Origin of the sequence: Alkalilimnicola ehrlichii (assembly GCF_003399765.1) — a bacterium.
Taxonomy (GTDB): domain Bacteria; phylum Pseudomonadota; class Gammaproteobacteria; order Nitrococcales; family AK92; genus AK92.
Window position 1 is genome coordinate 57,672 of the sequence record NZ_NFZV01000002.1, and the last position, 57,671, is coordinate 115,342.

Below are 57,671 nucleotides of genomic sequence, written 5' to 3' on the forward strand. Positions count from 1 at the left end.
CAGCATCGCCTTGGATTTATGCTGCATGAGCGTTTGCGTGGCCAACACGTGCTCGACCTCGGAGGTCCCGATGCCGAACGCCAAAGCGCCCAGCGCGCCATGAGTCGATGTGTGCGAATCGCCACAGACGACCGTCATCCCCGGCAGGGTCGCGCCTTGCTCGGGGCCAATGACATGAACGATCCCCTGTCTTGGGTCGTTCATATCGAATTCGGTAATGCCGTAAGCCCGGCAGTTACTATCCAGTGTTTCCACCTGTAGCCGGGAAACCGGGTCGCTAATACCCTGGCTACGGTCGGTGGTCGGTACATTGTGATCGGCGACAGCAAGGCTGGCACTAACACGCCACGGCTGCCGTCCGGCTAGCCGCAGCCCCTCGAAAGCCTGCGGCGAGGTCACCTCGTGCACCAGGTGACGGTCGATATACAGCAACGTAGAGCCGTCGTCGTTATGACGCACGACGTGCGCATCCCACAATTTGTCGTAAAGAGTCTTACCGGCCATACAACACTCGATAGTCTGTGGTTTGATCCAAGCGTCGTCGCAACCTAGCGCCCAACGACGTCCTTAGCCCAGATACTCGGATCGGCCATTATAACGGATTCAGAGAATTCTAGCGTGCCCCTGTAACATGAAGGGCGAGAAACACGCCCAAACCGAGTTCGCTCAGTCACCGACCCGACGCCCGGGAATCTGGGTATAGGCGATAATGGCGGTCACAGCGGCTAGCACGGCCGCGGCATAAAACGTCGTCTCGCCACCGACGACATCCCACAAATAACCGCTAATCAACGCCCCGACAGCAACCCCGGCGCCAAACGTGAGACTGCTATACAGCGCCTGCCCGCGCCCCTGATTGGGCCCGACAAAATAACGGTTTACCAGCTGAATACCCACCGCGTGATATACGCCATAGGTGGCCGCATGCAGCAATTGGGCGCCGAACAATACCGGCAACAGATCGGCAAACTCGCCGATCAACCACCAGCGCAAAGCTGCCAATAGCAACGTTGCCGTCATCAGCAAGCGGGCGCCGAACCGCGGCAACAAACGATGCATGAGTAAGAAAACGCCGATCTCCGCCACCACGCCGACAGCCCAGAGCGCGCCGACTAAAACGCTGGAATAGCCTTGATCCTGTAGATAAATACTATAGAAGGCGTAATACGGACCGTGACTGGCTTGCAGCAGAAAGCAAACAATGAGAAACCCCAACACATGGGGCTGCAAAGCAACTTTCAGAAAACCCGGCTCTGCCCGGCTCACCCTCTCCTGCCGGCGTTCGGGCGTGAGAAAGCTAGAAACCGTCAAGGCAAAGAAAAACAATAAAATGGTCAGCGGCAAGACCGCCTCGCCAAAGTAATCGATCAGCTCGCCAACTCCGATGACGGCGACAATAAACCCAACCGACCCCCATAAGCGGATGCGACTGTAATCCTGTTCGCGCCCCTGCAGGTGATTCATGGTGTTGGCTTCATACTGAGCCAGGCAGGCGTTCCAGAAGAAACTGAACAAGGCCATCACGCCAGCCAACCACCAATACCCGGAGCCAAGAAAAACGCCGAGAAAGGTCAACAAGGCAACGGCGCTGGCGAGCCGAACGATAAACATTCGCCGTCCGCTGCGATCCGCCAACCAGCCCCATAGGTTGGGCGCCACTATGCGCGTGGCATGCAGGATAGCCATGAGTTCGCCGATTTCCGCGGCGCTAAACCCCTGCCCACGGAGATACGGCCCCCAGTAGGGGACCAGCGCCCCTAGGATGGCAAAGTAGAAGAAGTAAAAGTTAGATAGCCGCCAGTACGGTAAACCCGCCGTCATCCTCACTCATCCGGCGTGGCGGGTATAATCGGCGTACCGGAATCGACATCTTGATTTTGCGCCCGATGACGCAAAGCGTGATCCATTAGGGTCAAAGCCAACATAGCTTCGGCTATCGGCGTTGCCCGAATTCCGACACAGGGATCGTGACGGCCGGTCGTCACTACCTCTACCGGCTGCCCGTGCACATCGACCGACCGCCCCGGCACGCGAATGCTGGAAGTTGGCTTGAGCGCGATATGCGCGACAATCGCCTGCCCGGTGGAAATACCGCCCAGCACACCGCCTGCGTGATTACTCAAAAACCGGCCGGAGCGATCTCATCGCGATGCTCGCTACCCTTTTGCGCCACGCTGGCAAATCCGGCACCTATTTCCACCCCTTTGACGGCGTTAATACTCATTAGGCCATGAGCGAGTTCGGCGTCGAGGCGATCGAAAATCGGCTCCCCCCAGCCCGGCGGAACCCCCTCGGCGATAACCGTCACTTTAGCGCCGACCGAATCGCCGTCTCGACGCAGTCCATCCACATACGCTTCCAGTTCGGGCAGACGCTCGGGGTCGGCACAGAAAAAAGGGTTCTCGCCAACCGCTTCCCAATCGTGCAGTGCTAACTCATAAGGGCCGAGCTGGGACAAATAGCCGCGAATACGCACGCCGTAGCGCTCGCTTAAGTACTTCTTAGCAATTGCGCCCGCCGCCACGCGCATAGCCGTTTCCCGCGCCGACGAACGCCCGCCGCCACGGTAGTCGCGCACCCCGTACTTCTGTCGGTAAGTGTAGTCGGCATGGCCAGGCCGAAACTGCTCGGCGATTTTCGAGTAATCCTTCGAGCGCTGATCGGTATTCTCAATCAACAAGCCGATCGGCGTACCGGTGGTGCGCCCTTCAAAGACGCCGGAGAGAATCCTCACCTGGTCGGGTTCGCGCCGCTGCGTCGTGAACCTCGATGTGCCAGGCTTGCGGCGATCCAGATCCGCTTGCAGATCCGCCTCGCTCAACGCCAGCCCCGGCGGACAACCGTCGACGATACACCCCAGAGCCGGACCATGGCTTTCGCCAAAGGTAGTCACCGTGAACAGCTTGCCGAAGGTATTACCAGACATCGCTTTTTCCGAATCCTTGTTAGCGTTAGGGAGTAAACGCGGCGCCTATGTGCTCTGTTTAAGGGCGCAGATAGGCGCGGCAGTCGCGGATTTGCTCGGCGGTCAGCAAGAATACGCCGTCCCCGCCGCGTTCGAAATCGAGCCATAAGAACGGCACGTGGGGATAAGCTGCCTCCAGGGCGGGGGCGCTATTACCGACTTCCACGATTAACACGCCGTTCTCGGTTAAGCGCTCCTCGGCCTGCGCAAGAATCCGCCGCACGATATCCAAGCCATCGCTACCGCCGGCCAGTCCAAGCTGCGGCTCACGCTGAAACTCCAACGGTAACCGCGACATATCCTGCAAATCGACGTACGGCGGATTACTGACGATGATATCGAAGCGCTGTTCGGCAGGTATGCTTTCGAACAAATCGGATTGACACAATTGCAACTGCTCGCCGACGTGATGGCGATCCACATTCACCTTGGCCACTTCCAGTGCCGACGGGGACACATCCACAGCCGTCACCTGCGCATCGGGGAAAGCATAGGCGCAAGCGATCGCAATGCACCCGCTGCCGGTTCCAAGGTCCACCACTTGCCGTACCGCATCCGGATCGACCCAGGGTTCGAACCGCGCCTCGATCAACTCCGCAATCGGCGAACGCGGCACCAAGACGCGCTCGTCGACGTAGAACGGCAACCCCATGAACCATGCTTCATGCGTTAAATACGGCAACGGCAAACGTTCCCGAATACGCCGATTAACACGCGCCACCACAGCCTCGCGCTCGCTGCGCGTCAGCTTGGCACCGAAATACAAGGACGGCAGATCCATCGGCATGTGCAAGGTATACAGCACCAACGCGGCGGCCTCGTCCAGAGCAGTCTCGGTACCATGACCAAAAACCAAACCGGCTTCTTGAAATCGGCTTGCCGCCCAACGGACATAATCGAGCACGGTTTCTAATTCGGCGGGAGCTTCGCTGAGGGTTTCCATACGGTCTGTCCAAACGTTAAAACGCTCGTGATGATACCGAATTCGGCGCAGTTCGTCTCACCGATTTTGCGCAAGCTATCGAACTTGGGATACGCGCTCATCGCGTTGCAGCCTAGCCGAAAAGATAACTCGGCGCCTGCGCGAGGCATTTGCGACATCTCACTGATGCAAGCTTAAAAAGCTTGTGAAATAATGCTGCCCATGAACACCACGAACACAACCCCCAAATACCTCATCCCCTTATTATTAGCAGTGGCGCTGGCCGCGCTGCTCGTCGGCGTCTGGGCTGCTTCCGGCTTTCTCGATGCGAGCCGCGATAGCAAACCGGACGACTTGGTAAGCGCGACGTATTTGGCAGGCGGCAAACCCGTCGTTGAGTTCGCGCTGATCGACCACCACGGCGAGCGGTTCGACAATGCTCGTCTGCAAGGCCAATGGACATTCCTCTTCTTCGGCTTCACCTATTGCCCGGATATCTGCCCTATGACACTGGCGGTACTCGACGAAGTCGAAGAGGAGCTGCGCCAAAACGGCACCGACATTAACCTGAAAACCGTTTTTGTCTCGGTCGATCCGGCCCGCGACACCCCGGAGCGTCTGGCGGATTACGTGCCGTTTTCAATCCCAACTTTCTCGGCGTAACCGGAGAAGACCCGGAACTGGAGAAACTCACCCGCGATCTGGGCATTCTCTACATACGGCACGACGAAGGCGGCGAGGAGCATTACATGGTCGACCACAGCTCGTCTTTACTGTTGTTCGACCCGCAAGGCGAGCTGGTGGCTCTATTCCGCGCGCCGCACCACGCGGAACCGATCGTCCGGGATCTGGTCGAAATTCACGGTTTTCACCGCTAACGGAATTCTAAATCAGCGTCAGGGCATAAGCCGAACCTATGAGCACATCCAAATCGCGCGAAACCGCCAGTTTTAGCGACTGGGCGAAAAGCCTACCCTTATATCCGCTCCCGCATCACGCGATTTCGCGCCTGACGCTGGCGGTTACCCGCTGCCGCTGGTCTTGGCTGAAAAACGCATTAATCAACGCTTTTGTCCGCGCTTTCAAAGTGGATATGAGCGAAGCGGCAGCGCCGGAAGCAACGGCATACGAACACTTCAACGCCTTTTTCACGCGGGAGCTAAAACCCGGTGCGCGGCCGCTGCCCGATTCGCCCACGGCGATCATCAGCCCGGCCGACGGTGCGATCAGCGCCATCGGACCTATCGAGCACGACCAACTCTTGCAGGCCAAAGGTCACACCTACTCGGTAGCCGATTTACTCGGCGGCGATACCGAATTGGCGCAACGCTTCCACGGCGGCCGCTTCGTCACGGTTTATCTTTCGCCCAGGGATTATCATCGCATTCACATGCCTTGCGCGGGCAAGCTGCAACGGATGATTCACGTTCCCGGTCGCTTGTTCAGCGTCGGCGCTCATACGGTACGTACTGTGCCCCGCTTGTTTGCACGTAACGAGCGCGTCGTTAATCTGTTTGAGGGCGAGCACGGCCCTATGGCTATCGTCCTGGTAGGCGCCATCAACGTCGGCAGTATCGAAACTGTCTGGTCGGGGGTGGTCACCCCGCCGGCCGGCAAACGCGTCCGCAGCTGGGAGTACGACCAACAAAACGCAACGCAATTGGCTCGCGGCGACGAACTTGGCCGCTTCAACATGGGCTCTACCGCGATCGTTTTATTCGGCCCCGGCCAAATGGAATGGGATAACACGCTCGAAAACGAGCAAAAAGTCCGCATGGGACAAGCGCTGGGCGAGCTTACCGTGGAGCAAAAGCAAAGCGCGTAATTAAGAAAATCGACCGCGCGCAAAGGAAGAAAGGCGCTAAGCACGCTCGATAGGAAACGCCAAAACCTCGTCGATAGCGTTAGCGCCGCACACCAACATAATCAGGCGATCCAACCCGACAGCCACACCCGCACACGCTGGCAAGCCCGCCGCCAACGCCGCCAGTAGCCGCCGATCCGTAGTCGGTGCCGGCAAACCCTGCGCCGTCCGCGCCGCCTGCTCGGCGGCAAAGCGCATCTGCTGCTCTGTCGGGTCCGTCAGTTCATGAAAGCCGTTGGCAATTTCCATACCGCCTATGAATAGCTCGAAACGCTCGGCGACAGGAGGGCTGCCCTCGCGTATTCGGGCCAAGGCGGCCTGAGACGCAGGGAAATCGGTAATAAACGTGAAACGCTCGGCCGCCAGGGCCGGCGTAACGATGCACGACAACAATAAATCCAACCAGTTATCGTGCCCGCTCAAACCCTTCGGATAAGGCACATCCCAGCGCTCGGCACACGCTCTCAAATCCGCCTCGTCGGCAGTAAACGGATCGACCTCGGCGTAGCGTAAAAAGGCATCGCGGTACGTCAAGCGCTGCTCGGGGTGCGGCCCGAGCAGCAGCGTCGCCAGCTCAGCCACTTCGTCCATCAATTGGTAATGGTCGAAACCGACGCGATACCATTCCAGAATGGTGAATTCGGGGTTATGCCGCCGCCCTCTTTCGTCGGCTCTGAACGCTCGGCACAACTGGTAGATAGAGCCGCTACCCGCCGCCAGCAGGCGCTTCATGGCAAACTCGGGCGACGTCTGCAACCATAAGCGCCCGTCCGCCGGCGCTCCCGGCCCGTTATACCGGCAATCGAAACTAGCTAGCTGAGGGTCGCTATTCGCCGCTGCGGACAGCAAGGGCGTTTCCACTTCCCAAACGCGCGCGCGCGAAAAACGCCCTTACGGCGGCAAGCACCTCGGCTCGCCGCCGCAGATTACTCAACGGCGCGCTGGGAAACCAATCGGCACTCAACGTCGGGTCAGTCCTTCACGCGCGAAACGTATTCGCCGCTACGGGTATCGACCTTCAACACTTCGCCCACTTCGATAAACAACGGCACGCGCACCACCGCACCCGTCTCCAGCGTTGCCGGTTTGCCGCCGCCGCCACTGGTGTCCCCGCGTACGCCGGGGTCGGTATCGGTCACGGTCAGTTGAACGAAATTCGGCGGCTCTACCGTGAGCGGCTCGTTATTCCATAGCGTAACGGTGCATACATCCTGCTCTTTGATCCACTTCACCGCATCGCCCACCGCAGCCTGTCCTGCGCTATGCTGCTCAAAACTGGCCGGGTCCATGAAGTGCCACAGATCGCCGTCGTTGTAGAGATACTGCAACTCTACCTCTACGACGTCGGCCGCCTCCACGCTATCGCCGGACTTGAACGTACGTTCAATGACGCGCCCCGTTTTGAGGTTGCGCACTTTAACGCGGTTGAATGCCTGACCTTTGCCGGGCTTAACGAACTCGTTCTCAACGATCGCATACGGATCGCCGTCGAGCATAATTTTTAGCCCGCCCTTGAACTCGTTAGTACTATAAGTCGCCATCGGATCCTCATTTATCGAGCAATATAACGGAATTCGGGCATCCTAACGGAAAACCGAGTCGGTTAGAATATCCAACCTCGGCAGCAAGGAGCCTGAATAATCATGAGTCTAATAGCGGCCGCCACTCCGCCTCGTTGGCAACAAGAACTCGCTCGCGCCATTCGCGATCCGGCCGAACTGCTGAATATCCTACGTCTGGAAGACGATTTGCTACCTGCCGCGAAGGCGGCCGCGAAGCTATTTCCCCTACGGGTTCCAAGGGGTTACGTCGCCGCATGCGGCCGGGCGAGCCTAACGATCCTTTGCTACGGCAAGTACTCCCGCTGGGGGTCGAATGCAACCCCGCCGCGGACTTTCTGACCGATCCGGTCGGCGATCTGCAAGCGATGACAGCCGACGGCGTGCTGCACAAATATCATGGCCGGGTTTTACTGGTCCTTACCGGCGCCTGCGCCATTCACTGCCGCTATTGCTTTCGCCGCCACTTTCCTTACGCGGAGGCTCACGCCGGGCGGCAGCGCTGGCAGGATGCCTTGAATTACCTGTACGAGCACCCGGAAGTGGACGAAGTCATCTTAAGCGGCGGCGACCCGCTGTCGCTTAACGACCGTCGATTAAGCGATCTAGCGCAAAAGCTCGCGGCCATCCCCCACCTCAAACGGCTTCGTATTCACAGTCGGCTACCGATCGTTCTGCCGGAGCGGCTCACCGACGATTTACTGGCCTGGTTCGCAGGCAACCGATTACAACCTATTATGGTGGTCCACGCCAACCATGCGCAGGAAATCGACCAACGCGTCGCCGAAGGGCTGCTTAAGCTCAAACAAGCCGGGGTAACCCTCCTCAACCAAACCGTTCTGCTACGCGGGATCAACGATTCGGCCGCGCATTTATCCGAACTCAGTCATCGCCTGTTCGAAACCGGCACCCTCCCGTACTACCTTCACCTACTCGATAAAGTTCAAGGTGCCGCCCATTTCGATATCCCCGAGGCGGAAGCAAAACGCCTCCTCGCCGAACTAAGCACTTGTCTGCCCGGCTATCTGACACCAAAACTGGTAAAAGAAGAAGCTGGCAAGCCTAACAAAACCCTGTTGCCCCCTCGTATGCCGTTAGCGGACGAAACCCGTAGCGGATAAACGTTAGCTGGGGGAGTTCTGCAATTCCCGCGGGATTCGCTATAGTCAAAAGACAACAGAGAGAAACTAACGACGCACAGGCCGCGCAGCGGCCTCCCCTGCCGGGATGGCCGTTCCGCCTCATGCTGTTACACCATAAATACAAATACAAGGACGAACGGGATGATTGCTTCAGCCATGGATACGGACCGGCGACCCCAGCAACCTGCAAACCCCGCACCGGAGTTACCTCCGCAATGGCAGCGCAGACGACTGCGCCGTTGGCTCGCCGAGCTGCCCGTTGCCGACCTACACCGAACGGCCCACTTACTCCACGCAGCGCTCATTCAGCTGCGTCAAAGCAAGCTACCGCCAGCCAAACGCTTTGCCTGCATCGAGCTATTACGGCCGCACGTCAAATACACCGTAGAGGGCTTGCAACCACATATCGTCTCCGCCGAATTCCCGCTACCGCGTAACGCCACGGCCACCGTTACCCTCGTACAGGCTCTACTTCGAGAAACAGCCCGCTGTTACCATACATTCAGCCTTGAGAAGCTGCAGGGCGAGAAGACCCTCAACCTACGCACCCTAGCCATTGCGATTGCCCGCAGTCTTCACTACTCCGGGCTGCTACTCATGGAGTCTTACGCAACGTTTCAGGATCCACCCCCCGGCTTGTGGCGACGCATTCATACACTTTATCAATTGGCCGACAGCGAGCAGCTGACGGAGAGGAACGTCGAGGAACCGGAGAGCCCAAACGGTAAAACCACCGTTTCTCGGTGCTATAAACATATCTTACTCTTCGCCGCCGCCCACCCCTACGGTTTGGCGCCCGAAGGCACCCGCCAGTTGTACCGATCGCTAGCACGTTGGGCGAATTACTTGCAGCTCGCACCGGAACCGGGCACCCCGCTACTGCGGGCCAAGCTCTGGGTCGATACCGGTTCCGACATCCCGCCCACTCCGGTGACCGGGCAACCCTCCGCAGCCGGCCGTGTCTACCTTCTATCAACCGATGCACTCAAGCCCGAACTGGAAAAATACCTACAACCGCGTCGCCCCCGGTGGCGATTCTGGCAACCTGAAGAACGCCCCGCGGACGCTTGTTTGCTTGAGAAAGTAAGCTTCGCGGTCATGGCTCGCCCTACCCGACAACCGGCTGACGGACAACTGCACGCCGTCACCGGACTACTACAAGCCAATCGACATTTATCTTTTGTCAACGGTTTGGACGATCGGCTTACCGGCGCTTCGATGCGGTTTCAAACGCCGCCGCCCAAGGCGGCCGTCAAACACCGCCGCTCATCGCCATCGTCGCCGTCAAGGCACACCGACGCTATCAGCGAGAAAAACTCACCTCCGCTCGTAAGCCGCTGGCGAATCGTCAACACCTGCGAACGCGGTTATTGCCTGCACGCCGACCTCAAACAGCCGATCAAAGTACAAATCGGCGACATCATCGCGCTTAAGCAGCGCATAGACGGGGCGCCGAAGTGGGAGTTGGCGACGATCAAATGGGCGCGGTTCTCGGATCGCCACGGTTTAAGAATCGGCGTTCATGTGCTCGGGGCCGATCCGGTTCCTGCCATCACTTGGCCGCTATCCCGTAATCGCACGGCCCAGCCACCTAATCGCTCGCTTATCTTATTAAATCCCTACGATGTCCACGGCACGCCAACACTGGTAACGCCCCGCCTAGGTTATACCCCCCAACGTCAGGTACTCTTAAAGAGCCTTGAGGGCCAAACAGAGGTAACATTACTCGACGAGGTTGAGTCGGACGGCTTGTTTTCGCAGTATGCGTTTCGGGCTCCGGCTTCGACCGCGTCCAAGGAAACCGCCGTCACCACAGGCAAGGCACGGCCGGATCGCGCCAAGAGCGACGACGGCTAAAACGAACGCGATGGTAAAGGAACCCTTCGCTTTCCGTGCCTTACGACGTTGTGGCGGCAAAATGCCGTAGAAATAAAGATCCACCTCGGGCTAAAAAACAAGATGCACTGGTGGGGAGTGCTCTGATTCTGACAGGCCGAGCGCTGGCTTGAAATGAGGAAGATATGGGTCATCAAGAGGACGATATTCTCCGCCTTCTCATCGCAGAAGAATCGCTCAACGATGCAGAAATGCTCATCAGCGTGCTACGCAACGCGGGGCACGCAGTTCGCGCCACCCGGATCGAAGACGAAGAGGATTTACGCCAAGAACTTGATCGCAAAGGCTTCGAGCTGTTTTTGTATGCCGTTGAGTTCGAGGGCCTGCCATTAGAGTCCGCTCAACACATTGTGCATCAGTCCGGTAAGGACATCCCCATTCTTGCGGTTAGCGACCGGGACGACAACGCTACCCGACTTGAAGCGCTCAAACTCGGCGCTGCCGACTTGATTAGCAAGCATGATCTCGACCATCTGCAACTTGTCGTCGCCCGAGAGTTAAAACACCTCAAGGACCGTCGCCGCCTGCGGCGGCTCGAAGCCTCCTTAAGAGAAACCGAGCGTCGCTGTTATACGCTGCTCGACAGCTCTCGCGACCCTATCGCTTACGTCCACGAAGGGATGCACATTTATGCTAACCCTGCCTACTTGGAGAAGTTCGCTTACGCTGAGTTAGACGATATCGAAGGGATGCCGCTGCTGGACATGGTGACCCCGACCTATCAAGCCGAGCTGAAAACATTCCTGCGTCAGTATCAAAAAGGGAAAGCCGACAATAACGAACTTGAGCTTAGCATGCAGGGCCCGGACCAGGACCCCGTTGCGGTACGCATGGCTTTCTCCCCCGCCAGCATCGACGGCGAACCCTGTACGCAGATCCTTCTTCGCGATACCGGTACGGTCGACCGCCAGCTCGCCGAGCAGCTCGATACGCTAAGTAAACAAGACGTACTCACAGGCTTATACAACCGCACCTATTTCCTTGAGCAACTGGAGAAGACGATCGCGCAAACCCTCGACGGCGAGGGCAGTCACGGTCTGCTCTATATCCACCTCGACAACTTGGACCGGTTGCGCCAATCGGCCGGCATTACCGCCGTCGACGCCGCAATCGGCCAATTCGGTCAACTGGTAGCGACGGAAGTCGGTCAGGAAGGGGTCAGCGCCCGCTTCGCCGACGAGGTATTTACCGTGCTTGTTGCCGACAAAGGCGTGCACGAGACGATTGCGCTTGCCGAGGCTATCCGACAACGTATCGAAGAGCACGTTGCGGAAACCAACGGACGCACCGTGACAACCACGTGCAGCATCGGCATCAGCATGCTCGGCGACTCCGGCTATAGCGCCCATCACACGGTGAACGAGGCGCAACAAGCCGCCGAAGCTGCCCGCGCCGGCGGCGGCAACAAGGTTGAACTCTACGCAACCGGCGCTGAAGACGGCGACGGTTCGGATTTGCGTCAGCACCTCCGTGCCGCTATCGACGACGGCGACTTTTTCCTCGTTTATCAGCCGGTAGCCAGCTTGAAAGGCGACCACCGAGAACGTTACGAGGTAAGAGTACGGCTACGCGGCGACAACGGTAACACCATAGAGCCGGCCAACTTCATGCCGCAGGCCGAAGAGCTCAAGCTAACGGCCGATATCGATCGCTGGGTTGCCGAACATGCTATTCAAACCTTGGCAAAACGCCTGGCGGCAGACCACGACACCTTGCTGCTCGTGAAAATCTCCGGCGCCACGCTTGCCGATAACAAGCAGTTTCTGAAATTTGTCGATCAACAGCTGAAACGACATGGCGTAAGCGGCCAACACTTGGTGTTTCAGATCAACGAATCGGTTGCCGTGACGCAACTGAACCAAGCCAAGGAAACCTTCCGCGGCTTAAAAGCCTTACAATGCGGCTTCTCCCTCGACCGTTTCGGCAGCGGTTTGAACTCTTTCCAATTGCTCAAGCACTTGCCGGCCGATTATTTAAAACTCGATCGGACCTTGACGCAAACGCTCCCTGACAACGAAGAGACGCAGGAACTGGTTCAGCAAACGATCGAGACGGCCCATTCCATGAATCGAAAAGTCATCGCCGGTTATCTGGACGACATCAGCAGCTTGGCAAAAATTTGGCAGTTCGATGCCGATTTTGTGCAGGGAGATTTTCTACAGGAACCGGAAACGGAGATGCACTATGACTTCTCCGGTATGGTGATCTAAACCGACGCTAGCTTAGCATGCCAACGTAACGGCAGCCTCCAAAGAGGCTGCCGTTATTCGTCTTAGCGCAGGCCGCCGCGCTGTAATGCGGCAATCCGCTCGTCCAAAGGCGGGTGGGACATAAACAAGCGCTGCAACCCGGTACCCCGCATACCGAAGATACCGTAAGCCTCCATCTGATCCGGCAGTTTCGCCGCTTCGCTGTTGCCTTTTAGCCGTTGCAAGGCAGCGATCATTTTCTCCCGCCCGGCCAACTGGGCGCCGCCGACATCGGCCCGGAACTCCCGCCACCGGGAGAACCACATCACGATAATGGTCGCCAGCGCGCCCAACACCACCTGGGCAAAATCATCGTCAACCAAAAGCCCGGACCATGGCCGCGCTCGTTCTTGAACACGACTCGGTCCACTAAATGGCCGATAACTCGCGACAGTACGATGACGAAGGTATTCAACACGCCCTGAATCAGGGCCAGCGTCACCATATCGCCATTCGCAACGTGGCTTACTTCATGACCAAGGACCGCTTCCGCTTCGTCCCTGCTCATGCTGTTCAACAAGCCCACACTTACCGCCACCAACGCATCGTTTTTATTGGCGCCGGTCGCAAACGCGTTAACTTCCGGCGCCGGATAAATAGCCACTTCGGGCATCCCGATGCCGGCCTGCTGCGCTTGCCGACGCACGGTCTCTAGCAACCATTGCTCGGTCGCATTTTGCGGTCGCTCGATGACTCTCGCGCCGGTAAAACGCTTCGCGGTCGCCTTCGACATCAACAGCGAAATGAACGACCCGCCCATACCGAATATTGCAGCCATAACCAGGATAAAGCCGGTGTTCAGCCGCACCCCAAGCAAGGGCTCCGCGAGGTTGAGCATGATCCCGAGCAGGATCAGAATCGCCAGGTTCGTAGCAACAAACAAACCTATACGGTGCATTCGCACACCCCCTTTCGAATTACCACCGCCGTCGTTGACGGCCAACCGCATCTTTAGAGTATGCCTTAGACCAAAAAGTTCTTCTTCTTGGCCGGCTTACAACCGGAGCCTCAGCGCTTACGCGAGCACCAACACCCCGTCGACACGCTGAAAGCCACGCGGCAGCAAGGTGCCACGGCGCCCGCGAGCGGCTTCGTAAACGTCCAGATCGGACGGTTTAAGGTTTAATACCCGCTTACCGGCCTGCAACTGCACGCCGTTTTCCCGCGGCACCGAGACCAAGCCCACCAGACGCTCCTCGCCCTTTTTTAACCGCTCGGCGGGAATTCCGATAATCTTGTTGCCTTTCCCCTTAGCCAGCCTCGGCAACTCTTGGGTCGGGAAGACCAACAGATATCCCGCACTGGAGACGGCAACCAGGCGATCTTGCTCCAGGTCGTAGATGGGCGCCGGCGGCAAGACTTTATCGCCGGTGCTAAGATTCAATACCAACTTACCGGCGCGGTTTTTCGCATGCATATCGCCAAGCGCAGTGACGAACCCGTAGCCGCGATCGGAAGCCAATAGATACAGCGCTTGCGGATCGCCCAGCAGGACGGCCTCGAACGCTGCCCCGGCAGGCGGTGTCAAGCGCCCGGTCAGCGGTTCGCCCTGCCCCCGTGCGGAAGGCAGAGTATGCGCGGCCAGCGAATAGCTGCGCCCCGTCGAGTCTAAAAATACGGCTTGTTGGTTGCTTCGCCCGCGCGCAGCGGCAAGATACTTATCGCCGGCGCGGTAATTTAAGCCGGCTGGATCGACCTCATGGCCTTTAGCCGCGCGCGCCCAACCTTTCTCGGAGATCACGACGGTCACCGGCTCGCTCGGCACTAAATCCGCCTCGTTGAGCGCGCGGGCGGCATCTCGCTCGATGATCGGCGACCGGCGATCGTCGCCGTATTTTTCCGCATCCGCCGTCAACTCCTTACGGATCAAATTGCTCATCCGCTTTTCGGAGCCGAGCGTTGCCAGCAGTTGTTTCCGCTCTTTCTCAAGCTCGTCCTGCTCGCCGCGAATCTTCATCTCTTCGAGCTTAGCGAGGTGGCGCAGCTTGAGTTCGAGGATCGCTTCCGCTTGCGTGTCGGTAAGCCCGAAACGCTCCATTAAAACCGGCTTAGGCTTATCCTCGTTGCGGATGATCGCAATGACCTCGTCGATGTTGAGATACGCGATCAGTAAGCCTTCCAGGATATGCAGTCGCGCCTCGACCTTGTCCAATCGCCACTGCAAACGGCGCCGGACGGTTTCGCGGCGGAAACTCAACCATTCGGAGATAATCTCGCGCAGATCGCGAACCCGCGGACGCCCGTCAAGGCCGATCATATTGAGATTGACGCGGTAGGTCTTCTCAAGATCGGTGGTCGCGAACAGGTGATTCATCAACTGCTCGACGTTCACCCGATTCGAGCGCGGCACAACAACCAGGCGGGTCGGATTTTCATGATCCGACTCATCCCGCAGATCCTCGACCATCGGCAATTTCTTCGCCTGCATCTGCGCTGCGATCTGCTCGAGCACCTTGCTGCCGGAGACTTGGAACGGCAGCGCGGTAATCACGATATCGCCGTCTTCCCGCTGATATCGGGCTCGCATCCGCACCCCGCCGTTGCCGGTGCTATAGAGCTTGCGCAACTCGGCACGTGGGGTGATGATCTCCGCTTCAGTCGGATAATCCGGGCCCTGCACATGTTCTAACACGGCATCGAGATCGGCTTCCGGCTCCTCCAGCAGGCGGATGCAGGCAGCCGCCACCTCGCGCAGATTATGCGGCGGGATGTCGGTCGCCATCCCGACGGCAATACCGGTACCGCCATTAAGCAGCACGTTCGGCACTCGCGCCGGCAAGAGCGTCGGCTCTTCTAAAGTACCGTCGAAGTTCGGCCCCCAATCGACCGTCCCTTGGCCCAACTCGGCTAACAGCAACTGCGAGTACGGCGCTAACCGCGATTCGGTATAACGCATGGCGGCGAAGGATTTTGGATCGTCGGGCGAGCCCCAGTTACCCTGCCCGTCGACAAGCGGGTAGCGGTAAGAAAATGGCTGCGCCATCAACACCATAGCCTCGTAGCACGCCGAGTCGCCATGCGGATGATACTTACCTAGCACGTCGCCGACCGTACGGGCCGATTTTTGTATTTGGCGAGGTTGCTCAGCCCCAGCTCGGACATCGCATACACGATGCGCCGCTGCACTGGCTTCAACCCATCGCCGATGTGCGGCAAAGCGCGATCGAGAATGACGTACATCGAATAGTCGAGGTACGCCTTTTCGGTAAATTCTTTTAAGGGACGGCTCTCGAACTCCGTCTCTTGCAGGCCTTGATAATCGCTCATTGTGCCTCTGAATCAATCCGGTTTAGGAACGGGCTATAACAGAACCTCGGCGAGATCGCCTTTGCTCTCCAGCCAGGCTTTACGATCCCGGCTCGCTTTCTTCGCCAGCAACATGTCCATGATGCGGTGGGTATCGTCCTCGGGATCGACCACCAGCTGAACCAGGCGCCGGGTATCGGGGTCCATGGTCGTTTCCCGCAACTGCAGCGGATTCATCTCGCCCAAGCCTTTAAAGCGGGTGATGCTCACTTTGCCTTTAATCTTCTCGGCGGAAATCCGATCCAGCACCCCTTGGCGCTCGTGGTCGTCCAGGGCGTAGAAGGTTTGCTTACCCACATCGATACGGTACAGCGGAGGCATAGCGACGAAGACGTGCCCGGCCTTTACCAACGCCGGGAAGTGGCGTAAGAACAAAGCGCATAGCAGCGTGGCGATATGCGCGCCGTCGGGGTCGGCGTCGGCAAGAATACAAACCTTGCCGTAACGCAACCCGCTTAGATCCTCCGAACCGGGTTCGATGCCAAGTGCCACCGCAATGTCGTGCACCTCCTGCGAGGCCATCACCTCGGCCGGGTCGACCTCCCAGGTGTTCAGGATCTTGCCCCGCAGCGGCATAACGGCCTGGTGTTCGCGCGCCCGGGCCTGCTTTGCCGAACCGCCGGCGGAATCCCCTTCGACGAGAAACAATTCCGAACGGGCCGGATCTTGGCTACTACAATCGGCCAACTTCCCAGGCAACGCCGGGCCGGAAGTCACGCGCTTACGCACGACTTTCTTGCTGGTCCGCATACGCCGCTGCGCGCTTTGAATCACCAGCGTAACGATCTGCTCCGCCGGTTCGACGTGCTGATTCAACCAGAGGCTAAACGCATCTTTCACCACGCCGGAGACAAACGTTGCGCACTCGCGCGACGACAAACGCTCTTTGGTCTGCCCGGAGAACTGCGGATCTTCCAGTTTTACCGACAGCACATAGCTGATCCGCTCCCACACATCGTCCGGCGTCAGCCGCACACCGCGCGGCAGCAAATTCCTAAACTCGCAGAACTCGCGGATCGCTTCGGTAAGCCCTGTGCGCAGTCCGTTAACGTGGGTTCCGCCTTGTGCGGTAGGAATCAGGTTAACGTAGCTCTCGCCAATCGGCTCGCCGCCTTCCGGCAACCACGTTACGGCCCACTCGGCGGCTTCGTGCGCCGATTCCATCCGCCCGACGAAAGGCTCTTCGGGCAAGCACTCGTAATCGGCCAAGGCGGTGGTGAGATAATCGCGCAGCCCGTCCTCGTAGTACCAGGAAACGTCTTCCTCGCTGGCCTCGTCGAAAAAGCGCACCCGCAGGCCCGGACACAAGACGGCTTTAGCGCGCAATACGTGCTTGAGCCGCGGCACCGAAAAGCGCGCCGAGTCAAAGTACTTAGCATCCGGCCAAAACCGTAAGGTGGTCCCGGTGTTGCGCTTGCCGACCGTACCGACCTGCTCGAGGTCGGCTACTTTCTCGCCGTCGGCAAAAACAATGACGTATTCCCCACCATCGCGTTTTACGCGTACTTCAAGCCGCTTGGACAAGGCATTGACGACGGAGACGCCGACCCCGTGCAAGCCGCCGGAGAACTGATAGTTTTTGTTGGAAAACTTACCGCCGGCGTGTAACCGGCTGAGGATAACCTCAACGCCCGGCACGCCCTCTTCCGGATGCACGTCGATAGGCATGCCGCGGCCGTCGTCGCTGACCTCCAACGAGCCATCGCGGCACAACGTCACATTGATATGCTTGGCGTGACCCGCCAACGCTTCATCGACGCTATTGTCGATCACCTCCTGCGCCAAATGATTCGGACGGGTGGTGTCGGTGTACATACCCGGCCGTTTTCGGACCGGGTCCAAACCCGTGAGGACTTCGATTGCGGCGGCATCATAACGCGTATTCATGATGTTAGCGTTTCGACTCTCTCTAACTGTCGTAATCGGCTGGCATCGCCGAGGCTCTAGGATCATCTAGGTCGGCAGCTTACCCGGCTGCGACGCAGTGTAACCTGCTCGGCTAATAGGCGCGAGCTTATCAAATTGACCCGTTCAGAGGCGCTAGGTTATTGTGAGCGCCTCCCGTAACCACTGGTTGCCGCCATGACTGAGAACCCCGAGCAAGGCTTCAACTTCGAACGCTCCCTGCAGGAACTGGAAACCCTGGTCTCAAAAATGGAACAGGGCGAACTGAGCCTGGAAGAGTCACTCAAAGCCTTTGAGCGCGGCGTCGAACTGACGCGCTCCTGCCAGCAGGCGTTGCAGGCTGCCGAGCAAAAGGTCGAGATTCTCCTCAAAAAAGGCGACGGCCTAGAAACGGCACCGTTCGGCACCGATGAAAAATAACACTTACACTTCCCTGACACAGGAACACCGCACCCGTTTCGAGCGGGTGCTGGAGCACTGGCTGCCCACGGCCAGCACCCATCCGGCCCGGTTGCACGACGCCATGCGCTACAGCGCCTTGGCCGGCGGCAAGCGTATTCGTCCGGTTCTGGTCTACGCTGTTGGCGCCGCGCTCCATTGCCCCGCAGAGCGCCTTGACGGGCCGGCCTGCGCCGTTGAGCTGATTCACGCCTACTCGCTGGTCCACGACGACCTGCCGGCCATGGACGACGACGATCTGCGCCGCGGACGCCCCACCTGCCATAAGGCTTACGACGAAGCGACGGCAATTCTGGTCGGCGACGCGTTGCAAAGTCTGGCGTTTTACGTGTTGGCACATGATCCGCAGGGCACTCCCGACAGCCAAGCTCGTCTCCGTATGATTGAGACGTTGGCATTGGCCTCGGGTTCCCGCGGCATGGTAGGCGGCCAAGCCATCGACTTAGGTGCTGTCGGCCAGCAGCTCGACCTCCCACAACTGGAAGATATGCACATCCATAAAACCGGCGCCCTGATTCGGGCGAGCGTTCGCTTAGGCGCCTTAGCCGCCGGTGCCGATGCGGCGACTCAAGACAAGCTAGACCGCTACGCAAAATGCATCGGGCTTGCCTTTCAGATCCAGGACGACATCCTCGATGTCGAAGGCGATACCGAGGCCCTCGGTAAAACGCAGGGCGCCGACGCCGAGCGCGGCAAACCGACTTATCCGGCTTTGCTCGGCCTAGATGAAGCCAAGCTACGGGCGCAAAGACTTACCGACGACGCCCTGCAAAGCCTGGAAGGGCTTGGGCCGGAAGCCGACACGCTGCGGGGGATCGCTCATTACATTATCAATCGAGACCATTGAGCATTTAGATTGTCATCCGTAACGAGCTGAATTAATATCCGAGTAATTTACTCAACAATTTACAGCCCCACATCTGCCCTGCGGCGGGCCGTCGCGGTGCTGGCTTAGGGCTGACATGCCACACGGCCAGAGACACCAGAAAACGGACCAGAGTGTCTCCTACAGGGCAAAAACCGATTTAACGTGAAGGTAGCCGCTGCCCCCGAACCCTATTCGCGGGTGGACCGACTGCCGTAAAGAGGACCGTTGATCATGTCACAGGCACCCACTGTTGAACGCGTCGCGATCGAGGACGTGCAAAGCCGTGCGGACACCCGACGCATTCCAATCAACAAGGTTGGGATTAAGGACATCCGACACCCGGTACGAGTGAAAGACCGCACCGGGCACGAGCAGCACACGGTGGCAATGTTCAACATGTATGTGAACTTGCCGCACGATTTCAAAGGCACTCACATGTCCCGGTTCGTGGAAATATTGAACAGCCACGATACCGAAATCACCGTACAAAGCTTCAACGAAATCCTGGTGGAAATGACCGAGCGGCTAGAAGCGCAATCTGGCCACGTCGAGATGAGTTTCCCCTATTTCGTGCGCAAAGAAGCTCCGATCTCCAAGGTCTCCAGCCTTCTCGACTACGAAGTAAGCTTCATCGGCGAGATTCACGACGGTAAGCCGGAGTTATGGATCAAGGTGCTGGTACCGGTCACCAGCCTTTGCCCCTGCTCTAAGCAGATTTCGGAGCGCGGTGCTCACAACCAGCGTTCGCACGTCACCGTCTCGGCACGCACCCGCGATTTCGTCTGGATCGAGGAGCTGATCGATTTGGTCGAGGAAGAAGCATCGTGCGAACTCTACGGCTTGTTGAAACGGCCGGACGAGAAGTACGTTACCGAACGCGCCTACGACAACCCTAAATTCGTCGAAGATATGGTGCGGGATGTGGCGGCACGACTTAACGCGGACGCGCGTATCTTGGCCTACCAAGTTGAATCGGAAAATTTCGAATCGATTCATAACCACTCCGCGTACGCCTTGATCGAACATACCAAGTAAGCCCTAGCAACAACGGGTTAGCGCTCTCTCAACGCTCCTTCAGCCGTTGGGAAGGAGCACTAACCCGTTGAAAAAACAGCTGCAAGCCCCACCTCCTCAACAATCCGGCAATGCTTTGCGCGGACATAGAGGAGTGAGATCATGCTCGGATGGGCGCTGACTTTTTTCGTGATTGCCATTATCGCGGCCATCTTTGGATTTGGCGGCATAGCGACTGCGGCTTCAGGTATTGCGCAATTCCTTTTCTTCGTTTTCGTCGTCCTCTTCGTCATTTCTCTGATCGCCGGCTTAGTCGGGCGCAGCGGAGGACGTTAGCCAATCACCCACGGTTTCGCCATGGCGGCGTTCGGGCGGATGGCAACCGCCCGAGCCGCGGCTCCCAACTTACCTCCCTATCCCGCATTGCAAAATAGCAATCTCCCGACTACATTTGGCTAATCCCAGCCGACCAAACGGTCAGAACAATAACAAATCGGGAGCGGAGCACTGCAATGGGATTAGCCACACAAAGAGAACCGGTACCGGAAGCGTCGGAGCGCATTATCGCCGCGGCCGCCGTACTATTCGCAGAACGAGGGTTCAAAGGCGTCTCGGTGCGCGATATCGCCTCCACCGCCGGTGTCAGCAAAGCCAACGTTTTTCATCACTTCGAGAATAAGTGGGAACTTTACCGCTCGGTGCTGGAGAGTTCCGCCGAGCATCTCAGCCATCTACTCGAACGCTTACAACCGGATCGTGCCAATGTCGAAGAGCTGCTGGCTAGCTACGCCGGCGATCAACTCGCCTGCATGTTGGAAGAAAGCGACGCGACACGCCTATTCCTGCGAGAGATGATCGAACCGCAGCCCGAACACGAACCGACTCTCGTCAGCAACGTGCTTGACGAGCGTTTCGACCTGCTCGTCGCATCGCTCGCAAGGCTCGCGCAGCGCGGCAAATTGCGCAGCGATCTAGATCCCACGACCTTGGCAATGCTGTTGTTGGGGGGAATCTGGCCTATTTTCTCTCCGACCGCCTCAAAACCAGCGACGAGAAAACGCAACGACGCCCCTCCCCTCAGGAGTATGGCCGTAAGGTCATCCACATGCTCACGGACGGAATACTCCCTACACGCAAGATAAACCATGGATAGTAGGGCAACGGTGGAAAATAAAAGGAATTTATCATGCTTCGCCGCCTCCTTATCGCGACACTCGCGACACTCACCCTAAGCGGATGTACCTCCCAGGAAACCGCTCAAGAATTACCCAGTGACGAACCGCAGGAATCGAGCACTCGTATTAGCACCCATACGGCTAGCACGGGAATCGTAGAAATCACCGATAGCGCGGTGGGTTGGATCGAGTCGCAAGCGATTCCGACCTTAACGGCAGAAATCGCCGGCCGTATTACGACGCTCTATGTCGATACGGGAGATCGCGTCGAACAAGGTAGCGTGCTGGCAAAATCGACGATGCACCCTACCGTTCCGCGCGCAACGCCGCTGCTGCCGACGTCCGCCGCCTGGAAGCACTGACCGATAACCTCGCGCGACAAGTCGAGCGCCACCGCCAAATGCTCGACGAGAATTTCATCTCGGCATCGATGTACGAAGAGAGCCAAGCCGAACTGCGCGCCCTACAAGAACAACTGCAAGGCGCGCGAAGTCGCTTGGAAACCGCCGAGCGAGATTTGCGTAACACCGTCATTACCGCCCCGCTTGACGGCATCGTCGACCAACGGCATGTCGGCGTCGGAGATTTTCTTCAAACCGGACAACCCTTCATCCGCCTGGTCAGCGGCGATCGGCTGCGCATACATTTACCCTTCCCCGAAACGGTTGCGACGCAGTTAAGCCCCGGCTTGCCGGTGCGGCTATCGGCCCCGTTCACGCCACTGGATAGCATCGCCGGCGAAATCCGTGAGATCAGGCCGGCCTTAAGCACCGGGCGCGCAGTGGAAGCTATCGTCGAGATCGACAATCCCGGCCAATGGCGCACCGGTGGCAGCGTTCGCGGCACCGTCGTGCTAGCGCAACGTCGCAGCGTCATGGTGCCGGAGGCAGCCGTAGTCACACGTCCGGCCGGCCACACCGTTTATCTCGTCGACGGCAACCGAGTCCTTGCTCGCCAAGTGACCATCGGCAGGCACCAAAACGGCTTGGTCGAAATCCTCAAGGGCTTGGAAGCGGGCCAAAAAATCGCTCTCGACGGCGCGGGCTTCCTCACCGACGGCGCCCTTGTCTCCATCGCGGAGGCACGCCCATGAGCCTGCCCGAACTATCGATCAAACGCCCCGTCCTCGCCTTTATGCTGAGCGCGGTGTTGCTGCTGTTTGGCTATATCAGCTTTGAGCGGGTAGGCGTCGACCGCTTTCCGGCCATCGAATTTCCCGTCATCTCCGTGCTCACATTAGTACCGGGCGCCAACCCTGAGATTATCGATACCTCGGTCACCAGCACGCTAGAGAATTCTATCAACAGCATTCCGGGTATCGATAGAATCACCTCTAGCTCCTCGCCGGGCGCATCCCTGGTCATCATTACCTTCGACCTCGACACGGATATCGACGCTGCCTTTCTGGACGTTCAGGCCAAGGTTAACGAAGTCGCCAATCAATTGCCCGACGATGCCGAAACGCCGACTATCGCCAAAGTCGAGACCAATGCGCAGCCGATCATGTGGCTGACGCTGCAAGGTGATCGCACGTTGCAGCAACTCGACCAGTATGCCCGCAACGACATAGCGAAACGGCTGGAGACGATCCCAGGCGTGGGCGAAGTGCGGGTCGGCGGCGGGCGCGAGCGCACCATTCGCGTCGAACTCGCCCCCGAACGGATGGCCGCGTACGGCCTTACCGCCCAAGACTTGATGCACGCGTTCCAGAACGAGCACATTCAACTACCGGGCGGATTTTTGGTCGGCAACGACCGTGAGCACATGATCAAACTCGACCTGGAGTTCCACAGCACGCGCGAACTCGAACAGATGGTGGTCAGCTACCGCGACGGCTCGCCGGTACGACTACACGATGTCGCCGATGTCGTCGATGGGCTCGCCGATTACCGCAGCGACGCCCGCTTCAACGGGCAACCGGCCGTCGGTTTGGGCATCGTCAAAATCGCCAACGCCAACACGGTAGAAATTATCGAAGAGGTCAAACGTCGCTTGGATAGCGAGATCAGGCCTCAATTACCGCCCGGCATGGCCGTCCACATCGCCTTTGACAGCTCCTCTTTCATTCTGGAAATGATCCGAGCGTTGGAGGAGCATCTGGTACTGGGCACCTTATTAGCCGCCTTCATCGTTTGGCTATTCCTGAAAAGCTTCCGCTCGACCGCAATCATAGCCACCGCCATCCCGGTATCCCTATTCGGCGCCATCGCGGCAATGTATATGTTCGGCTACACGATGAACACGGTGACCTTGTTGGCCTTGCTCCTGCTGGTCGGCATTGTGGTGGACGATGCCATCGTTGTGCTGGAAAACATCTACCGCCATCGAGAAGAAGGCGAACAGGACCCTCAAGTAGCAGCGATTAACGGCACCCGCCAGGTCGTTTTTCCGGTACTTGCCTCGACCTTAACGCTGGTTGCCATTTTCGCGCCGGTTATTTTCCTTGGCGGCATCATCGGCATGTTCTTCGCCTCGTTTGGGGTCGTGGTAACCGTGGGCGTCCTCGTCTCCTGGTTCGTCGCGATGACGCTTACGCCGATGTTGGCGTCGCGCTACCTGAAGGTGGAACAGCACGAGGGCCCGGTAGCCGGTTTTTTGGAGCGCAGCTTTCGACGCTTGGAGCGCGGTTACCGACACCTTGTCGAGTTCGCCTTGCGCTACCGTTGGGGCGTTGTCGGCGCCGCAACGCTTATCGTGCTCTCCAGCGGTTTCTTCTTTGCCCAAACGGGCAAGACCTTCCTGCCGGACGACGATGAAGGCATTTTTGTGATCACCGCGCGCACGCCGCTCGGCTCCAGCGTCGAATACACCAACGGACGGATGCAACGCTTGGAAGCGATCGTTGCCCAACAACCGGAAGTGGAAAACTACTTCAGTACCGTCGGTGGCGGCAGAGGCAGCCGCAGCGGTACCGAAGGCCAGATTTTCGTACGTCTGGTACCGCGCGAACAGCGACGCGCCAACCAACAAGCGGTTATGCAAAGAGTCCGCGAAGAGATGGCGCAGGTTCCCGGCGTTAAGGCATCGCCGGCTAGCATGTCACTCGTTGCCGGGGGGCGCGGAGAGCCGCTGCAATTCGTCTTGAGCGGCCCCGAATTAGAAGAACTTTCCAGACACGCAGAAACGCTCCGCAGCCGATTAAACAGCGACCCACGCTTGGGAAATATCGACCTCGATCTGCAACTCGACCTGCCCCAAGTCGAATTACGGATCGACCGCGAACGCGCGGCGGCACTCGGCCTCTCGACGCGCGATATCGCGAACACCGTCTACGTCCTCGCTGGCGGCGCCAACATCGCCAAGTTCAATGACTTGCCGGGAGACGGCAATCGTTACGATATTCGTCTGAAAGCCCGTGACGGCGAATTTCGTCACAGCGACGATCTAGGCCGGCTGTATCTGCGTAATCGTAACGGCGACCTCGTCCGTCTCGATTCCGTCGTCACGCTGGAAGAGACGCTGGGGCCGGCTGTGATCGGGCGTCATTCGCTACAGTACGGAGCGACTTTCTTCGGCACACCTAACGTTCCGTTGGCTGAAGCCATGGAACTTGTCCGCGAAGAAGCCGAGGCCTTGCTCCCGCAAGGGTACGGTATCCGCTTCATCGGCCAAGCGGAAGAATTCGCCAAAACCGCCGCCTACATCAGCTTCGCCTTCGTATTGGCAACGGTACTGGTGTACATGGTACTAGCCAGCCAATTCAACTCCTTTATTCAGCCGCTTATCATCATGGTGGCGCAGCCGCTAGCAATGATCGGAGGGGTCGCCGCACTCTGGTTGACCGGCCATACCTTAAACATCTTTTCGATGATAGGCTTGGTCCTGCTGGTAGGGTTGGTGGCCAAAAACTCGATTCTGCTTGTCGATATGGCTAATCAACTGCGCGCCGCCGGTCGCGGCATCGACGAGGCCTTACGCGAAGCTTGCCCGATTCGCCTGCGCCCGGTGCTGATGACTTCGTTAACCGTTATTTTGGCCCTGCTGCCGGCCGCCACCGGTTTAGGCGCCGGCGCCGACACTAACGGTCCGCTGGCCGTTGCCGTTATTGGTGGCATGGTCACTTCTACCCTGCTAACGCTGGTGGTCGTACCGGCCGTATATTCGTTGACCGAGAATGGCATAGAACGGCTTCGAAACCGGGCTACTGCCGATGCACGTAATGATGAGGAGTCACCCGACGATGAGACTGCGCCCGATACTCAAGACCCTGGCGCTGGCGGGAATATTATCGAGCCTGCCCGTTCAGGCAGAAAGTATCGACCTGCTGACAGCGTTCCGCTTAGCAAGCGAGCATGATCCGCAGATCGCCGCAGCCCGCGAGCAGTTGCAAGCGGACCGCGAACAGTTACCGCAAGCCCGCTCCCTGATCCTGCCGCAAATCGGCCTACAGGCCGATGCTAACCGCATCTGGCAGGATCAAAGCCTGGGTGACGCTCCCCCCTTTCCGATCCCGGACGACAGCGTGTCGTACAACACTTACACCGTCGGCGTAGGGTTAACGCAAGCGCTTTTCCGCCCGGATAGTTACATTCGTCAACGCCAAGCCCGGTCGGTAATCGATCAGGCGGAGATCAACTACCGGTTGGCACAACAACAACTTGCGCTACGTGTAGCCGAAAGCTACTTCCGAGTATTAGAGGCCCAGGATGCGGTAACCACCTTCGATGCCGAAGTACGCGCCATCGAGCGTCAACTACAGCGCTCGGAACGCGCTTTCGAACTCGGTGCCGGCACCGTTACCGATGTTAACGAAGCGCGCGCACGTATGGACGGGGCCCGCGCCCAACGCGTAGCGGCACAAAGCGAGCTTCGCATCGCCCGCGAAAGCTTACGTAGAATTATCGAGACACCGTTCGAACATGTTTCCGGCGTGGGGGCCGAGTTCGACCCGGAACCGCCGCAACCGGCCGACGCCGAAGCCTGGGCCACCTTGGCCGAGCAGCATAACTTGCAGGTTCAGCTGGCCCAATCCGGCCTGGAATTAGCCAGTAGCGAGATTCGGCGCAGCCGGACCCAGCGTTTACCGCAAGTCGATCTGGTCGCTAACTACGGCCGCTCTTACCAAGGCGACGGAGCCAATCCGACCTTGGGCACCAGCGTCGAAGTCGATCAAGCCAGCATCGGCGTTCAACTATCGGTGCCGCTGTATACCGGCGGCGCTATCAGCTCGCAGGTACGCGCCGCGTCGGCACAACGGGAAGTCACTTACAATCAACTTCTTAGCGCTAAACGCGAAGCGGCTATCGGAGCCGAATCGGCATATCTCGGCCTATTGGCAAACATGGAGCGGGTCCGTGCGCTGGAGCAGGCATTGCGCTCGATAACCAGCATGGAAGAATCCGTCCAACGGGGGCTGGAGCTTGGCTTGCGGACGACGTTGGATCTCTTGAACGTGCAGCGCGAGCGTTTCCAGACGGAACGCGAATTAGCCGCCGCGCGCTACGGGTATCTGCTGACCTACATGCAATTGCAGGCGGTGGTGGGCGAGCCATTGGACGAAGAGCTGTTCGCTCTTGTTAACCGTTATTTGATGGTCAATCAATAGCACTTCACCTTCGGTAGCCTGTGCGCTGCGCTTCGCGCCGCAACGGCTACTACCTCCTGAGCTGCCGATCGTCTTCGCGATGAAGCTTTTTTGCTTATCTTGCTTTGGCGGGATGGCTTTTCTGTTGCGGTTATTTTCTGGGGTGGCTGGTGATTGTGCGCTTCGCACGATTTGTTTGGAAGGCTGGGTTCCGCCCCGCACGGCGAAACAGGACGCTATGCATTACTACAGACGATAGCGACTGGGTAAAAACCTCATAAGCACATTCCCGCCAAACCGCGATGGTTCGTTTTTATTCCCCACCCTTGGCATTTGTTATTAGCAAACACTAACCCAACTTGGAGTGAACGACACGGACAGGGCAACGCCGACTAGGAGTTAGTCATGGCATTGAACATCATCGACGAGAAAGGAACGCCGCTGGATCAACAACGGTTTACATGGCGCGAGCTGACTCCCGCCCCCATTAGCAAACTCGACGACGACGCCTTCACCCGGGTGCGCGTCATCCTGATGAACGGTATCGAGCAAGAGGCCGTTCGCTTCCAGCACGCGTGTGCCCGTATGAACAAGGAGCTTCAGGGCCCTCTGGCACGAGTACGGCGCGTCGATCACCATCAGCAGACGTTAGTCAATTGGCTTCTCTCGCCTGACGAGACGCCGTTGGAGGTTACGGTCGCTTACGAACAGGTTGCGATAGAGGTGACCGCGGCGGTTGCTCAACAAGAGCCAGACGACTACCTCGCTCAGGTGTACCGTTTCGGCATGCTCGAGGATTTCGACCACCTCTATCGCTACTCGGCTCTGTTAGACCGCGTCGAGGGCAAAGACGCCAATAACATCACCCAGTCCTACACGGACATCACACCGGGACGCCCCACTGAAGTCGAACACCGCGACCCGATGGACGACCTTCGTCATCACTACGATCGCGACACCGCTGCTGCCATCACGAAACTAAACGCCCTGACGATCATGGCGGCGGAACACCAAACCCGCGACTATTACATGAACGTCGGCCCCATCTTCGCCGATCCTGTCGCACGCCAGCTCTATGCAGAGATCGCCTCCATCGAAGAGCAGCACGTTACCCAGTACGAGTCGATCATCGACCCTGGCGAGTCGTGGCTGGAAAAATGGCTGCTACATGAGGCTACCGAGGCCTACTGTTACTACAGCTGCATGCAGCAAGAAGATAACCCGCGAATAAAGGCCATCTGGGAGCGTATGCTCGATTACGAGCTGGGGCAGCTGCATTTTGTCATGGATATCTACAAGGATGTCGAAAAGCGCGATCCGGCCGATATGCTACCGCGCGAGATTCCCGAGCCGATTGCCTTTAAAAGCCACCGGGAGTTCGTTCGCCGCGTGCTATCGCAAGAGGTCGGCCTCACCGCTCGCGGCGCCGACTTCGTGCAGTCGCAAGACATTGCGCCTGACGAAGCCTCCCCGCAATACCGCGAATACTACAACCGCGACGGTTCCCCATCGTCCATCGTCGCCGACGGCTACATCTGGCAACCCGGCACCGAGCTGGCGGAACGCCGGGCCGTTCATTAAGTTTCAGCTTGCCAAGGAGTTAGAGCCATGACACGCCCAACCGATACGGGTACCAACCGGACCGGGCTGGACACAGCACCGGTACAGGCGCGCGAGATTTTGCAAACAGTTCCGGAACAGCACTCCGAGGCGGTGCCGGGCGAGCAGCTCGAAATGGCGCGCATCCGGCAAAGCTACATGCAGGACGCCGAAGTGATCGGCACCGTCCCCCCGCCGGCTTCGATGAAAGGTGCCGCCACCACCGCCAAAGAGATGCTAAAGGGAAACAAACCCAGCGTCTTTATCGATAAGCTTGGCGAGCGTCTCGCCTTCGAGCGTAGCGGCGTGAGGCTATACGACGCAGTCCTCACGAAGTTCGACACCGTCGGCAGTTGGGACGGCGGGCCTAGCCGTGAGGAACTCAATCACATTCGCGACGAGGAGCTGGCACACTTCAAAATGGTCACAGACGCCATGGAACGCCTAGGCGCGGACCCTACCAGCATGACACCCTCGGCCGACCTCGCGGCCGTTGAGTCCGCCGGCGTGATGCAAGCCATCACCGATCCGCGGACCAGCCTTCCCGAAGCGCTACACGCCTTACTGATTGCCGAACGCGCCGATGTGGACGGTTGGAGCATGCTGATCGACTTAGCGGAGAACGCCGGCCAGACCGGCCTCGCCGACGATTTTCGCAAGGCTCACCAACGCGAAGAAGAACACGCTCGGAAAGTGAAAAATTGGGTGGCCGGCGCTATTAGCGGCGATATGGCTCGCCAATTGAGCGGCGAGCAGGAACAACGCTCACCGCGAAGCAGCTAAGCGGAGCCAAACGATGCGGAAGGCCCTACCGCTTCCGCATCGTTTGCCAAGGCGTATAGTCATAGATACGGGGTAAAAAGACGGAAAACGCCATCGCGCAGTCGCACCGGCAAGCTTCGACTATCGACATCCTGCAAAGTAATCTGCCGCGCATGGGCGATGCGATCGTCCACTTCTTTCTCCAGCGCTTGCGCCAGATGCCCGTTATAGCACTCGACGTTGAACTCGAAGTTAAGACGTAAGCTACGCGGATCCCAATTCGCGGAACCGATCAACGACCAAGTCCCATCGACCACCATCAGCTTACTGTGATCGAAAGGCGGCGGCGTTAGCCAGACCCGACAATCGAATTCCAGCACTTGCCACAACTGCGCCATCATCGCCCAATGTACGAACGGCAAGTTACTGTGGGCCGGCAATACGATATCGACCTGAACGCCCCGCATCGATGCCAGATTAAGCGCCGAGATCAGATGTCGGTCCGGCAAAAAATAAGGCGTCATGATGCGAATGTTATGGCGCGCCATACTAATAGCCGCCAACATGACCCATTCGAGCTTACGAAGATTCTCATCCGGCCCCGCCCGCAGCCCCCTTGCGATGACCTTACCCTCGGCCTTCAACTCGGGAAACCAGGTTGGACCGTCCAACCACTCCCCGGTGGCAAATCCCCAATCGTCGCTAAAGACGGCTTGTAGCTGCCGCACGATGGGGCCTTTTAACTTGAAGTGGATATCCCGCGTCGCTCGTCTACGGCCGGCATCGAGCATATGATTGACGCGAATATTCATCCCGCCGGTAAAGCCAACCTGCCCATCGACCACCAATAATTTCCGATGGTTACGCAGATTCATCCCTATCAGCCGGGCGGGCAGCTTAGGGAAAAAACGCGCAACCGGCACCCCCATTCGCTCAAGCTCGCCTACCATCGACGGCCAGGTATAACGCTCCCCGGCGTTGTCGATGAGCACCCGCACCTCGACGCCTCGCTGCACCGCACGCCGTAAAGCCAAAGCAAAAGCTTGTCCGATACGATCGTTGCCGAAGATATAGGTAGCGAGCGTCACGCTCTCTTCGGCTTCGTTAATGGCGGCGAGCATCTCCGGATAAGCGTGATCGCCATCGACGTAATAGTCGACGGCATTACCCATCACCATGGGCCTGACCGACACCCGCTCGGTCACTTCCGCAAGGCCGTTTAGATGCGGTGCATGCTGTAAGGGCTCGATCAAATCGGACGTCGTGCAGGCAAACTCCGGATCGGGTCGCTCCAGATAGCGCCGATTGAGCGCACTCGCCCGATGACGTATGCGATTAATACCGAACAGGTAATAGAGAATAGCTCCCAGTAACGGAACCAAAAACAGCAGGCCGACCCAGGCCATCGCAGCGCGGGGGTCGCGCTTAGTCAGAATGACATGCCCCGAGGCAATCAGCGCCAGGACACTGACGAGAGCGGCAGCAATACTGTACCAAAGTTCCATTCGTTTCCTTTTCGCGCAACCGCCCCTAGCCGTCGTTCTACGCGGTCACCGCATTCGCAAGGCTGTCGAGAAAAAGTAGGCATTGAACGTCGCGAGCGAATACCCCCTCACGAACATGCCATGATAGCGGTACCGATGGAAAAACGAAAAGAAGTGCTGCCCTGGCTCCCTACCGGCGTATACGTTCGCCGCCCTTACCGGAAAGCCCAGGGCAATAAATACGTTAGTCGGGACAATTACCGGCAAGGCGATAACCTGCCGCTAGCGCCGCCGCCTCGTCCGGAAAACCAACCCGGTTACGCTCGCCAATCGTATCGTAACTCGGGCAATCCGGTCGGTGATAAATACGGCTGCTGCGGTTACCGCGAATCGGCCCCGCTACTGAGGATTGCGTCCCGACCACCGCTTCGCTGGCGTCCAGCTCGGCACCGCCTAGCAGCAGATAGACCGGCGCGTGGTCGCTAACGTGGCGCCGACTCTTCTCGTGCGTCCAGCCTAACAGGGCCGGAAAGCGAAACACACCGCTTGCCGAGACATCCAGCCCGTGCCCCTTCGATAGCCAGATGTTGTCGTACAAATTCGCATAATGACCGTCATGACTGGAAAGCGTACTCGCTCCCTCGGTAATCAGGGGGGCGGCCACCTCTCGCAGAGGCGCCCACGCCGTGTGATCGGGCGCCAGGTTGAAATCTCCCAACAGCATAATCGGATCATCTGTACCGAAGTTCTCGACCAACCAATCCCAGAATCCTCTGAGCGCTATCACCTCTTCGGTGCGGTCGGCAACATAACGGCCATAGACAATATGTACGGTCGCGGCACGAAACGTCACATCGCTGCCTTTAACGGCAAAGCGGGCGCTAAACGGCTCGCGCGCGAAGGCATCGGCATCGTCGATATAAACGACTGCCCCGTCAACGTATTCCACCCGAGATTCGCGCCAGAGAAACGCGTACTTTTCGCGATAAGTACTGCGCCCTAAAGGCTCGCTGAACAACAACCCCCAAGGCTCGCCGGTCTGTTGCTCAAGCTTGCGCTGGAGACGCTGAATGCCTTCTGCGGTCATCACTTCCTGAATCGCCAAAAAGTCGAAGCGACCGGCGATTTCCGCTAAGGCAGGATAGCTTTTTTGATTGCCGTGACCGAGCCGCTCGATATTCCAGGATGCGACTCTCAGTTCCGCCGCTGGCAGCGAGAAAGATAGAAGAAGAAACACGACCAACAACAGCCGCGAAAACCAGGCCGACCCCATTCTCTCCCCCTTTTGTCTTATGGGGAAAGATTAGCGAACATTAAGCTACTAATCCGGACCTAGTCGACAAGAAGCTATATTGTAGGTATTGCTTAGTAAAGGGCCTAAAATCGCGGCGAGCGGCCACCGATTTACGGGAACTATACTTTGGGCAACCCCTGCCCGTTCATCATCTCCAAAGGCATTTCTTCTTCTTCCTCGGGCGCGCTGTACAGCAGCTCCTCGGGAATCAAACGCAACTGATCGGCAATGGCAAGAAAGCCTTTTTCCTCTGCCATATCGATAAGCTCGGGCACCCGGGTAAATTGCACTTGTTGCGTCTCTGCCGCTTTCAGCAATAACTCGACGACCTGATCGTGCCCGCCTTCAACGGCCAACATCAACGCGCTCACCTCGCCCTCGCCGACTTTGTAATCGACCTCGGCGCCGCGCGCCAAGAGCAATTCCACCACCCGGTGATGACCGCCGTCGGCAGCACGCATTAAAGGCATGTAACCGTCGCGCGAGGGCAGATTAGGGGCAGCACCGCGCTCGAGCAGTAACTTCGCCACCTCAAAAGCACCTTCTTGCGCAGCCATACCCAAAGCCGTTTCGCCGCGCGGTCCGCCACGGTCGGGGTCGGCACCGGCATCGAGCAGTATCCGCGCCATCGCCGCGAGATCTTCCCGCGCGGCCTCCATCAACGCCGTCAAACCGTCTCGTACCGGTTGATCGGGGTTAGCATCGCCCAACAACAGGGTACGCAGCCCCTGCAAATCCGCCTGTCGGGCGCAAATCGCAAACGGGTTTAAGCCGTCCGGCCCCCACGCATCTAAATCGGCGCCCGCCGCGATCAACATGCCCATCTTGAGATAATCGCGGCGCTTGGTCGCAACTACCAAGGGCGGCACTCCTGGCATAGAAGCGGCCAATGCCTCCGCCTCGGCTTGCGCCGCCCGCAATACTTCTTCGTCCTGCCGCTGCGCTAGGTGGGCGGCACCGACGCCTAACACCACGAACAGAAACGCGCCCAGCAAAGCAATCAACTCACCGGTAATCAGGAACCCTATGCACCCCACCAAGGCACCGATCCAAGCGAGATCGCGCACTTTCTTCCAGCGGTTTGTTCGATGCAGATGCTGCTGCTTGCGATAACGGCGCAAGGTATAGAACAAAGCACCTGCACTGACGACGATTAGGAATATATTCATAGTACTTTCCGAGCCTCGGGCCCGGCTACGTTGCCTGCTACGCCGGCCATGAAAGACCCGGCACCGGGCGCAACGCGCCCTCCTACAAAAAGCTACGGCCATAGCGGCAAAAGCCTTATTATTTACTATCGGCCAAGAAAGCAAACCCTGAACAATCGTCGTATTGTGACGCCCGAACGACCAGCGCTATATACCCTGTTGCAAGGCTTGAACCAGGAGAACAACGAAGGTCAGGCAAGCGTTTGCAAGCCACGATAAAGCGCGACAAGATCGGCTATCCGGTAATGGGCATTCAGGCCGCTAGGATTAGGCAAGACCCAAACCGGCACACCGGCAATACGCTGCGCCTGTAGCCCGACCTGGGCTGAAGGCTCGGCAAAAGCGGCGCGATACGCCGTCACGCCTAGCACCGCCAGAACCTTAGGCCGAAAACGGCGCAGCTTCGCCGCCAGCAGGGCCGCTCCGGCAACGAGTTCGGCGTTAGTCAATTCGGAGGCTTTCGCGGTCGCACGCGCCACAAAATTGGTAATTCCAAGCCCGTATTCGGGCAGCAAACCTTGCTCGCTCGGCGCGAGCAAGCGATCGGTCAAGCCAGCCCCGTGCAGAACCGGCCAAAACCGATTACCCGGACGAGCGAAATGATAACCCACCGCCGCCGTGTAAAGGCTTGGATTAATGCCGCAGAAAAGCACGCGCAACCCAGGCGCTATCACGTCCGGCACCGTCCGCCCCCAGGCTGCGGCAAGTTCGGCCCGGCTGGGCTTGCGCGGCCGATTAGCCAAAGACGGTCACCGTCTGCCGACTCAAAGCAAGCAAGCGACCTGCGGCAGTCCAGAGTTGAGCACCGATAAACGCATAGCCGTCGGCTGCTTGCTCGACCGCCGCCCGATACAACAACCATTCGTCGCCGCCGATGGCAGGCAAAGGTTGCGGAAACTCAATTGTCCAACACAGCGAGCTGCTTGCCGCCGGTTGTTTAAGCATGGGCAGCACGCCGGCGGCCACGCATCCACCAAACCCAACAAATGCCCTTCCGTTATTCCTGCCATGGGCTCTCTGAAACGAATCCAGCCTCCCATCTCGCGGCTATCGGAACCGCTAAACGGCCAATCTCCGATCGCCCAGCGGTAAGCGAAATGCTCGGCAAAGGTCGGTGTCACACCCTGCACCATCGGCATTTCCAGACACTGCTCAACCGGCTTCACAGCCGGCATCGACGCCCCAAGCACGCCAACCCTCGATTCGCGCGGCGCGCCAAAGCTGCCGAGCGCGGCGAGCATGACGCCGCCATCCTGCATAGCCCGTCCCTGAACTTGCGTCACCGAGCCGCCCTGACGCAAAACCTCTGTGTCAAAAGTAACCGCTGCCTCCGCCGCTACCGGCCCAACGAACGAGACGCTCAACGACCGCAGTGCCCGCTCGGCCGGCACAGGTTTGCGCATCGCCTCGTAAACCCAGCCGCCGATCAAGCCGCCGAAGGTCGCCCTCCCCTGCAACCAACTCGCAGGCGCGACTACTCGATTGTCTGCGGACTGCTTAAGCGTGTCGAGAAGCGTCGTAAAACTCATGCGATCACATCACCTTTCAAGAGCAATAAGCAGGCGATGATAATCGAATCTAACAAACTTATGCGACCGACAGCATCCAGCACCGCTTGTTCCTCCACCACAACAACCCAATATCGCAGGTACCGAGTCGCGAGTAAGGCGATACACATTCTCGCTCGCCTCGGCTAACAGAATGAAACCGCGCCCGCTAGATAGCCGGCAAGCCCGCGCCTGGCGGTTTCTGCGTACAGGATCGTTAAACGTTAGTCGGAAAATACAGCCGTCTCGAACGCTCGTTATTTTTCCGACCAGCCGGAATCGACAGTACTAGGGAACTAAGCTCGCATGGATGCGATAAGCGTACGATCAGCCACGCTGGTTAGCGTTGTTCTGCTGGCAACCTCGCTAGTAAGCGGCTGCGGGGGCGACAGCGGCAGCAACAGCATCGTTTTCGAAGGCGACTTTCCGGTTGCCTTTGTCGAACGAGACATCGAGCTCGTCGACAACCCGGTAGACCCGGTAGACTTCCGCCCCGGCGGCGACCTTTATATCGCCGAACTGGCCGCGGCGAGTTCTCGTGTCCGCAATGTCACGCGCTCCTATACTCAAGGACAGGGCGATGTCGCCGATCCCAGCGCCTCTTACGACGGAACGCGCGTCGTGTTCGCCATGCGCGGAGCCAACGACCCCACCTGGAACATCTGGGAATACGACACCGAAGCCGGCGAACTCAGTCGCGTCATAGAAGACGACGAAATTGCCCACGCGGGCGACGATCTCTCTCCCGCTTATTTGCCGGACGGCCGAATCGTTTTCTCCTCCAACCGCCAGGAGAAAACACGGGCGCTGATGGAAGCCGAAGGCGTCGAGCCCTATGCCTATCTCGACCAGGCACAACGTCAAACGGCCACCGTGCTGCACGTCATGAATAGCGACGGTAGCAGTATTCAACAGATTTCCTTCAACCCCAATCACGACCGCCACCCCAGCATTCTCATGGACGGCCGGATCGTCTACTCGCGCTGGGATAAGGCCGGCAGCGTCAGCCGTTTCCCGATTTACACCACCCATCCCGACGGCACCGAAACGACAGTGCTCTACGGCGCCAACAGCGCCGGCGCCAACTTCCTGCACCCGCAAGAAATGCCCGACGGCCGACTGATCGCCTCGATTCTGCCTCAGTCAGGCACCTACCAAGGCGGTGCGCTGGCCATTATCGATTACGCTGCCTACTACGACGAAGACAACCCGATTGCCGGCGCCGGCGGCGCAGGCTCCGCCCAAACGCGCCCCAACCTGTTCGAAATTCCCTTCGACAACGGCCCTTCCGCCTACGGCCGTTTTGCCACTCCGCATCCCGTCTGGGATCGCAACAACAAAGTGCTCACGGCATTCACCCCCTATCAGGCGGCCGTGCGCGACAACCCGTTGACCGGCGAACCGGAAGCGGCGGAAGGGCCGCCGGTCTATGGCATCTACGTGCTCGATCTGGACGAGCAGTCGCAACGCCCGATCGCCTTGCCGCCACGCGGCAGGATGCTCACCAATCCGGTGGCCTTAGTGCCGAGAAGCACACCTGCTAACGCACCCGGCACAACTGTGGACGCTGAGCTGGCGGCGGAGGACAACGGCTATGGTGGCGAGGGCATGGGTATCGTCAACATCAACAGCGTCTACGATAGCGAGCTGTTCGACCTGCTCGAGGACAGCGTTCTCGTTCCGGGCGAAGAACTTCCCCGCACGCCGGGCGGCCGCGTCGACGTGGCGCAACTTCGAAATCCGGCACTCGCCACCGCCGCCGAACGCCCCGCCCGCTTCCTACGCGTCTCCCGCGCCGTCCCAATGCCGCCGGGACTCCCTCGCGGCGTCATCGGCACCAGCCCGTTTCCCATGCAGCAACTGATCGGGTACGCCGAGATCGAACCGGACGGCTCGGTGCGCGTAAAAGTCCCCGCCGACATGCCACTTTCCCTTGCGGTTGTCGACGCTTACGGCCGCTCGCTCTACCGTTATCCGGGGTGGTTTCAGGTTCGCCCCGGCGAAACGCACACTTGCACCGGCTGTCCATCGCGGCAGTGGGAACAACCGCAAAACCGCGACCGGGCGGGCGGCACTTGGACGAACGCCACCTCGCAGTTCAGCGGTCAGGCCGGCGAAACCATGGCAGAAGCTCGCACCCGTATCCAGCCATCCCGACTGGATCTGATGGCCGATATTCTTTACCAGGACGTATGGACCCATAGCGGGCTCGCCGAGCGCGACCCCGACCCTGACATCGAAGTGACGTACGAGCGCATCCGCCCCGGCTTCGACCCGCCGGAAGACGGCATTATCAATTACCCGCAACATATCCAGGAATTACTCTGGGAGAAATGGCGCGACGGCATAACCTGTATCGCTTGCCACAGCGCCGGTCAACAAGCCGGTGGGCTAAACCTAGAGAACACATTGGGCGCCTCCGGTCGCCTTGCCTCCTATGACGCCTTAACCAAAGGCGCACCCATTATCGATCCCGAAACCGGCTTACCCGAGGTGGAGGTCGTCGACGGCCGCGTCACCATTCGCCGCGAACCGGCTTTGGTCGATGTCGGCCGGGCCGATCAGGGCGCACGCACCAGCCATTTGATCGAACGCATGCTGGAAACCGAGCTACGCTCGGGACGAGAAATGCCGGACCTCGACGAAGCCGGCGTGTTCGATCACCGCGATATTCTCTACGAATCGGAGCTGCGTATTCTCATCGAGTGGGTTGAGCTTGGCGCGCAGTACTACAACGATCCGTATCGGGACGCCGTAGAAGATCCCGAAACCGGTTTGGAAGAAGAGCGCAGCTTCGAACTCGCCGATATCCGCGGGCGCGTACAGGGGTTGAGCGAGAGCACCTTCATCGATCAAATCCACCCCATTTTGATGAACGACTGCGCAGCGTGCCACCAAGCCTATACGAGCCAGGATGGCTTACCGAACCTTGAGGAGCCAAACCCCGGCTTTAACGCTAATCGGTTCATTCTAACCGGCAACCCGAGCAGCGACTTCAACATGGCTCGCGCCATGATTAACAACGTGTGCGAGCCCGACCAAAGCGATCTGTTAAGGCGGCCGAGCAGCACCGAAAGTAATGCCTTGCCGCACCCCAATCGACCGGAGAGCAGCACCCCCGTACTCGATCCGGAAGACCCCGATTACGTGGCCATTTTCAACTGGATAGCCGCCGCCGTTAGCGAAGAGGCGTGCCCATGACGCGAACAAGAATACCACTACTCTGGCTAGCTTTACTGCTGAGCGGGCTTGCGCAGCCGGTTGCCGCCGACAACCTACGCCAACCGGTCCGCGCCGTCGTCGGCGCCCCTTATATCGACCTGCATACCGGCCCGGGCCGCGGATACCCGATCTTCCACGTATTCCAGCGCGGCGACGAAGTAGAAATAGTCTCGCGTCGCACACAATGGCTGCGGCTACGAAACGATAGCGGTATCGAAGGGTGGACTCCTATCGAAGACCTCGGCCCCTTAGCCGATACCGAAGGCCGGCCGCTAACGGTGCGCCGGATCGAACGGACCGATTATCGATCCCGCCGCTTTGAGTTCGGCATCGTCGCCGGCGTACTGGATAACGACGGTGCGGCCGGCGTTCGCTTAACCTATCACCTGACCGCGCTCTTCGCCGGCGAACTGGGCTACACCCATGTGCCGGGCACTTTCTCAAGCACCCGCGTCTACAACCTTAACCTCGTGGTCAGCCCCTTCTCCCATCTCAACTTCGAACCCGTCTTGACCGTCGGCGCCGGCTACTTCGAGAACGTGCCGCGCCCGACCTTGGTCGACGGCGAGCCGATGGACGATAGCAGCGCTAACTTCGGGGTCGGCATCCGCAACTACTTCAGCGACAACTTCCTTTTACGGGCGGACATCCGCCACCACATCGTGTTCGTCGACGACGACAACGAAGGCTTTACGGAGGCAACCGTCGGGTTTGCCGCCTTCTTCTAATCGCACGGGGGGTACACACAATGAAGCGTTGGCTCGTGTTTCTCATTCTACTCGCGTTCGGCAGTATCGCGGCCGCCCAAATCCCCGAGCCTCGGGAACGCCAAGCACAAGCTATCGAACCGCGCCTAGAGCGGCCGGACATCGTCATCCCACGCATCGACGACGAGAACTTCGAGTTCAACCTCTTTGTCGGCGTGCTCAGCATCGAGAACTTCGGTAGCGACTTCGTATACGGTTTACGCGGCGCACTGCACGTAAACGAAAGCATTTTTTTCGAAGCAAGCTTCGGCCTCTCCGAAGTCAGCGACCGTAGCTTTCGGCGGCTTGGCATCCCGCTCTTTGGCAGTCAACGCGAGGACGTCGAGTACTACAACCTCTCGATTGCCTACAACGCCTTCCCAGGCGAAGTATTCCGAGGCGACGGCCGCGTTTACAGCAGCACGCTGTTCCTCGTCGCGGGCGCGGGCAATATCCGCATCGCCAGCGAAGATTATTTCACCTACAACATCGGGCTTGGCTTCCGCATCTTGCCGAACGAATGGTTAAGCCTGCGCCTAGATGTCAGAAACCATATTTTCGACAACGACTTACTCGGCGAGAGCAAAACCACCCACAACCCGGAAGTCACTTTCGGCCTAGGTGTTTACTTTTAGGCCGATTATTGAGGAGAAGGACGCATGCCAAGGATTCGGCACGCAGTACTGGGGCTGCTGCTCGTGATCACCGCTCAGATCGCTCACGGCGAGCCGCGCGACGACTTCAGCCGGCTCGACCAAGACGTTCGCGCACTCAAACAAGACGTGCTCGAACTTAATCGCGACCTCAGGATTTTAGAGGAAGAACTGCTTTTCCCCGCCAACACACGATTAGCCGTCTTCCTCTCGGCAGACGTCGGCGAGCTGTTTCGTCTCGACTCGGTACAAGTACGGTTGAACGATCAAGTCGTCGCCAACTATCTCTACACCCCGGAAGAAGTCGACGCCCTCAACCGAGGCGGCGTCCAGCGACTCTACCTCGGCAACGTCCGCAACGGCGAACACGAATTAACGGCTTTCTTCGTTGGTTACGGCCCCCATGGGCGCGAGTACCGGCGCGCTACCAGCGTCAATCTCGAGAAAACCAGCGAGCCGGCCTATATCGAACTGCGCATCCAGGATTCCCAAAGAACCCATCAGCCCGAGTTTCTCGTCGAGCACTGGGAGTCAGAAAGACGATGACTGCGGCACGCAAACCGAGCCTAACCGCCACTCGCTCTCGGCTGCGGCGGACTATGCGGAGCGGGATCGGCCTCATTTTCGTATGTGCGTTAAGCGCTGTGGGGGCGGAGCCGGCATCCGCACCGCCCCCACGCGTTCAGGATCTGCATTTCGGCACCGTGCTGTTCGACTTCTATCGGCAAGATCACTTTGCCGCCCTGACGGAATTAATGACCGCGCAGCAACAAGAGCGCTTCGACTACCATCGAAACGAAGCCGAACTGCTTCGCGGCGGGCTGAAACTTGGATACGGGCTACACGACGAAGCCGAGGGCATATTCCGCCGCCTGCTGACGCGCGACGTCCCCCCGGTATGCGCAACCGAGCCTGGTATTACCTAGCGCGCACGGTTTACGAGAAAGGACTATACGAAGAAGCCGCGTCGGCACTGGCGGAAATCGAAGGCGAACTCGACATGGACCTGGCCGGCGAGCGGCAATTGCTACTCGCACTCATCCGCATGGAACGAGGCGATTTTGCCGGTGCCATAACCGCGCTCGAACCTTGGCAAGGCTCGCCGCGCAACCAACCCTACGCCGATTACAACCGCGCCATTGCCCTGATTCGCGAAGGCGACCGCGACGGCGGTGTCGAGCTACTCGCTCAAATTGGCGAGCTACGCGCTAGCGACCCCGAGCTTGAAGCGCTAAAGGATCGCGCCAATATCGCCGCCGGTTACGCGCTCCTGGAAGCCGAGCAACCAGCCGCAGCCCAAGCCTATTTGGCCCGCGTGCGTTTGGAAGGGCCGCAATCCAACCAGGCCCTCCTACTCGCCGGCCTCACCGAAAGCGCCCAAGGCCGCCACCGCGAAGCATTGGCGCCTTGGGGCCTACTGCGCGACCGACCGGCCGACGACCCTGTCGTACAACAGGCGTTACTGGCTATCCCGCAAGCACATGCCGATCTTGGCGCCTATCCGCAAGCCGCCGCGCTGTTCGAAGAATCCATCGACATTCTCAACCGCGAGATGGACACGCTCGACAGCATCATGCGCCGGATTGCAGCCGGCCAGCTAATCGCGGCACTGGCCTTGGAAGAAGCCGTCGATGCCGAGAGCGGCGAGCGCGCCGGCATACCCGGCCACCGTTACCTTATCGGCCTGCTATCGGGGCATCACTTCCAGCAAAGCTTTCAGAACTTTCTCGACCTGCGCGCCCTGCACGATAACCTCACCTACTGGGCCGACAGCATGGACAGTTTTCAGCACATGTTGGAAGCCCAACACGCTCGCTACAGCGGCCAAGTACCGGAAACCGAGCGCCTTATTGCCGCGCTCGACGAAGCCCCGCTACGAGAACGCTATCAAGCGCTGCAGGAACGGCTCGATGCAGCCGAGGCCGAAGGCGATATCTTATCGATGGCAACCGTCGCGGAGCGGCGGCAGTGGGAACAGCTACGCGAAATCGACCGCGACCTCACCGTTCTCCCACCGACCGGTGGCATCGTCGATCTACAAGTAGGCTTCTGGAGTTTTCTCGGCGATTTCTTACAACAACTCGACGCCGACTTCCAACCCCGGCTCGATCATCTGCGCCAGTCCCTGGCCGAGGCCGGAGCCGATATCGATCGGCTGGCCGTTCGTCAACGTGCGGCGGCGGAAGTACAGGCCGAAGCCCTAGCCCGCTTCGAGCGTTATCAGAACGACATCGCCGCTCGTCAAGCACGACTCGAAGCCACCTTGCCGCGGGTTGAAACCGCACTCGACGAACACCGCGATTACATCCAAGCGCTGGCCTTGCAAGAGCTGGAACTGCGCCGAGAGCACCTGAAAGAGCAGCTGTTACAGGCTCGCTATGCTCTAGCCCGCGTCCACGACCAAGCTACGCGCGCGCGCCCTCAGGAGACTTCCCGATGACGCGACGTATCACCCTCAGCATCTGCCTGCTTTGGCTTCTCGCCGCTTGCAGCAGCACTCCCGAGCCCGAACCGAGCACCATCGGTTCGCTCGAACAGGCGGCCGAACCGGAGAGGAGCACCGAGGCCGATACGCAACAGGCAGCGGAAGCGTCGCAGCAACTGCCCACCGATACCGGCGACCGACGCCGCGCAATCGAAGCCTATGAGCGTTTTCTAGAAGAAGCGCCAAGCTCCGAGTTACGAGCCGAGGCCATGCGACGGCTTGCCGATCTACGGTTTGAGGAAAGCGAGGAGCAAGCAGCCGAAGCCGCCAGCGATAGCCAAGAGATTCCACAGGAGGTTATCGATCTCTACGAGCAACGGCTGCGGGAGCACCCTGAACACCCCGATAACGATCAAGTGCTATATCAGCTCTCCCGCGCCTACGATTATCGCCAGGACCGAGAAGCCGCCATGCGCGCCCTGGAGCAACTCGTTCGCGAGCACCCGAACAGTCCGCTATTGGCCGAAGCGCATTTCCGCCGCGGCGAAAGCTACTTCATGGCCCGCGATTTCGCCCAAGCTGCCGCTGCTTACGAAGACGTGCTTGCGCTTGGCGAAGAGACGTATTTTACGATCAAGCGCTCTACAAGCTCGCTTGGTCGCAGTTCCGCCTCAGCCAATACGAACACAGCATCGACACCTTCATGACGCTGCTCGAATTCAGCGCCGTGGAAGACCGCATCGACCCCGAAGCACTCACCGGCGCGGAACGAGAACGCGCCGAAGATGCTCTCCGCGCCGTGGCCCTTGGTTTTTCCTATCTGGACGGTGCCGAAGCGATAACCCACTACTTCGACACACGCGGCCGCCGCGACGACGAAGACGTCATCTACCGCCAACTGGCAAACCAGTACCTTGCCAAAGAACGGTATAGCGACGCGGCCACCACCTTTCGCGCCTACGTGGAGCAAAACCCGCGCGATCACCGCGCGCCGGGCATGCAACTGCACGTCATCGAAAGCTACCGGCGGGGCAATTTCCCAAGCCGCGTGCTGGCAGCCAAACGCGAGTTCGTCGAGTTATTCGACTTCGACAGTCCGTTTTGGGACGGCCGCGAAGCGGCCGACTACCCGGGCGTTGTCAAACAGCTCGAAGGCAGCCTGACCGACCTTGCTCGGCATCACCATGCGGCCTATCAGCGACACGGGGAGGAGCAACACTTCGAACTGGCCGTCCAGTGGTATCGCCATTACCTGAAACACTTCGACGGTACGCCCCCTGCGCAGGCCATGCATTTTCTGCTCGCAGAATTACTCTTCGAACACGAAGACTATGCACAAGCAGTCGTTCACTACGAACACAGCGCCTACGCTTTCGAAGCGGACGAGAACGCCTCTACCGCAGGGTATGCCGCACTGCTGGCCTATCATCGGCATGGCCGCGACCTTGACGGCGACGCCGCCGAAGCCTGGGAGCGTCGCGAACTCGACAGCGCCGGGCGCTTCAGCCAGCGCTTCCCCGACCACCCGCAAACCCCAAACGTTCTCGCTCGGGTTATCGACCGCCGGTTTCAGCTCGGCGATCACGACATCGCCGACGCCGCCGCTCGGCGGCTGCTTGAGCACTACCCCGATACCGCCCCGCGCCTACAACTTACCGCCTGGAGCGTCTTAGGACACATTCGCTTCGAGCGCCAAGCCTACCCTGCGGCAGAAACCGCCTACGAAGAAGCACTCGCCTTACCCGAACTCCCTAGCGAGCGAGCGGCACCGTTGCAAGAAGCACTGGCTGCAACCATCTACCGCCATGCCGAGCAACTGCGAGAGGAAGGTGAAGTGACCGCCGCGGTAGAAGAGTTTCTTCGAGTACCCGAGAGCGAGGTACAGGCAATCGCCGAGTACGACGCCGCCTCGCTGCTACTGAGCCATCAACGCTGGGAGCAAGCTGCCGAAGTACTCGATCGATTCCGCACTCAGCGACCCGATCACGAACTGACGCCGGAAGTCAGCCGACGCTTGGCCGTCGCCTACCGCGAGGCCGGCGCTGCCGGCCTCGCCGCAGCGGAATTCAGCCGGATAGCCAACGCCAGCGATGACGAGGACATCCGCCAAGACGCATTACAGGAAGCTGGCGAACTGTACCGGGAAGCCGGCGATTACGAGAAGGAACAAGCCGCTTTAGTCGCCTATGTCGACGCTTTTCCAGCACCGCTGGATCAAAACCTCGAAGCCCGCCGGCGCCTTATCGAATTGTACGCAGCGGATAACGACGCTCGCCAAGTCCGAGCGCAGCGCGAGGCGATTATCGCCGCCGACCGCGATGCCGGAGAACAGCGCACGCCCCGAAGCCGCTATCTCGCCGCCCATGCCCGCCTGGCGCTTGCCGACGAAGCTCGCGCCGCGTTCATGGCGATAGAACTAAGCAACCCGCTAGAGAGCAGCTTAGCGCGCAAGGAGCAACGGATGGAAGAAGCCTTGGCCGCCTACGAACAAGCAGCCGATTATCGCGTCGCTCAAGTAACCACCGCCGCCACCTATCGAACCGCGGAAATCTACGCTCACCTGGCCAAGGCGCTTTTGGAGTCCGAACGACCGCCAGGGCTCGATGCCGCAGCACTGGATGAATACGAACTGCTGCTGGAAGAACAGGCCTATCCATTCGAAGAGCAGGCCATTGAGCTGCACGAACTCAATATCGCCCGGACCCGCCGCGGCGTCTTTGACCAATGGGTGCGCCAAAGCTACGACGCGCTGGCGCAACTCATGCCCGCCCGTTACCGCAAACCGGAAAGGAGCGTGCATGTCATCGAAACCCTGGATTAAGACCATGGTCGTCTGCGCCGTACTGGCGCTGGTCGGTTGCGCTCACATGCCCGGCAGCGGCGTACCGGAAGAAGAATTCGGCCGTGCCGTAGCGCTGCTGCAAGACGAGCGTTACGAAGACGCCGTGGCCGTGCTGGAACCGCTAGCCGAACGCCGCCCGGACAATGCCAGCGTGGGTATCAACCTGGCTATCGCACACCGAGAGCTGGGCGACGACGAAGCCGCCAAGAAACGGCTCGAAAAAGTCCTTGCCCGCAACCCCGAACACCCGGAAGCCCACAATTTATACGCTATTCAGCTCCGGCGCCTGGGCCAATTCGACGATGCCCGAACCGCCTATCAGCGGGTCTTGGAACTGGCGCCGGAGCACCGACATGCCCATCTGAATCTAGCCATTCTTTGCGACATTTACTTGCACGATTTGGAATGTGCGCAGACCTACTATGACCGTTATCTGACCCTATCTAACAAAGAAGATAACGAAGTTCTTCGTTGGGTCGCCGATCTGGAACGGCGACGTTCGGGAGGGAAACCATGAGCGTACAGCGTCTACTGGCCACATTCGTAGCCGGGAGTATCTTGTTTTATTCCGCCGTCCATGCCGACGAGGAGCGCGATCTCGACGGGATGGCGGTCATCGGCAGCGAAGAACTGCCGAAAGCACTCAACATCGTGCCTTGGCGAGATGCCGAGCTGGGCCAAACGACTGCCCACGTCCGCCACGGGCTTAGCGACAACCCCTTAGAACCGCTGGACCGGGAAGTCTTTCAGCGGGAACTGCAATACCACCAATCGCTATCGGCACCCGACTAAATCCGACGCGCTCGGCATACGACACACGCCAACTACAAGTGCACAGGCATAAGGAGAGCAGGCGGTTATGGAAATCTACAACAGCATCGTGCAGTTCTTTCAACAAGGCGGTGTCTTCATGTACCCCATCATGGTGGTATTGGCACTGGGCCTTGCTATCGCACTCGAGCGCTACATCTACTTAAGCTACGCCGGTGCCCGCAACCGTAGCACCTGGGACCGCGTCATGCCGCTGATTCAGGCCGGCAAATACGACGAAGCACGGGCTTATGCGGAAAACTCCCGCACCGCCATCAGCAAAGTGCTGAGCTACGGACTGAGAAGGCTCGGCATCAGCCGCAAGCGCGACGACATCGAAATGGCGATGGAAGAAGGTTTGATGGAGGTGGTGCCACGCGTCGAAAAACGTACCCACTACCTCGCCACGCTTGCCAACATCGCCACCCTACTGGGTTTGCTGGGAACTATTATCGGCCTCATCGAAGCCTTTACCGCAGTCGCCAGTGCCAACCCCGCAGAACGCGCGGATATGTTATCGGCGAGTATTTCGGTGGCGATGAACACGACCGCCTTCGGCCTGATGGTCGGCATTCCGCTGCTGCTGATTCACGCCGTCCTACAAACAAAGAGCACACAGCTGGTCGACAGTTTAGAGATGGCGTCCGTCAAAGTCCTGAACCTCATTAACGGCGCGCAACCGCAACCGCAAACGCAGGAGGCTTTGGCGTGAAACGGTATCGGGCGCGCCGAGCTCGGCACCAGGAGGCCGCCGAACTCAATGTCACCGCGTTTATGAACCTGATGGTGGTATTGGTGCCGTTCCTGTTGATTCTCGCGGTGTTCTCGCGCATCACGGTTCACGAGCTCAACCTGCCGGGTAGCGGCGTTGCCGACGACGACCCGCCGCAGTTGCAGCTAGAGGTGGTGGTGCGCGCCGACCGTGTGGTGATAAGCGATCGTCGGCAAGGGGTGCTACAGGAAATCGAAAACCAGGATTCCGGTTACGATATCGAACGCTTGGCCGAGGCCTTAGTCAGCATCAAAACGCAAGCGCCGGAAGTCGACCGCGCAACCATCCTGCTGGAGCCTGAGATCGACTACCAAAGCTTAATTACGGTCATGGACACCGTTCGCGGCACCGCTCCCCACGGCTCCGAGGAGCAACTATACGAAGCCTTATTCCCACGAGTTTCCATCGGTGACGCCCCGGCGGGTGATGGAGGACCGGAAACATGAGCCTATGGCAACGCAACCGGCGCGGCCAACCGAAAGTTAATAAAGCCCGCCGCATGCCAAGCTTCAACCTGGTGGCCTTGATGGATATTTTTACCATCCTGGTTTTTTCCTACTGGTCAATTCCGCCGATGTGCAGGAAATCCCCAGTAGCCGCCAAGTCGAACTACCGGAGTCGGTGGCAGAAACGGCTCCGCGCGAGACCGTCATCGTTCACGTTGCGGCCGACGAAATTCTCGTCCAAGACCGACCGCTCGCCTCTACCGACGGGATACGCGAAGGGTCTGAGCTGATTATCGAGCCATTACGCGATGCACTCAGTAGTCAGCTAAACAACCTGCCCCCGGCGGCAAGGCAACAGGCGGAGGTAACCATACTGGGCGACCGCAGCATTCCCTACGATGTGTTACGACGCGTTATGGCCACTTGCACGGAGGCCGGCTTCAGCCAAGTTTCGCTAGCCGTCACGCAAACGGCACCGGAAGGAGGTGACAGCTTATGAGTACGACGTTAAACACGTCGTCCCCCATCCCGCCTCTACCTTGGTCACGGACGCCGGAGGAAGACCGTCAGTTTCGACGTATCCTACTGGTTAGTTTATTCCTATTCTTGATCGTAGGATTAACTGTTCCGTGGTTGCCGGTCATGCAACCGGAACCGGATGAAGTCGCCGACGAACCCCGGCCGATCGAAAGCTTGGTGTTAGCGCCTCGCGAAGAACAGCCGGAGCCTGCCGTCACGCCACCGGAGGAGCGGGCCGAACCCGAGCCGCAACCACAGCCGCCCACGGTGGCGGAAGAAACGCCGGCGGAACCGGCCGAACCCGAACCGGCACCGGCTCCCGCGGAGCCGAGCGCACGCGAGCGGGCGGAAGACTCCGGGCTGCTCGCCCTACGCGATCGGCTTGACAACATGCGCGGCAGCGCACCCTCGGCAAGCCTCGGCGAGGACGAACTCTCCGGCGAAGGCGCCGAAGCCAGCGAGCGCGAACGCCGTTTGGCCACCGCCGATGTCGAGGAAGGCAGCGGCGGCATCGACAGTTCGGCCGTCACCCAGGAAACCGGCGGCTCCGACGAGCTGGCAGGCCGTACCACTGCTCAGGTTGACAGCCCGGTAGGCGAGCGTGGCGGCGAACGCGCCGGCCGTACCCGCGATCATCAGCGCACCCGCACGGACGAGGAAATACAGCTTGTTTTCGACCGCAACAAAAGCGGCTTCTATGCCCTTTATAACCGCGCGCTCCGCGAAGACCCGACCTTGCAAGGCAAGCTCGTGGTCCGCCTGACCATCGCCCCTTCGGGGGAAGTAACGGCGGCGGAAGTCGTCTCCAGCGAATTGCAGGACTCCGAGCTGGAACAACGCCTGCTCGCCCGCATCCGCCAGCTCGACTTCGGCGCTAAAGATGTCGAACAAATCAGTATCAACTACCCGATCGATTTCTTCCCATCGTAAGGAACGCAGCACGATGGCTCACCCCCTCTCATCGAGTGCAAAAGCCGAGCGCGGCGTACCGCGTCCTACCCGCTCGGCCTATACCAGCACCCGCACAGGGGTAACACCGCTTTGCAACCGAGTCTTATCACTCCTTCCTACGAGGGGCCAGGAAACGGTGTGCTGCCCTCATCTGCATCAGTGTTTTCTTATTCAAGGCAAAGCCCCATATAAGCAGAGGTTTACTTCGCTTCGGCCGCGACAGCGATTGCCCGGGAGGGGTCATGAGTCAGAACGATTACCACCTACTGCAAACGCTCACCCAACAGGGCTTCCACCCCCCGCAAGCCTGGTTAGGCTATGCCCGTACCCACGGCATTCGCCCAGTGCCGGCCAAGAAGCTAACGCAGTGTCCGCATTGCGGTTCGCGCCACCAACACAAAATCGGGCAATACGTCTACTTCAGCCATTTAGTGAAATTAAATCAGTGCGGCAACTGCTTTCTACTCTACAGCGACACGCGCTTTCCCAATGAAATCATCGACCAGCACTTCGAACTCAATTACAAAGACGAAGCCTACTTCCTCCATCAACGGCGGCAGATCTTTCGCCAGATTGCGGATTTGGTGAGTTCGGCAGCGCCCTTGAAAGGCCGCATTTTGGACGTGGGCGGTGCGAAGGGACACCTCATGGCGGTCGTACAACGACAGCGCCCAGATTTGCAAATTACCGTAAATGACTTATCTAACGACGCCTGTGCCAGTGCCGCCGCGCACTTCGGCTTTGAGACGATCTGCGGCGGCTTAAGCTCGCTCGACGACGTCGTCCAGACGTTCGACGTCGTCGTCATGAGCGACGTTATCTATTATGAAGCCGATGTCCAAGCGCTGTGGCGCTTACTGCCGTCCTTAGTCGCCCCCGGCGGAACGCTGATTATCCGAATTCCCAATAAGCTCCTTCCCATCAAACTTTGGCAACGACTAAGCCGTCGTTTAGCGCCGCACAAAATCGATACGCGAGATCGCATTCCGCTCTTTAACCCCGAGCACCTGTTTATCTTTCCACCCCATTTTCTCGCGCAGCAGCTGCACCTAATCGGATTCCAGGCGATACAACGACTCCCCTCGCGCCCGCTGACAAAGCCCGGCGGCAAAGAAGTCGTACAACCGTTACTGCACACAGCCGCGCGCCTTGTCCATTCAGTGAGCAAAGGGCGATTGGTTATTAGCCCCTCGCTGCTGTTGATAGCAAACCGCAGCCAAGCTGACGACGCCGCACAGACACCGCACCTGAAGGCCGCCGGCGCTTAAAGTTTCAGATCGCGCGGCCACGCAACCAGCTCGTTGTGATCGGTAGTATCGATCGCCGACGGCCCGACCTGGCGCGTGTTCCAGGCATAATTTAATTTCGCATAGACAGTAGGCATTAACGCTTCCATTAACGTCGCGGCCTCGTCCGGCGCGTCCTCGATCTCATCGATCGTTTCCGCCAACGCCGCCAACGCATCTTGTAAAGTCACTAGATTCCACTCGGCATCCATTAATCTCGATCCTCAACTACAATGATGTCTGTTGTCGTCTCCGGCAGGCCACCCTTTTGGGCCCGCGCTTATTCTTGTCTTGTAACGCCATCGCGATAAAGTATCTATGGCCGCCGTTGATAAGCCGATAAAAAGATAATCTCATAGCCCGCATAGTCGAATAAAACATCGAAGGGTATGACCGTTCGGTCTACTTCGGGTACCATGGCAGGCTTTCGCGGCCGCGGCGAGGGGCTCCCGTTTTGCGGTAAGCGACCCAACGCTTTGTTTTAACAATTGAAGTATTGCAGTCAGAGAGGCAGTCAGACATGACAGAACGTGTTCAGGTTGGTGGCCTACAGGTTGCGAAAAACCTGTACGACTTGGTTGCTCAGGAGGCGGCACCCGGCACAGGGATCGAACCGGATGCGTTCTGGGCATCCCTAGAAGCTATCGTCAACGACCTCGGACCGAAAAATAAGGCCCTACTTCAGAAGCGTGACGAAATCCAGGCCACGATCGATGCCTGGCACCGGGAGCGCAAAGGTCAACCGCACGATGCAGCCGCTTATAAGCAATTCCTGACCGACATCGGTTATTTGCTACCGGAAGGCGAGGATTTCCAGATCACGACGGAAAACGTCGATCCGGAAATCTCCACCATCGCCGGCCCGCAATTGGTCGTGCCGGTTATGAACGCTCGGTATGCCCTCAACGCCGCGAACGCCCGCTGGGGCAGCTTGTACGACGCGCTCTACGGAACCGATGTCATTCCGGAAACCGACGGCGCCGCGAAAGGCCCCGGCTACAACCCTGTACGCGGGGCGAAAGTCGTCGAGTACGCTGCCAAGCTGCTCGATGAGTCCGCTCCCTTAGCGCAAGGCTCGCATAAAGACGCCACCGCCTACGCCGTACGCGACGGCAAGCTCGTCGTCAGCCTAAACGACGGCTCCGAGACGGGACCCAAAGATCCCGCCCAGTTTGCAGGTTACAGCGGCTCTGCCGACGCCCCGGTCGGCATCCTGCTGCGCAACAACAACCTGCACCTGGAAATCCAGATCGACAAATCCAGCCCGATCGGCCAGGATCACGCTGCCGGCGTTAAAGACGTCTTGCTCGAATCCGCCGTCACCGCTATTCAAGACTGCGAAGACTCCGTCGCCGCCGTCGATGCCGAAGACAAAGCGCTGGTGTATCGCAACTGGCTCGGCCTGATGAAGGGCGACCTGGCGGCCAGCTTCGATAAAGGCGGCCGTACCGTCTCGCGTAATCTTAATGCCGATCGCGAGTACACCGGCGCCGATGGCGGTCAGGTCCGCCTGCCCGGCCGCAGCCTACTGCTGGTCCGCAACGTTGGCCACCTGATGACCAATCCGGCCGTGCTGGTTAACGGCGAAGAAATCCCGGAAGGCATTCTCGACGGCATGGTCACCGTGCTGATCGCGATGCACGACCTACAGAAAGACGCCAACGCCCCGATTCGCAACAGCCGCAAGGGCAGCGTCTACATCGTTAAGCCGAAGATGCACGGCCCGGAAGAAGTCGCCTTCGCCTGCGAGCTCTTCTCGCGGGTGGAAGACGCGCTGGGGCTTACGCGCAACACGCTCAAGATCGGCATCATGGACGAAGAGCGCCGCACCACGGTCAACCTCAAAGAGTGTATCCGGGTTGCGAAAGATCGTGTGATTTTCATCAATACCGGCTTCCTCGACCGCACCGGCGACGAAATCCACACCTCCATGGAAGCCGGCCCGATGATTCGCAAAGAAGCGATGAAGGGTCAGCCCTGGATTCAGGCCTACGAGAACTGGAACGTCGACATCGGCCTGCGCGCCGGCTTCAAGGGCCGCGCTCAGATTGGCAAAGGCATGTGGCCGAAGCCGGACGAAATGAAGCAGATGATGGAAACCAAGCAGGGGCACCCGCTGGCCGGTGCTAACTGTGCCTGGGTACCGTCGCCGACGGCCGCGACGCTGCATGCTATGCACTATCATCAAATCAATGTACAGGCACGCCAAGACGAGCTCGCTAGCCGCGAACGCGCCAGCCTGGACGACATCCTCACCATTCCGCTGCTGGGCGACGAGCGCCCCTCGGCTGAGGAAATCCAACAGGAGCTGGACAACAACGCCCAGGGCATTCTCGGCTACGTAGTACGCTGGATCGACCAAGGCGTGGGCTGCTCCAAGGTGCCCGACATTAACGACGTCGGCCTGATGGAAGACCGCGCCACGCTGCGTATCTCCAGCCAGCACATCGCCAATTGGCTGTACCACGGTATCTGCTCGGAAGAGCAAGTCATGGCAACCATGAAGCGGATGGCCGAAGTGGTGGACCGCCAGAACGAAGCCGACCCGCTGTACCGGCCGATGGCGCCGAACTTTGGCGACAGCGTAGCCTTCCAGGCTGCCTGCGACTTAGTATTCAAAGGGCGCGAGCAACCGAGCGGCTACACCGAGCCAGTCCTACACGCACGGCGGCGCGAGCTGAAAGCGAAGCTCGGCGGCTAAAAGCCTACGACTCAGGCCCGCGAACGCCTAAGCGACAAAACGGAAGGAGGCCCTGTATTCACCGGGCCTCTTTTTTTGGTTCATTTCGGTTTGGCGGGGGCCTGCCCAGGAGGGCGAAACAGGACGCTATATACCACGACAGGCAATAGCGAGCCCATAAACACAATCCCACCAAAGCACAACGAACCTTTTTTGCGCACTGTATGGCCTCATCACAAATAATGCTATGAGAACGTCCGCCAACGCACCCGCGCAAGAAGCGCTGCTAAACAACATCACTGCCGCCTTGTCGCTTTCGATCTGGATTCTCGACAGCGATGGACGCTTTGTTGAACAGGTCGGCAAAAGCAACGCCGAGGTAGATCCTTTTACTCGCTCCCCACAGGGGCAGCGCCTTGATCAACTATTGCCGCGAGAGACCGTAGCCGAGGGCTCCGCCGCCCTCAGGGCTGCACTGATCGACGGCGCGACGCAAACCCTCTCCTACCGTCGCCCTGCGGACGATACCAAGCCGGAGCGCTGGTTCGAGCTGCAACTTACGCCCTTGCCTCCCACTACCGACACCCGAGCACCTCGCCTTAGTTGCCTGATACGCGATGTCTCAGGTTACAAATCGTTGCAAAACGACCTGGAGGCTGCCCGGGTTCTAGATCCGCTCACCGGCGTCCATAACCAACGCCACTTCATGAGTGTGCTGGATGCGGAGATCAAACGCCAGGAACGCTACAAGGAGCCCGTATCGCTCCTACTACTGGAGGTCGAACACTTCGAAGCCTTTCGCGAGGCCTACGGCGAGGAGACAGTTAATAGCTGCTTACAGGAAGTTGCACGCCTGATCCGGCAACAACTTCGGCATAGCGATATCCTAGCGCGTCTGGAAGAGGCCGAATTCGGCATTCTACTTATTAATACCCCGCTAGGATTGGCTAAGGAAGTGGCCGAACGCGTGCGCCGCCGTATAGCGCGAACGCCGGTAACCCTCCGCAACAAAACCCTACGCCTTACCGTCACCGGCGGCGTCACGGCCCATCGAGAAGGCGACTCGGCGTCATCCTTACTTTGGCGCACGGAAGAAGCCTTATTTCACAGCGAAACAGAGGGACGCAGCGGCATCCGGGTTACGTGACAAAAGTGGCGCATAAGTTCGTTTTTTATCTTTAAGAAAATCACGCGACAAAAACACAAAATGCCGCAAAACACTTGCCGCTATTTAGTGCTAGCCTTAAAGGAGACACTAATTTATTCCTTAGGATCTCTGCGAGACCTGAGGCGTGTCGTGGCAAGGCATTGCTCGCCGGTAACGGCCGTGTCGTCCTAGGCAAAAGCGACAACACCGGCACGGTGCGCCTCAGGCCCGCCCGAAAGGGCCGCGAGGAATAAATCAGTGTTCCACTAAACGATTCTCTTATAACGACAGGAGGGGGAAGCCCCCTTGAACAACCGGCGCTACCAATTAAGCTGCCCACCTACCAAAGGCACAAGAGGGCTACTCGGGCCGGCTTAATCGAAGTAACTCGCCGACGCAGACACGAGTGACGTGACCCATTCGTAGGGGGCCAGTCGCCATGCCAGTAGGCACGACGGCCTAGCAAAAGGGGGGAAACCCAACGCATGGGAAAAAAATAACAGAACAAACAAACTATAAGCACTACAACGGTACAGCGTTCCGCTTGGCAGCAGCGTTTCTCGCGATAGCGCTCGTCTGGATTTTCGCTTCGGATTGGGCGTTAGCGTATTTCATCGACGACCCGGCACTCATGACGAAAGCGCAGAACCTAAAGGGCGGCAGCTTTGTCATCGTTACCGGGATGATGGTGTTCTTCTTATCCCGCAATGCCTTACGCAAGCGCGATCAGCAACTAGCGTTCCTCGAAAGCGAGCGCAAACGCTTTCAAGTAACGTTCGACGATGCGCCGGTAGGCATCTCCCACATGACACTGGACCTTCGCTATACCTGGGTCAACCGGGCCCAACTCGCCCTAACCCCACTAGACATCGATGCCCTAGAGCAACACGGGCCGGAAGAAGTCACCCACCCGCTGGATTGGGAGCGCGAACTGCCGGAGCTGGAGCAACTTCGCCGTGGCGAAATCAATCACTATTCGATCGAAAACGCCTCCTACGCCGGAGCGGTCGCTACGCCTGGTGCTGGGTACGACGATCTCTGATTCGCACGCCGGACGGCCAACCCTCCTTCATCCTTACGGTAACAACCGATATCTCCGGCCGTCGTCGCACCCAAGAGGCCCTCCAGCAAGCAGCCAATACCCTCGCCAATCTGCAAGAAGCCGTGCTGGTCACCGACGGTAACGGCACCATACTGCGCGTTAATCCCGCATTCAGCCGCACCACCGGCTTCGGTCTTGACGAACTGAGTCCGAAATCTTGGCGGCATTTGCTCGATACCACCTATACCGATCGCGAAACCCTAAGAGAAGTCTTGCGTGCACGCAAAGGCAACCAATACTGGCGCGGCGAGCTGTGGTGCCGACGCAAAGACCAAGCCTCCTTCCCCGCCTTGGTCAGCCTATCCACCTATCACGACCCGCTGATCTCCGAAGCGCGCTACATCATCGTCTTCAGCGACATCAGCCACTACAAACAGGCCCAAGCGAAACTGGCTTTTCTGTCCAAGCATGACCCACTCACCGGCCTGAGCAACCGGGATCAGTTCCGCTTCGTGCTCAGTCACCGCCTGGACACCGGCAACCCGAGCAACCTCTGGATCTACTGCATCGGCCTGGATCGTTTCAAATCGATCAACAGCTCGCTAGGGGACGATGCCGGCGACCAGATTCTCCAACAAGTCGGCAAACGCCTGCTAACCTTGGTCGGAGTAGAGCACTTAGCTCGGCTAGGTAACGACGAATTCGCCGTACTTACCGAAGCGCTGGAAGATGCCGAGGAACAGGCCTCGCATTTTGCCATGCAGCTGCAATCGATACTTGCCGAACCCTATGAAATCGACGGCCGCCCCTTGTTCCTAACCGCCGGGGTCGGGGTTGCCCACTACCCTGACGACGGCGCCCAAGCCGACGACTTGCTGCAGGCCGCACAAGCGGCCATGGCGCAGGCCAAACAGTCAGGCCGGCAAGGGCTAAAGTTCTTCTCCGCCGAGCTAACGCAGGAAGCCCGAAGCCACATCGATATGATCGGGCATCTGCGCGGTGCCCGCGAACGTGGCGAATTCACCCTCTTCTATCAACCTCGGCTTGCCGACGGCTCCGACCAACTCGCGGTTGAGGCTCTGATTCGCTGGCAATCGCCGGAACTAGGCTGGGTGTCTCCCGGCGAGTTCATACCGCTCGCCGAAGATACCGGCTTAATTGGCGATATCGGTCGCTGGGTATTACATGAAGCCTGTCGCCAAGGCGCGTATTGGAACGATCATAGCTTACCGGTTCGGATCAGTATCAATCTATCGGTCGAGCAGCTACGCCATGCCGATATCGTCGACGATGTGTGCCAAGCCTTAGAAGCTTCCGCCCTGCCCCCGGAACTGTTAGAACTGGAAATCACCGAAACCATGATGGCGGCCGATCCGGAAGCCATTATCACCCTGCTGCGAGCATTAAAAAACTTAGGCGTAAGTCTCGCTGTCGACGACTTCGGCACCGGCTATTCTTCAATGAACTATCTCAAGCGCTTCCCGCTCGATTACTTAAAGATCGACCGCTCGTTCATAGAAGGTATTCCTGCCGACCCCGACGATTGTGCGATCATTCGCGCCATTGTCGCCCTCGCGCAGGGGCTGAAAGTACGCACCGTCGCCGAAGGCGTAGAAACGCCGGATCAACTCGCCTATCTGCGCGCGCTCGGCGTGGATGAGATCCAAGGTTTTCTCATCGCTCGACCGGCACCGGCCGACGACACAGAAACCTTTCTTCGCTCCCGCGAACCGCAGGCCCACAGCAACTAGTGGTCGATCGCCTTTCGCCTTGCCGGTTCGGCGGGCCGGAGAACGCAGCAACAAAAAACCGCCGCCTGGCACCCATAGCCAAACGACGGTTCTGCGCGCAAGCGGACAAGGAGCCTGAGCGACTACTTCTTAGCCGCCCACTCCTGCTCCTGCAAAGCACGCCACATCAACTTTCCGGTGGGCGATTTCGGCAGCTCGTCGACGATCTCCACGATCTCCGGCACCTTGTAGGCCGCCATTTCCGACTTACACCAGTCGACGATATCCTGCTCGGACACGTTCTCCCGCTCATCCGCCCGCAGAACGACACAGGCCTTCACCGTCTCGCCGCGCCGCGGATGCGGGCTGGAGATCACACACACCTCTTGAATGGAGGGGTGGCGATACATCAACGACTCCACTTCCGACGGCCACACCTTGTAGCCGGACACATTCACCATCCGCTTCACGCGATCGACCAGGAAGAAATAGCCATCCTCGTCGTAATAACCGAGGTCGCCGGTACGGAAAAAGCGCTTACCGTCGAATTGAACGAAAGCCGCTTCGGTTTCTTCCGGACGGTTCCAGTAGCCTTTGAACACACCCGGCCCGCTGATGATGATCTCGCCGGTCTCGCCAGGCTCAAGCTCCTTGAGCGTATCCAGGTCCACCACTCGCGTATCGACGTTGGGGATGGGCACACCCAGACATTGCGGCTTGGGCTTATCCCGAGGATTAATTAAGGTCGACGCCATCGTCTCCGACAAGCCATAACCCTCGATGTAGTCGAGCCCCGTCAATTGCTTGAGCTTGGCACCGATTGCCTCCGGCATAGCCGCACCGCCGCCGCTGATACTGTTCAAACTGCTGAGGTCGTAGTTCGCAATGTCGGGGTCGGCCAGCAAATCGATCGCCATAGTAACGATATTACGCCAGCTGGTGACTTTATAGCGCTGGATCAACTCGGCCGCGACACGACGATCCCAACGCGTCATCAGCACCATCAGGCCACCGTTGTAAATCGCCGAGTTCATGGACGTCTGCATACCCGTCACATGGAAAAACGGCAAGGTCGCTAAGGTCACCGATTCCGAAGTACTCGGCAACCACACCAAGCCGGCCACAATCGGCGCCATCACCGAGCGGTGGGTGTGAGCACAACCTTTAGGCGCGCCCGTCGTTCCCGAGCTATAGGGGAATACCGCATAATCTTCCGGCTCGGCCAAATGCGGCCCCGGCCGATGGCCGGCTGCCAAACAATCGGTCCAGGCGTGTACGCCTGCCTGCGTAATCGACTTCGCCGGCATGGCTACTTCGGCCGGCAAGTTGAGATCGGTCTCTTTGCGCACATACTCGCTGTACGCCGTCACGATGGCGTGCTTTAACGCCTCGCTACCGACCAGCGGCGACAATTGCGGGAATAACTCCTGCCCGCAAATGCAGACCGTAGCCCCCGTGTCCTTCAGATAGTGCTCAAGCTCGGCCGTCCGGTTCATCGGATTAACCGGCACCACCACCGCATCGGCGCGCAGAATCGCGTAATAGGCGATCACATACTGTGGCGAGTTCTGCATATAAAGCAGCACACGCTCGCCCCGAGCGACCCCCAGATGCTGTAAGTAACCTGCCAGCGCCTCGACCTCGCTATGCAGCTCACC

At 58.9% G+C, this 57,671-nt stretch carries 47 protein-coding genes and 5 pseudogenes (2 of these 52 cut by a window edge); 36 read left to right on the plus strand and 16 right to left on the minus strand.

Features of this window, described 5'->3' with window-relative positions:
* The 4 genes and pseudogenes from leuC to prmB form a co-directional block, all read right to left on the minus strand.
* On the minus strand, window positions 1–504 hold the beginning of the coding sequence (leuC, locus tag CAI21_RS02670) for a 3-isopropylmalate dehydratase large subunit (protein WP_116300871.1). The gene continues 900 nt to the left of window position 1, outside the view; only the first 504 of its 1,404 coding nucleotides appear in the window; the start codon lies at window positions 502–504; the stop codon falls past the left edge of the window.
* Between the two features lie 162 nt (window positions 505–666).
* Complete coding sequence (locus tag CAI21_RS02675) at window positions 667–1,821, minus strand: MFS transporter (protein ID WP_116300872.1); 1,155 nt, start codon at window positions 1,819–1,821, stop codon at window positions 667–669.
* Window positions 1,822–1,823: 2 nt separating this feature from the next.
* Window positions 1,824–2,926 (minus strand): annotated as a pseudogene (gene aroC, locus CAI21_RS02680) (chorismate synthase).
* Window positions 2,927–2,984: 58 nt separating this feature from the next.
* Window positions 2,985–3,908, minus strand: a complete 924-nt coding sequence (gene prmB, locus CAI21_RS02685) for a 50S ribosomal protein L3 N(5)-glutamine methyltransferase (RefSeq protein ID WP_116300873.1) — start codon at window positions 3,906–3,908, stop codon at window positions 2,985–2,987.
* A gap of 201 nt (window positions 3,909–4,109) precedes the next feature.
* On the opposite strand from prmB, the pseudogene CAI21_RS02690 reads away from it, so the two are divergent.
* From CAI21_RS02690 to asd, 3 genes and pseudogenes are all read left to right on the plus strand, one after another.
* A pseudogene (locus CAI21_RS02690) lies at window positions 4,110–4,624 on the plus strand (SCO family protein); the annotation flags it as partial.
* 12 nt (window positions 4,625–4,636) lie between these two features.
* Window positions 4,637–4,765 carry a hypothetical protein gene (locus tag CAI21_RS02695; RefSeq protein ID WP_258868889.1) on the plus strand — a complete coding sequence of 43 codons (129 nt, stop codon included), beginning with the start codon at window positions 4,637–4,639 and terminating at the stop codon, window positions 4,763–4,765.
* A gap of 38 nt (window positions 4,766–4,803) precedes the next feature.
* On the plus strand, window positions 4,804–5,712 hold the full coding sequence (gene asd, locus CAI21_RS02700) for an archaetidylserine decarboxylase (RefSeq protein WP_116300876.1): 909 nt from the start codon (window positions 4,804–4,806) through the stop codon (window positions 5,710–5,712).
* 36 nt (window positions 5,713–5,748) lie between these two features.
* Here the strand turns inward: asd and epmA are convergent, their stop codons facing one another.
* Window positions 5,749–6,612, minus strand: coding sequence for an EF-P lysine aminoacylase EpmA (epmA, locus tag CAI21_RS02705; protein ID WP_309544935.1), 864 nt, complete (start codon window positions 6,610–6,612; stop codon window positions 5,749–5,751).
* A 110-nt stretch (window positions 6,613–6,722) separates the two neighbouring features.
* Window positions 6,723–7,292, minus strand: coding sequence for an elongation factor P (efp, locus tag CAI21_RS02710; protein ID WP_116300877.1), 570 nt, complete (start codon window positions 7,290–7,292; stop codon window positions 6,723–6,725).
* Between the two features lie 275 nt (window positions 7,293–7,567).
* Here efp and epmB point away from each other — a divergent pair, with 275 nt between their 5' ends.
* From epmB to CAI21_RS02725, 3 genes are all read left to right on the plus strand, one after another.
* A complete protein-coding gene (gene epmB, locus CAI21_RS02715; protein ID WP_309544936.1) occupies window positions 7,568–8,431 on the plus strand; it encodes an EF-P beta-lysylation protein EpmB in 864 nt (287 codons plus the stop codon).
* A gap of 162 nt (window positions 8,432–8,593) precedes the next feature.
* Complete coding sequence (locus tag CAI21_RS02720; RefSeq protein ID WP_116300878.1) at window positions 8,594–10,309, plus strand: hypothetical protein; 1,716 nt, start codon at window positions 8,594–8,596, stop codon at window positions 10,307–10,309.
* A 164-nt stretch (window positions 10,310–10,473) separates the two neighbouring features.
* Window positions 10,474–12,558, plus strand: a complete 2,085-nt coding sequence (locus CAI21_RS02725; RefSeq protein WP_116300879.1) for an EAL domain-containing response regulator — start codon at window positions 10,474–10,476, stop codon at window positions 12,556–12,558.
* Between the two features lie 62 nt (window positions 12,559–12,620).
* On the opposite strand, the pseudogene htpX reads toward CAI21_RS02725, so the two are convergent.
* From htpX to parE, 3 genes and pseudogenes are all read right to left on the minus strand, one after another.
* Window positions 12,621–13,495 (minus strand): annotated as a pseudogene (gene htpX, locus CAI21_RS02730) (protease HtpX).
* 117 nt (window positions 13,496–13,612) lie between these two features.
* Window positions 13,613–15,864, minus strand: a pseudogene (parC, locus tag CAI21_RS02735) (DNA topoisomerase IV subunit A).
* A gap of 33 nt (window positions 15,865–15,897) precedes the next feature.
* On the minus strand, window positions 15,898–17,790 hold the full coding sequence (parE, locus tag CAI21_RS02740; protein ID WP_116300880.1) for a DNA topoisomerase IV subunit B: 1,893 nt from the start codon (window positions 17,788–17,790) through the stop codon (window positions 15,898–15,900).
* A 195-nt stretch (window positions 17,791–17,985) separates the two neighbouring features.
* Here parE and CAI21_RS02745 point away from each other — a divergent pair, with 195 nt between their 5' ends.
* The 11 genes from CAI21_RS02745 (at window position 17,986) to CAI21_RS02795 (ending at window position 29,230) form a co-directional block, all read left to right on the plus strand.
* A complete protein-coding gene (locus CAI21_RS02745) occupies window positions 17,986–18,228 on the plus strand; it encodes an exodeoxyribonuclease VII small subunit (RefSeq protein ID WP_116300881.1) in 243 nt (80 codons plus the stop codon).
* Window positions 18,218–19,114, plus strand: a complete 897-nt coding sequence (gene ispA, locus CAI21_RS02750; protein ID WP_116300882.1) for a (2E,6E)-farnesyl diphosphate synthase — start codon at window positions 18,218–18,220, stop codon at window positions 19,112–19,114. The genes CAI21_RS02745 and ispA overlap by 11 nt, the downstream gene beginning before the upstream one ends.
* Before the next feature lie 252 nt (window positions 19,115–19,366).
* Window positions 19,367–20,170 (plus strand): GTP cyclohydrolase FolE2, encoded by an 804-nt coding sequence (gene folE2 / locus CAI21_RS02755; protein WP_116300883.1) that lies wholly within the window; start codon window positions 19,367–19,369, stop codon window positions 20,168–20,170.
* Between the two features lie 141 nt (window positions 20,171–20,311).
* Window positions 20,312–20,485, plus strand: a complete 174-nt coding sequence (locus tag CAI21_RS02760) for a DUF1328 domain-containing protein (RefSeq protein ID WP_116300884.1) — start codon at window positions 20,312–20,314, stop codon at window positions 20,483–20,485.
* A 176-nt stretch (window positions 20,486–20,661) separates the two neighbouring features.
* The gene (locus tag CAI21_RS02765; RefSeq protein ID WP_116300885.1) at window positions 20,662–21,291 is read left to right on the plus strand and encodes a TetR/AcrR family transcriptional regulator; all 630 of its coding nucleotides are present in this window, start codon (window positions 20,662–20,664) and stop codon (window positions 21,289–21,291) included.
* Window positions 21,292–21,335: 44 nt separating this feature from the next.
* A complete protein-coding gene (locus CAI21_RS02770) occupies window positions 21,336–21,686 on the plus strand; it encodes a biotin/lipoyl-binding protein (RefSeq protein WP_116300886.1) in 351 nt (116 codons plus the stop codon).
* Complete coding sequence (locus CAI21_RS02775) at window positions 21,674–22,417, plus strand: efflux RND transporter periplasmic adaptor subunit (RefSeq protein ID WP_258868895.1); 744 nt, start codon at window positions 21,674–21,676, stop codon at window positions 22,415–22,417. Before CAI21_RS02770 ends, CAI21_RS02775 begins: the two co-directional genes overlap by 13 nt.
* The gene (locus CAI21_RS02780) at window positions 22,414–25,620 is read left to right on the plus strand and encodes an efflux RND transporter permease subunit (RefSeq protein WP_116300888.1); all 3,207 of its coding nucleotides are present in this window, start codon (window positions 22,414–22,416) and stop codon (window positions 25,618–25,620) included. The genes CAI21_RS02775 and CAI21_RS02780 overlap by 4 nt, the downstream gene beginning before the upstream one ends.
* Window positions 25,505–26,869: a TolC family outer membrane protein gene (locus CAI21_RS02785; protein WP_181919232.1), complete on the plus strand. Its 1,365-nt coding sequence runs from the start codon at window positions 25,505–25,507 to the stop codon at window positions 26,867–26,869. Before CAI21_RS02780 ends, CAI21_RS02785 begins: the two co-directional genes overlap by 116 nt.
* Before the next feature lie 384 nt (window positions 26,870–27,253).
* The gene (locus tag CAI21_RS02790; RefSeq protein ID WP_116300890.1) at window positions 27,254–28,429 is read left to right on the plus strand and encodes a hypothetical protein; all 1,176 of its coding nucleotides are present in this window, start codon (window positions 27,254–27,256) and stop codon (window positions 28,427–28,429) included.
* Between the two features lie 27 nt (window positions 28,430–28,456).
* Window positions 28,457–29,230 carry a ferritin-like domain-containing protein gene (locus CAI21_RS02795; protein WP_116300891.1) on the plus strand — a complete coding sequence of 258 codons (774 nt, stop codon included), beginning with the start codon at window positions 28,457–28,459 and terminating at the stop codon, window positions 29,228–29,230.
* A gap of 59 nt (window positions 29,231–29,289) precedes the next feature.
* Here CAI21_RS02795 and cls read toward each other — a convergent pair whose 3' ends face one another.
* From cls to CAI21_RS02820, 5 genes and pseudogenes are all read right to left on the minus strand, one after another.
* The gene (gene cls, locus CAI21_RS02800) at window positions 29,290–30,714 is read right to left on the minus strand and encodes a cardiolipin synthase (protein WP_116300892.1); all 1,425 of its coding nucleotides are present in this window, start codon (window positions 30,712–30,714) and stop codon (window positions 29,290–29,292) included.
* Window positions 30,715–30,937: 223 nt separating this feature from the next.
* Entirely contained in the window at window positions 30,938–31,966 is a 1,029-nt protein-coding gene (locus tag CAI21_RS02805) for an endonuclease/exonuclease/phosphatase family protein (protein ID WP_116300893.1), read from the minus strand.
* A gap of 140 nt (window positions 31,967–32,106) precedes the next feature.
* Entirely contained in the window at window positions 32,107–33,156 is a 1,050-nt protein-coding gene (locus CAI21_RS02810) for an ankyrin repeat domain-containing protein (protein WP_181919233.1), read from the minus strand.
* A gap of 230 nt (window positions 33,157–33,386) precedes the next feature.
* Window positions 33,387–33,938 (minus strand): G/U mismatch-specific DNA glycosylase, encoded by a 552-nt coding sequence (gene mug / locus CAI21_RS02815; protein WP_116300895.1) that lies wholly within the window; start codon window positions 33,936–33,938, stop codon window positions 33,387–33,389.
* A pseudogene (locus CAI21_RS02820) lies at window positions 33,931–34,724 on the minus strand (acyl-CoA thioesterase). Before CAI21_RS02820 ends, mug begins: the two are co-directional and overlap by 8 nt.
* Window positions 34,725–35,048: 324 nt before the next feature.
* On the opposite strand from CAI21_RS02820, the gene CAI21_RS02825 reads away from it, so the two are divergent.
* From CAI21_RS02825 to CAI21_RS02890, 15 genes are all read left to right on the plus strand, one after another.
* Window positions 35,049–37,943: an HzsA-related protein gene (locus CAI21_RS02825; RefSeq protein WP_116300896.1), complete on the plus strand. Its 2,895-nt coding sequence runs from the start codon at window positions 35,049–35,051 to the stop codon at window positions 37,941–37,943.
* Window positions 37,940–38,692: an SH3 domain-containing protein gene (locus tag CAI21_RS02830; RefSeq protein WP_116300897.1), complete on the plus strand. Its 753-nt coding sequence runs from the start codon at window positions 37,940–37,942 to the stop codon at window positions 38,690–38,692. The genes CAI21_RS02825 and CAI21_RS02830 overlap by 4 nt, the downstream gene beginning before the upstream one ends.
* A gap of 20 nt (window positions 38,693–38,712) precedes the next feature.
* Complete coding sequence (locus CAI21_RS02835; RefSeq protein ID WP_116300898.1) at window positions 38,713–39,345, plus strand: outer membrane beta-barrel domain-containing protein; 633 nt, start codon at window positions 38,713–38,715, stop codon at window positions 39,343–39,345.
* A 24-nt stretch (window positions 39,346–39,369) separates the two neighbouring features.
* A complete protein-coding gene (locus CAI21_RS02840; protein WP_220347735.1) occupies window positions 39,370–39,909 on the plus strand; it encodes an AraC family transcriptional regulator in 540 nt (179 codons plus the stop codon).
* Window positions 39,906–40,289, plus strand: a complete 384-nt coding sequence (locus CAI21_RS02845; RefSeq protein ID WP_116300899.1) for a hypothetical protein — start codon at window positions 39,906–39,908, stop codon at window positions 40,287–40,289. The genes CAI21_RS02840 and CAI21_RS02845 overlap by 4 nt, the downstream gene beginning before the upstream one ends.
* On the plus strand, window positions 40,262–41,803 hold the full coding sequence (locus CAI21_RS02850) for a tetratricopeptide repeat protein (protein ID WP_116300900.1): 1,542 nt from the start codon (window positions 40,262–40,264) through the stop codon (window positions 41,801–41,803). The genes CAI21_RS02845 and CAI21_RS02850 overlap by 28 nt, the downstream gene beginning before the upstream one ends.
* A complete protein-coding gene (locus tag CAI21_RS02855; RefSeq protein WP_116300901.1) occupies window positions 41,800–42,495 on the plus strand; it encodes a tetratricopeptide repeat protein in 696 nt (231 codons plus the stop codon). The genes CAI21_RS02850 and CAI21_RS02855 overlap by 4 nt, the downstream gene beginning before the upstream one ends.
* The gene (locus CAI21_RS23055) at window positions 42,492–44,609 is read left to right on the plus strand and encodes a tetratricopeptide repeat protein (protein WP_181919234.1); all 2,118 of its coding nucleotides are present in this window, start codon (window positions 42,492–42,494) and stop codon (window positions 44,607–44,609) included. Before CAI21_RS02855 ends, CAI21_RS23055 begins: the two co-directional genes overlap by 4 nt.
* Window positions 44,587–45,147 carry a tetratricopeptide repeat protein gene (locus tag CAI21_RS02860; protein ID WP_181919235.1) on the plus strand — a complete coding sequence of 187 codons (561 nt, stop codon included), beginning with the start codon at window positions 44,587–44,589 and terminating at the stop codon, window positions 45,145–45,147. Before CAI21_RS23055 ends, CAI21_RS02860 begins: the two co-directional genes overlap by 23 nt.
* Window positions 45,144–45,422, plus strand: coding sequence for a hypothetical protein (locus CAI21_RS02865; protein WP_116300903.1), 279 nt, complete (start codon window positions 45,144–45,146; stop codon window positions 45,420–45,422). The genes CAI21_RS02860 and CAI21_RS02865 overlap by 4 nt, the downstream gene beginning before the upstream one ends.
* Window positions 45,423–45,489: 67 nt before the next feature.
* Window positions 45,490–46,152 carry a MotA/TolQ/ExbB proton channel family protein gene (locus CAI21_RS02870; protein WP_116300904.1) on the plus strand — a complete coding sequence of 221 codons (663 nt, stop codon included), beginning with the start codon at window positions 45,490–45,492 and terminating at the stop codon, window positions 46,150–46,152.
* Entirely contained in the window at window positions 46,149–46,658 is a 510-nt protein-coding gene (locus CAI21_RS02875) for an ExbD/TolR family protein (RefSeq protein WP_116300905.1), read from the plus strand. The genes CAI21_RS02870 and CAI21_RS02875 overlap by 4 nt, the downstream gene beginning before the upstream one ends.
* 112 nt (window positions 46,659–46,770) lie before the next feature.
* Window positions 46,771–47,157: an ExbD/TolR family protein gene (locus CAI21_RS02880; RefSeq protein ID WP_116300906.1), complete on the plus strand. Its 387-nt coding sequence runs from the start codon at window positions 46,771–46,773 to the stop codon at window positions 47,155–47,157.
* The gene (locus CAI21_RS02885) at window positions 47,154–48,107 is read left to right on the plus strand and encodes an AgmX/PglI C-terminal domain-containing protein (protein WP_116300907.1); all 954 of its coding nucleotides are present in this window, start codon (window positions 47,154–47,156) and stop codon (window positions 48,105–48,107) included. The genes CAI21_RS02880 and CAI21_RS02885 overlap by 4 nt, the downstream gene beginning before the upstream one ends.
* Window positions 48,108–48,370: 263 nt before the next feature.
* Window positions 48,371–49,396: a class I SAM-dependent methyltransferase gene (locus CAI21_RS02890; RefSeq protein WP_116300908.1), complete on the plus strand. Its 1,026-nt coding sequence runs from the start codon at window positions 48,371–48,373 to the stop codon at window positions 49,394–49,396.
* Here the strand turns inward: CAI21_RS02890 and CAI21_RS02895 are convergent.
* Complete coding sequence (locus CAI21_RS02895; protein WP_116300909.1) at window positions 49,393–49,626, minus strand: hypothetical protein; 234 nt, start codon at window positions 49,624–49,626, stop codon at window positions 49,393–49,395. The two genes, CAI21_RS02890 and CAI21_RS02895, sit on opposite strands and share 4 nt — an antisense overlap.
* 308 nt (window positions 49,627–49,934) lie before the next feature.
* On the opposite strand from CAI21_RS02895, the gene CAI21_RS02900 reads away from it, so the two are divergent.
* From CAI21_RS02900 to CAI21_RS02910, 4 genes are all read left to right on the plus strand, one after another.
* Window positions 49,935–52,115 carry a malate synthase G gene (locus tag CAI21_RS02900; protein WP_116300910.1) on the plus strand — a complete coding sequence of 727 codons (2,181 nt, stop codon included), beginning with the start codon at window positions 49,935–49,937 and terminating at the stop codon, window positions 52,113–52,115.
* A 226-nt stretch (window positions 52,116–52,341) separates the two neighbouring features.
* A complete protein-coding gene (locus CAI21_RS02905) occupies window positions 52,342–53,241 on the plus strand; it encodes a sensor domain-containing diguanylate cyclase (RefSeq protein WP_116300911.1) in 900 nt (299 codons plus the stop codon).
* A gap of 544 nt (window positions 53,242–53,785) precedes the next feature.
* Window positions 53,786–54,283: a diguanylate cyclase family protein gene (locus tag CAI21_RS22845; RefSeq protein ID WP_147305022.1), complete on the plus strand. Its 498-nt coding sequence runs from the start codon at window positions 53,786–53,788 to the stop codon at window positions 54,281–54,283.
* Between the two features lie 110 nt (window positions 54,284–54,393).
* On the plus strand, window positions 54,394–56,034 hold the full coding sequence (locus CAI21_RS02910; protein WP_258868896.1) for a putative bifunctional diguanylate cyclase/phosphodiesterase: 1,641 nt from the start codon (window positions 54,394–54,396) through the stop codon (window positions 56,032–56,034).
* 122 nt (window positions 56,035–56,156) lie between these two features.
* Here CAI21_RS02910 and CAI21_RS02915 read toward each other — a convergent pair whose 3' ends face one another.
* Window positions 56,157–57,671, minus strand: partial view of a long-chain fatty acid--CoA ligase gene (locus CAI21_RS02915; RefSeq protein ID WP_116300913.1) — the 3' portion only. Its footprint extends 150 nt past the window's final position; 1,515 of the gene's 1,665 nt are visible here — the last part of the coding sequence; its start codon lies off the right edge, out of view — the gene reads right to left on this strand; its stop codon occupies window positions 56,157–56,159.

Bases quoted from the DNA above. Each gene is read 5' to 3' on its own strand.
- CAI21_RS02675 (WP_116300872.1), bottom strand. From the start codon at position 1,821: ATGACGGCGGGTTTACCGTACTGGCGGCTATCTAACTTTTACTTCTTC.
- prmB (WP_116300873.1), bottom strand. From the start codon at position 3,908: ATGGAAACCCTCAGCGAAGCTCCCGCCGAATTAGAAACCGTGCTCGAT.
- CAI21_RS02695 (WP_258868889.1), top strand. From the start codon at position 4,637: ATGGTCGACCACAGCTCGTCTTTACTGTTGTTCGACCCGCAAGGCGAG.
- asd (WP_116300876.1), top strand. From the start codon at position 4,804: ATGAGCACATCCAAATCGCGCGAAACCGCCAGTTTTAGCGACTGGGCG.
- efp (WP_116300877.1), bottom strand. From the start codon at position 7,292: ATGGCGACTTATAGTACTAACGAGTTCAAGGGCGGGCTAAAAATTATG.
- epmB (WP_309544936.1), top strand. From the start codon at position 7,568: ATGCGGCCGGGCGAGCCTAACGATCCTTTGCTACGGCAAGTACTCCCG.
- CAI21_RS02720 (WP_116300878.1), top strand. From the start codon at position 8,594: ATGATTGCTTCAGCCATGGATACGGACCGGCGACCCCAGCAACCTGCA.
- CAI21_RS02725 (WP_116300879.1), top strand. From the start codon at position 10,474: ATGGGTCATCAAGAGGACGATATTCTCCGCCTTCTCATCGCAGAAGAA.
- parE (WP_116300880.1), bottom strand. From the start codon at position 17,790: ATGAATACGCGTTATGATGCCGCCGCAATCGAAGTCCTCACGGGTTTG.
- CAI21_RS02745 (WP_116300881.1), top strand. From the start codon at position 17,986: ATGACTGAGAACCCCGAGCAAGGCTTCAACTTCGAACGCTCCCTGCAG.
- ispA (WP_116300882.1), top strand. From the start codon at position 18,218: ATGAAAAATAACACTTACACTTCCCTGACACAGGAACACCGCACCCGT.
- folE2 (WP_116300883.1), top strand. From the start codon at position 19,367: ATGTCACAGGCACCCACTGTTGAACGCGTCGCGATCGAGGACGTGCAA.
- CAI21_RS02760 (WP_116300884.1), top strand. From the start codon at position 20,312: ATGCTCGGATGGGCGCTGACTTTTTTCGTGATTGCCATTATCGCGGCC.
- CAI21_RS02765 (WP_116300885.1), top strand. From the start codon at position 20,662: ATGGGATTAGCCACACAAAGAGAACCGGTACCGGAAGCGTCGGAGCGC.
- CAI21_RS02770 (WP_116300886.1), top strand. From the start codon at position 21,336: ATGCTTCGCCGCCTCCTTATCGCGACACTCGCGACACTCACCCTAAGC.
- CAI21_RS02780 (WP_116300888.1), top strand. From the start codon at position 22,414: ATGAGCCTGCCCGAACTATCGATCAAACGCCCCGTCCTCGCCTTTATG.
- CAI21_RS02785 (WP_181919232.1), top strand. From the start codon at position 25,505: ATGAGACTGCGCCCGATACTCAAGACCCTGGCGCTGGCGGGAATATTA.
- CAI21_RS02790 (WP_116300890.1), top strand. From the start codon at position 27,254: ATGGCATTGAACATCATCGACGAGAAAGGAACGCCGCTGGATCAACAA.
- CAI21_RS02795 (WP_116300891.1), top strand. From the start codon at position 28,457: ATGACACGCCCAACCGATACGGGTACCAACCGGACCGGGCTGGACACA.
- cls (WP_116300892.1), bottom strand. From the start codon at position 30,714: ATGGAACTTTGGTACAGTATTGCTGCCGCTCTCGTCAGTGTCCTGGCG.
- CAI21_RS02805 (WP_116300893.1), bottom strand. From the start codon at position 31,966: ATGGGGTCGGCCTGGTTTTCGCGGCTGTTGTTGGTCGTGTTTCTTCTT.
- CAI21_RS02810 (WP_181919233.1), bottom strand. From the start codon at position 33,156: ATGAATATATTCCTAATCGTCGTCAGTGCAGGTGCTTTGTTCTATACC.
- CAI21_RS02825 (WP_116300896.1), top strand. From the start codon at position 35,049: ATGGATGCGATAAGCGTACGATCAGCCACGCTGGTTAGCGTTGTTCTG.
- CAI21_RS02830 (WP_116300897.1), top strand. From the start codon at position 37,940: ATGACGCGAACAAGAATACCACTACTCTGGCTAGCTTTACTGCTGAGC.
- CAI21_RS02835 (WP_116300898.1), top strand. From the start codon at position 38,713: ATGAAGCGTTGGCTCGTGTTTCTCATTCTACTCGCGTTCGGCAGTATC.
- CAI21_RS02840 (WP_220347735.1), top strand. From the start codon at position 39,370: ATGCCAAGGATTCGGCACGCAGTACTGGGGCTGCTGCTCGTGATCACC.
- CAI21_RS02845 (WP_116300899.1), top strand. From the start codon at position 39,906: ATGACTGCGGCACGCAAACCGAGCCTAACCGCCACTCGCTCTCGGCTG.
- CAI21_RS02850 (WP_116300900.1), top strand. From the start codon at position 40,262: ATGCGCAACCGAGCCTGGTATTACCTAGCGCGCACGGTTTACGAGAAA.
- CAI21_RS02855 (WP_116300901.1), top strand. From the start codon at position 41,800: ATGACGCGACGTATCACCCTCAGCATCTGCCTGCTTTGGCTTCTCGCC.
- CAI21_RS23055 (WP_181919234.1), top strand. From the start codon at position 42,492: ATGACGCTGCTCGAATTCAGCGCCGTGGAAGACCGCATCGACCCCGAA.
- CAI21_RS02860 (WP_181919235.1), top strand. From the start codon at position 44,587: ATGTCATCGAAACCCTGGATTAAGACCATGGTCGTCTGCGCCGTACTG.
- CAI21_RS02865 (WP_116300903.1), top strand. From the start codon at position 45,144: ATGAGCGTACAGCGTCTACTGGCCACATTCGTAGCCGGGAGTATCTTG.
- CAI21_RS02870 (WP_116300904.1), top strand. From the start codon at position 45,490: ATGGAAATCTACAACAGCATCGTGCAGTTCTTTCAACAAGGCGGTGTC.
- CAI21_RS02885 (WP_116300907.1), top strand. From the start codon at position 47,154: ATGAGTACGACGTTAAACACGTCGTCCCCCATCCCGCCTCTACCTTGG.
- CAI21_RS02890 (WP_116300908.1), top strand. From the start codon at position 48,371: ATGAGTCAGAACGATTACCACCTACTGCAAACGCTCACCCAACAGGGC.
- CAI21_RS02895 (WP_116300909.1), bottom strand. From the start codon at position 49,626: ATGGATGCCGAGTGGAATCTAGTGACTTTACAAGATGCGTTGGCGGCG.
- CAI21_RS02900 (WP_116300910.1), top strand. From the start codon at position 49,935: ATGACAGAACGTGTTCAGGTTGGTGGCCTACAGGTTGCGAAAAACCTG.
- CAI21_RS02905 (WP_116300911.1), top strand. From the start codon at position 52,342: ATGAGAACGTCCGCCAACGCACCCGCGCAAGAAGCGCTGCTAAACAAC.